The 45,156-nt window shown below is 70.4% G+C and carries 46 protein-coding genes, 1 pseudogene and 1 riboswitch (1 of these 48 cut by a window edge); of the genes and pseudogenes, 30 read left to right on the top strand and 17 right to left on the bottom strand.

Annotated elements, in window-relative coordinates; all coding sequences use genetic code 11:
- Positions 1-288 precede the first annotated feature (288 nt).
- From ACZ68L_RS18895 to ACZ68L_RS18885, 3 genes are all read right to left on the bottom strand, one after another.
- Positions 289-819: a hypothetical protein gene (locus ACZ68L_RS18895; RefSeq protein WP_469578139.1), complete on the bottom strand. Its 531-nt coding sequence runs from the start codon at positions 817-819 to the stop codon at positions 289-291.
- 242 nt (positions 820-1,061) lie between these two features.
- Positions 1,062-1,349: a DUF397 domain-containing protein gene (locus tag ACZ68L_RS18890; protein WP_469578137.1), complete on the bottom strand. Its 288-nt coding sequence runs from the start codon at positions 1,347-1,349 to the stop codon at positions 1,062-1,064.
- Positions 1,331-2,173, bottom strand: coding sequence for a helix-turn-helix domain-containing protein (locus ACZ68L_RS18885; protein WP_469578135.1), 843 nt, complete (start codon positions 2,171-2,173; stop codon positions 1,331-1,333). The genes ACZ68L_RS18890 and ACZ68L_RS18885 overlap by 19 nt, the downstream gene beginning before the upstream one ends.
- 168 nt (positions 2,174-2,341) lie before the next feature.
- On the opposite strand from ACZ68L_RS18885, the gene ACZ68L_RS18880 reads away from it, so the two are divergent.
- The 3 genes from ACZ68L_RS18880 to ACZ68L_RS18870 are packed head-to-tail and all read left to right on the top strand — an operon-like array spanning position 2,342 to position 3,311.
- On the top strand, positions 2,342-2,566 hold the full coding sequence (locus ACZ68L_RS18880; protein WP_469578133.1) for a hypothetical protein: 225 nt from the start codon (positions 2,342-2,344) through the stop codon (positions 2,564-2,566).
- Positions 2,563-2,883: a DUF7848 domain-containing protein gene (locus ACZ68L_RS18875; protein ID WP_469578131.1), complete on the top strand. Its 321-nt coding sequence runs from the start codon at positions 2,563-2,565 to the stop codon at positions 2,881-2,883. The genes ACZ68L_RS18880 and ACZ68L_RS18875 overlap by 4 nt, the downstream gene beginning before the upstream one ends.
- Positions 2,880-3,311 carry a hypothetical protein gene (locus ACZ68L_RS18870; RefSeq protein ID WP_469578129.1) on the top strand — a complete coding sequence of 144 codons (432 nt, stop codon included), beginning with the start codon at positions 2,880-2,882 and terminating at the stop codon, positions 3,309-3,311. Before ACZ68L_RS18875 ends, ACZ68L_RS18870 begins: the two co-directional genes overlap by 4 nt.
- Before the next feature lie 136 nt (positions 3,312-3,447).
- Here ACZ68L_RS18870 and ACZ68L_RS18865 read toward each other — a convergent pair whose 3' ends face one another.
- Positions 3,448-4,068 (bottom strand): cysteine hydrolase family protein, encoded by a 621-nt coding sequence (locus ACZ68L_RS18865; protein ID WP_469578127.1) that lies wholly within the window; start codon positions 4,066-4,068, stop codon positions 3,448-3,450.
- Positions 4,069-4,280: 212 nt separating this feature from the next.
- Positions 4,281-5,525, bottom strand: coding sequence for an MFS transporter (locus ACZ68L_RS18860; protein WP_469578125.1), 1,245 nt, complete (start codon positions 5,523-5,525; stop codon positions 4,281-4,283).
- Positions 5,526-5,658: 133 nt separating this feature from the next.
- On the opposite strand from ACZ68L_RS18860, the gene ACZ68L_RS18855 reads away from it, so the two are divergent.
- The gene (locus ACZ68L_RS18855; RefSeq protein ID WP_469578121.1) at positions 5,659-6,594 is read left to right on the top strand and encodes a LysR family transcriptional regulator; all 936 of its coding nucleotides are present in this window, start codon (positions 5,659-5,661) and stop codon (positions 6,592-6,594) included.
- 118 nt (positions 6,595-6,712) lie between these two features.
- Here the strand turns inward: ACZ68L_RS18855 and ACZ68L_RS18850 are convergent, their stop codons facing one another.
- The 4 genes from ACZ68L_RS18850 to gcvT all read right to left on the bottom strand — a co-directional run bounded on the left by ACZ68L_RS18850 (position 6,713) and on the right by gcvT (position 11,141).
- The gene (locus ACZ68L_RS18850) at positions 6,713-8,095 is read right to left on the bottom strand and encodes an L-serine ammonia-lyase (protein WP_469578119.1); all 1,383 of its coding nucleotides are present in this window, start codon (positions 8,093-8,095) and stop codon (positions 6,713-6,715) included.
- Between the two features lie 182 nt (positions 8,096-8,277).
- Complete coding sequence (glyA, locus tag ACZ68L_RS18845; protein WP_469578117.1) at positions 8,278-9,537, bottom strand: serine hydroxymethyltransferase; 1,260 nt, start codon at positions 9,535-9,537, stop codon at positions 8,278-8,280.
- A 19-nt stretch (positions 9,538-9,556) separates the two neighbouring features.
- Positions 9,557-9,934 (bottom strand): glycine cleavage system protein GcvH, encoded by a 378-nt coding sequence (gene gcvH / locus ACZ68L_RS18840; protein WP_469578114.1) that lies wholly within the window; start codon positions 9,932-9,934, stop codon positions 9,557-9,559.
- Between the two features lie 91 nt (positions 9,935-10,025).
- The gene (gcvT, locus tag ACZ68L_RS18835) at positions 10,026-11,141 is read right to left on the bottom strand and encodes a glycine cleavage system aminomethyltransferase GcvT (protein ID WP_469578111.1); all 1,116 of its coding nucleotides are present in this window, start codon (positions 11,139-11,141) and stop codon (positions 10,026-10,028) included.
- A gap of 141 nt (positions 11,142-11,282) precedes the next feature.
- A riboswitch (glycine riboswitch) is annotated at positions 11,283-11,380 on the bottom strand.
- Positions 11,381-11,537: 157 nt separating this feature from the next.
- Here gcvT and ACZ68L_RS18830 point away from each other — a divergent pair.
- The 11 genes from ACZ68L_RS18830 to ACZ68L_RS18780 all read left to right on the top strand — a co-directional run bounded on the left by ACZ68L_RS18830 (position 11,538) and on the right by ACZ68L_RS18780 (position 23,805).
- Positions 11,538-12,218 (top strand): AAA family ATPase, encoded by a 681-nt coding sequence (locus ACZ68L_RS18830; protein ID WP_469578109.1) that lies wholly within the window; start codon positions 11,538-11,540, stop codon positions 12,216-12,218.
- Positions 12,219-12,275: 57 nt separating this feature from the next.
- The gene (locus ACZ68L_RS18825; RefSeq protein WP_469578106.1) at positions 12,276-13,046 is read left to right on the top strand and encodes an enhanced serine sensitivity protein SseB; all 771 of its coding nucleotides are present in this window, start codon (positions 12,276-12,278) and stop codon (positions 13,044-13,046) included.
- A gap of 166 nt (positions 13,047-13,212) precedes the next feature.
- The gene (locus ACZ68L_RS18820; protein ID WP_469578104.1) at positions 13,213-14,004 is read left to right on the top strand and encodes an enhanced serine sensitivity protein SseB C-terminal domain-containing protein; all 792 of its coding nucleotides are present in this window, start codon (positions 13,213-13,215) and stop codon (positions 14,002-14,004) included.
- A 684-nt stretch (positions 14,005-14,688) separates the two neighbouring features.
- Positions 14,689-15,693, top strand: coding sequence for an ABC transporter permease (locus ACZ68L_RS18815; protein WP_469578102.1), 1,005 nt, complete (start codon positions 14,689-14,691; stop codon positions 15,691-15,693).
- A 95-nt stretch (positions 15,694-15,788) separates the two neighbouring features.
- Positions 15,789-17,561 carry an ABC transporter substrate-binding protein gene (locus ACZ68L_RS18810; protein ID WP_469578100.1) on the top strand — a complete coding sequence of 591 codons (1,773 nt, stop codon included), beginning with the start codon at positions 15,789-15,791 and terminating at the stop codon, positions 17,559-17,561.
- A gap of 144 nt (positions 17,562-17,705) precedes the next feature.
- Positions 17,706-18,707: an ABC transporter permease gene (locus ACZ68L_RS18805; protein WP_469578173.1), complete on the top strand. Its 1,002-nt coding sequence runs from the start codon at positions 17,706-17,708 to the stop codon at positions 18,705-18,707.
- Complete coding sequence (locus tag ACZ68L_RS18800) at positions 18,704-19,804, top strand: ABC transporter ATP-binding protein (protein WP_469578097.1); 1,101 nt, start codon at positions 18,704-18,706, stop codon at positions 19,802-19,804. Before ACZ68L_RS18805 ends, ACZ68L_RS18800 begins: the two co-directional genes overlap by 4 nt.
- 35 nt (positions 19,805-19,839) lie before the next feature.
- Positions 19,840-21,102 carry an ABC transporter ATP-binding protein gene (locus ACZ68L_RS18795; RefSeq protein WP_469578170.1) on the top strand — a complete coding sequence of 421 codons (1,263 nt, stop codon included), beginning with the start codon at positions 19,840-19,842 and terminating at the stop codon, positions 21,100-21,102.
- A gap of 18 nt (positions 21,103-21,120) precedes the next feature.
- A complete protein-coding gene (locus ACZ68L_RS18790) occupies positions 21,121-21,792 on the top strand; it encodes a trimeric intracellular cation channel family protein (protein WP_469578095.1) in 672 nt (223 codons plus the stop codon).
- Between the two features lie 96 nt (positions 21,793-21,888).
- Positions 21,889-22,755, top strand: coding sequence for a thioesterase family protein (locus ACZ68L_RS18785; RefSeq protein ID WP_469578093.1), 867 nt, complete (start codon positions 21,889-21,891; stop codon positions 22,753-22,755).
- Positions 22,756-22,806: 51 nt separating this feature from the next.
- Complete coding sequence (locus ACZ68L_RS18780; protein WP_469578091.1) at positions 22,807-23,805, top strand: helix-turn-helix transcriptional regulator; 999 nt, start codon at positions 22,807-22,809, stop codon at positions 23,803-23,805.
- A gap of 72 nt (positions 23,806-23,877) precedes the next feature.
- Here ACZ68L_RS18780 and ACZ68L_RS18775 read toward each other — a convergent pair whose 3' ends face one another.
- Entirely contained in the window at positions 23,878-24,507 is a 630-nt protein-coding gene (locus tag ACZ68L_RS18775) for a TetR family transcriptional regulator (protein WP_469578088.1), read from the bottom strand.
- 117 nt (positions 24,508-24,624) lie between these two features.
- On the opposite strand from ACZ68L_RS18775, the gene ACZ68L_RS18770 reads away from it, so the two are divergent.
- The 3 genes from ACZ68L_RS18770 to ACZ68L_RS18760 all read left to right on the top strand — a co-directional run bounded on the left by ACZ68L_RS18770 (position 24,625) and on the right by ACZ68L_RS18760 (position 26,583).
- Positions 24,625-24,786: a hypothetical protein gene (locus ACZ68L_RS18770; protein ID WP_469578086.1), complete on the top strand. Its 162-nt coding sequence runs from the start codon at positions 24,625-24,627 to the stop codon at positions 24,784-24,786.
- 67 nt (positions 24,787-24,853) lie between these two features.
- Positions 24,854-25,180, top strand: a complete 327-nt coding sequence (locus tag ACZ68L_RS18765; protein WP_469578083.1) for a DUF4190 domain-containing protein — start codon at positions 24,854-24,856, stop codon at positions 25,178-25,180.
- A 233-nt stretch (positions 25,181-25,413) separates the two neighbouring features.
- Complete coding sequence (locus ACZ68L_RS18760; RefSeq protein ID WP_469578080.1) at positions 25,414-26,583, top strand: cysteine desulfurase family protein; 1,170 nt, start codon at positions 25,414-25,416, stop codon at positions 26,581-26,583.
- Positions 26,584-26,613: 30 nt separating this feature from the next.
- Here the strand turns inward: ACZ68L_RS18760 and ACZ68L_RS18755 are convergent, their stop codons facing one another.
- Positions 26,614-27,306 (bottom strand): N-acetylmuramoyl-L-alanine amidase, encoded by a 693-nt coding sequence (locus tag ACZ68L_RS18755; RefSeq protein WP_469578078.1) that lies wholly within the window; start codon positions 27,304-27,306, stop codon positions 26,614-26,616.
- 61 nt (positions 27,307-27,367) lie between these two features.
- On the opposite strand from ACZ68L_RS18755, the gene mnmA reads away from it, so the two are divergent.
- The gene (gene mnmA / locus ACZ68L_RS18750; protein WP_469578076.1) at positions 27,368-28,495 is read left to right on the top strand and encodes a tRNA 2-thiouridine(34) synthase MnmA; all 1,128 of its coding nucleotides are present in this window, start codon (positions 27,368-27,370) and stop codon (positions 28,493-28,495) included.
- 71 nt (positions 28,496-28,566) lie between these two features.
- On the opposite strand, the pseudogene ACZ68L_RS18745 reads toward mnmA, so the two are convergent.
- From ACZ68L_RS18745 to ACZ68L_RS18720, 6 genes and pseudogenes are all read right to left on the bottom strand, one after another.
- A pseudogene (locus tag ACZ68L_RS18745) lies at positions 28,567-28,716 on the bottom strand (IS5/IS1182 family transposase); the annotation flags it as partial.
- Between the two features lie 28 nt (positions 28,717-28,744).
- On the bottom strand, positions 28,745-29,170 hold the full coding sequence (locus tag ACZ68L_RS18740; RefSeq protein ID WP_469578072.1) for a DUF5959 family protein: 426 nt from the start codon (positions 29,168-29,170) through the stop codon (positions 28,745-28,747).
- A 56-nt stretch (positions 29,171-29,226) separates the two neighbouring features.
- Positions 29,227-29,523 carry a hypothetical protein gene (locus tag ACZ68L_RS18735; protein ID WP_469578070.1) on the bottom strand — a complete coding sequence of 99 codons (297 nt, stop codon included), beginning with the start codon at positions 29,521-29,523 and terminating at the stop codon, positions 29,227-29,229.
- On the bottom strand, positions 29,490-29,651 hold the full coding sequence (locus tag ACZ68L_RS18730; RefSeq protein WP_469578066.1) for a hypothetical protein: 162 nt from the start codon (positions 29,649-29,651) through the stop codon (positions 29,490-29,492). Before ACZ68L_RS18730 ends, ACZ68L_RS18735 begins: the two co-directional genes overlap by 34 nt.
- A gap of 92 nt (positions 29,652-29,743) precedes the next feature.
- Entirely contained in the window at positions 29,744-30,544 is an 801-nt protein-coding gene (locus ACZ68L_RS18725) for an alpha/beta fold hydrolase (RefSeq protein ID WP_469578064.1), read from the bottom strand.
- A 94-nt stretch (positions 30,545-30,638) separates the two neighbouring features.
- Positions 30,639-30,974: a DUF427 domain-containing protein gene (locus ACZ68L_RS18720; protein WP_469578061.1), complete on the bottom strand. Its 336-nt coding sequence runs from the start codon at positions 30,972-30,974 to the stop codon at positions 30,639-30,641.
- Between the two features lie 145 nt (positions 30,975-31,119).
- Here ACZ68L_RS18720 and ACZ68L_RS18715 point away from each other — a divergent pair, with 145 nt between their 5' ends.
- The 11 genes from ACZ68L_RS18715 to ACZ68L_RS18665 all read left to right on the top strand — a co-directional run.
- Positions 31,120-31,659 (top strand): LOG family protein, encoded by a 540-nt coding sequence (locus tag ACZ68L_RS18715; RefSeq protein WP_469578059.1) that lies wholly within the window; start codon positions 31,120-31,122, stop codon positions 31,657-31,659.
- Between the two features lie 27 nt (positions 31,660-31,686).
- Positions 31,687-32,376: an SDR family oxidoreductase gene (locus ACZ68L_RS18710; RefSeq protein ID WP_469578054.1), complete on the top strand. Its 690-nt coding sequence runs from the start codon at positions 31,687-31,689 to the stop codon at positions 32,374-32,376.
- Between the two features lie 154 nt (positions 32,377-32,530).
- A complete protein-coding gene (locus ACZ68L_RS18705) occupies positions 32,531-33,556 on the top strand; it encodes a methionine synthase (RefSeq protein WP_469578050.1) in 1,026 nt (341 codons plus the stop codon).
- Positions 33,557-33,586: 30 nt separating this feature from the next.
- A complete protein-coding gene (gene ligA, locus ACZ68L_RS18700; RefSeq protein WP_469578048.1) occupies positions 33,587-35,779 on the top strand; it encodes an NAD-dependent DNA ligase LigA in 2,193 nt (730 codons plus the stop codon).
- A gap of 393 nt (positions 35,780-36,172) precedes the next feature.
- On the top strand, positions 36,173-38,335 hold the full coding sequence (locus ACZ68L_RS18695; RefSeq protein WP_469578046.1) for a putative bifunctional diguanylate cyclase/phosphodiesterase: 2,163 nt from the start codon (positions 36,173-36,175) through the stop codon (positions 38,333-38,335).
- 306 nt (positions 38,336-38,641) lie between these two features.
- Positions 38,642-38,938 carry an Asp-tRNA(Asn)/Glu-tRNA(Gln) amidotransferase subunit GatC gene (gene gatC, locus ACZ68L_RS18690; RefSeq protein WP_015036350.1) on the top strand — a complete coding sequence of 99 codons (297 nt, stop codon included), beginning with the start codon at positions 38,642-38,644 and terminating at the stop codon, positions 38,936-38,938.
- Between the two features lie 5 nt (positions 38,939-38,943).
- On the top strand, positions 38,944-40,446 hold the full coding sequence (gene gatA / locus ACZ68L_RS18685; protein ID WP_469578043.1) for an Asp-tRNA(Asn)/Glu-tRNA(Gln) amidotransferase subunit GatA: 1,503 nt from the start codon (positions 38,944-38,946) through the stop codon (positions 40,444-40,446).
- Positions 40,443-40,682, top strand: a complete 240-nt coding sequence (locus ACZ68L_RS18680; protein ID WP_469578039.1) for a hypothetical protein — start codon at positions 40,443-40,445, stop codon at positions 40,680-40,682. Before gatA ends, ACZ68L_RS18680 begins: the two co-directional genes overlap by 4 nt.
- 15 nt (positions 40,683-40,697) lie before the next feature.
- Positions 40,698-42,206 carry an Asp-tRNA(Asn)/Glu-tRNA(Gln) amidotransferase subunit GatB gene (gene gatB / locus ACZ68L_RS18675; protein WP_469578037.1) on the top strand — a complete coding sequence of 503 codons (1,509 nt, stop codon included), beginning with the start codon at positions 40,698-40,700 and terminating at the stop codon, positions 42,204-42,206.
- A 90-nt stretch (positions 42,207-42,296) separates the two neighbouring features.
- The gene (locus tag ACZ68L_RS18670) at positions 42,297-43,568 is read left to right on the top strand and encodes an SLC13 family permease (RefSeq protein WP_469578034.1); all 1,272 of its coding nucleotides are present in this window, start codon (positions 42,297-42,299) and stop codon (positions 43,566-43,568) included.
- 134 nt (positions 43,569-43,702) lie between these two features.
- Positions 43,703-45,156, top strand: partial view of a phosphocholine-specific phospholipase C gene (locus tag ACZ68L_RS18665; RefSeq protein ID WP_469578032.1) — the 5' portion only. It continues 670 nt past the right edge of the window; only the first 1,454 of its 2,124 coding nucleotides appear in the window; it begins with the start codon at positions 43,703-43,705; the stop codon falls past the right edge of the window.

The raw sequence follows: 45,156 nt of genomic DNA, 5'->3' as shown, positions 1-45,156 counted from the left end.
TCACAAGGCCACAGTGCACCCCAAGGAGGAAGAACCACCTGGCCACGGGGTCAGGTACTCAGCGGGTCCCAGGGGAACTCACGGGATGTCGCACAGAACCGGAGTCGGGGTCCGGCCGGGGCCGAGCTCGGTGTTCACACCGACCTTGTTGGTCGGGGCCATCACGAGGACTCCGAGGGACGCCGACCACGGAATCGGGCACGGCCGGGCGTGGTCCGGGCACAGCAGCCTGGCGATGTGTTCCTTGACCTCTTCGGCCTGCTGCTGGGTGGCGTGGGGCAGGGCCGGTCAGCGGCCCCGGCCCCGGGGGAACTCTCCGAGGTGAACCGCGCGGTGGACCAACGTGGCCAGCTCCCGCATGTCCTCGGTGAACGCGTCCACGCGGATTCGGCGTCCGCTGTGCAGCCGGATCTCGCACGTGGCACCCATGCCGCGAGCATCGGCGAGCGCACGGCCGTCGCCGCCGGAGGCGCTCACCCGCGCCACGTCCTCCCAGGGGATGACGGTGGCGTCGCCCGCCACGCGGTGGGTGAACCCCCGCTCATGGATGTCGAAGGACTGTTCCCGGGTACGGAATGCCTGCACCAGGCGCCAGATCCCCAGGCTCCACCCCACCAGGCCGACCCCGAGCAGCAGCCCCGCCAGCTTCGGGGCCCCGTGGACGGTACCCACCGACGCGATCGCCACCGGCAGCCCGACGGCCGTGCCCGCCGCCCCGACCACCAGCCAGATGCCCGCCTGCCGCAGGCGTTTCGCGCTGTCGGTGCGGTGCTCCCGTACGAATCCGCCCAACTGTCTGGCCACTTCTGTACGCCTCATCGGGCCCCCTCCCGGATCGTGGACATCTCCTACGCTGCCCGCTGCCGGAGGATCCACCCCCACCTGCGGACCGCGAACCCTCGTGCGGACCGGCTCGCGGGTCCGTCAGGTTACGCCGGAGCCATCATGACGGAACGTCAATCACCCTGTTGGAAACATGAGTTGGACGCCGCCCGTGCTCCGGCATGACAACGGCCCCCGCTGCTGGGCGAGGGCCGGTCGGTCGAAGGCTGTCGCGCGGCTCAGACGGTGAACTCCCCGCCCTTGGCGGCGTTCACGAACGACGACCAGGCGGCCGACTCGAAGATGAGCGCGGGACCGCCCGGGTTCTTGCTGTCACGTACGGGCACAACTGCGGGGAAGCCGTCGGCCACCTCGATGCACTGGCCGCCGTCCGAGTTGCTGTAGCTGGACGTGCGCCAAGTGGCGGTGCTCAGGAAGTCGTCCGAGACCTCGACGCAGTTGCCGCCGTCCGTGTTGCTGTACCTGCTCTTGCGCCATGTGACGTTGCTCAGGTCGATGGCTCGCACAGCGCTTCCTCCAACATCCGCATGATGAACTTCCGTGACTCGACCGGGGGCAGCGCCAGGTCACGCACCGCATCATATCTGCGCTGCACATGCTCAACCCTGCCTGTTTCCTCGATCAGTTCACCACGTACGTCGTTCTCGGTGTAGGCCACCGTACGGCCGTCCGGCAGCCGCAGGAACATCGCATCGGTGCTCATCAGGCTATGAGGACCGGCGTTGAACGGCAGCACATGGAGGGTGATGTTCGGGCGGTCCGAGGCCTCGGCCAGATACTCCACCTGTTCCCGCCACGCCCGGGCGTCGCACAGGTGCGTGCGCAGAACCGCCTCGGAGAGGATGACTCGGAACGGCGGCGCGTCGTCCCCCTCCAGCACCTTCCGCCGCCCTATGCGCGCTTCGACCTGCTGGGTCAGTTCCTCACCCTTGGTGCCGCCCGCCGCGAGTGCCTCGCGCGCGTACCCGCCCGTCTGGAGCAGGCCCGGCGGCGCACTCACGGAGTACTGCCACAGGCTCACCGCCTCGGCCTCCAAGGTCATGTACCGGCGGTACTGCTCGCGGAACTGGGTCGGGTCGCCGACCGCCAGCTCCCAGAGTGTGAGGAGGAGGCCGGGCGTCCCGTAATGCTGGTCGAGCGCCTGCACGACCTCCGGACCGCCGAGGGTCTCCCCGCTCTCCATCTTGCCGAACAACGACCAGTCCCAGCCGAGGACTTCGCCGAGTTTGCGCAGGCTGTGGCCGCTCTGCGAGCGGAGTAACCGCAGCTCCTCGATGAACCGTTGACGTGGTTGCTGGCTCCGACCCGTGACCACCCGTCTCGGCGGCATGGCGTGCTCCTCCGTGGAAGGTGTGGAACTACCGCCGGGGCCGGGGAAGTACAGCCCGTCGATGGTGTCCGTTCCCTGTTCCGGGTCCATTCTCGTAATGCCCGGAACACGCACAGTAGTCCAAGCCCCCACATCTCACGCCGGTGTTGGGCGAACGGAACGGAACCCATGACGACACAACAGCGAGCGGTGCGGAAGATCAGGGAAGCCGAGGTCGCGCGGGACGCGCTCGGCGCGGCGCTCCGGCGGGCGGGTATCCAGCTGCCCGCGATGGACGTCCGTCCCCAGGTGCGCGCCGACGGCGCCGGATATGCCCTGGTGACCCTCGGTGACTGCTCCGCGCCCGTGGCCCGCGCGCTGGCGGCGGTCATCGAGAAGGGGGCGGGGCGGTGACCCGGAGCGTCTTCCGCTACGTCCCGTTCACCATCGAGCAGGACGCGACGGCGGAGCCGGAGTACGAGGTCCGTTGCGTGTCCGGCGACGAAACCGAGTGCGGCGCGCGGTCCGGTGCGTACATCCATCCGGCGCCGGTCGAGGAGTGGCAGCGCAGGCACACGCAGGAGACCGGACACCGGCGCTACCACCGGAACTTTCGCGACTACGCGGTCATGCGGCCGACGGCCGAGCGGGGTGAGATGGCCGAGCCGGGTGAGACGGCTGCGCCGGGTAGGACAGCTGCGCCGGTGCGGGCGAGCGGAGGCGCGGTGTGAGTTTCGCTCCGGCCGCCGAACGTCCTTGGCGCGATGCGTGGCCGCCGGTCGCGCGGACGGACGACGGCAACGCGTGGGTGACGGGCAACTGCTGGCTGTACTGCCGACGCGAGGGCGTGCGCGTGCTGTGGGTCGGCTCCGTGCACACCCCCGGCGCGACGGGCGACGTGTACGCGTGCGGCCCGTGCGTCGCGGAACTCGACCACATGGTGCGCGTCCAGTCGCACGCCATGGACGCGCCCGTCGGCCCTGCCTGCGGGGGAGATACGACGGCCGGGACGGAGGCCAGGAGCAGGACCAAGCACCGGGCCCCGGACCAAGTCGTGAACATGGCCGTGAACCAGGCCGTGACGTGCGAGCACCGGCAGACCGAGAAGCGCGGCGGCAAGACCCACTGCCGCACCTGTAAGCGGCAGCTCTACCTGTGAGTGACTGTGCGGGGTGACGGCAGCAGATCGGCCAGGTGCGCCTGGTGTGCGGGGCGGCTCCGAGGCCGTGGCCCTTGCAGGGGGTCGGTGCGGAGTTCGAGTCGGATGCCGTGGTGCCGCAGGTCCTCCGCGATGGTCAGCAGCTCGGCGGCGCCGCCTTCTCGTGCAGGAGCGAGCGGAGTTCGGCGGTGTCGATGATGTGGGCCAGCCTCGGGAAAATGCTGGTCATCAGGGTCTGGTGGGCTTGCGGGTCCGGGTCGGTGACGCCGTCGGAGAGGACGTAGAGCTGGTAGTCGCGGTCGGCGGCGTCGGTGAGGGTGGACAGTACGACGCCGCTGGTGGTGATGCCGGCGATGACCAGGGTGGTGATTCCGCGATCCCGCAGTTGCCGGTCCAGGTCCGTAGTGGACAGCGCGCCGTAGCGGGTCTTGCGGACGGTGATGTCGCCGGACTCGGGAGCGAGCTGATGGTGGAGGTCTGTGGCGGGATCCGCGTGGTGCATGAGGCGCTGCCGGCCGAGGAAGGAGAAAGCCGTGTTGGTCGGCGGGATCGCCGCCCAGTCGGCCTCGGTGAATCCGACTCGCACGTAGGCGATGGCGGCGCCGTGCGCTCGCATGTCGGCGATGGCGCCGGCCACCCGTGACAGCAGCGCTTCCGGGTCGGCCGAGTCAGGGAGCGAGGCCAGGATTCCCTGCTGGAAATCCATGACGAGCAGTGCGGCCGTGCGGGGGTCCAGCGCCGGGGTCGTGACGGTCATTTTCTCTCCTTGGGTGATGAGGGCGCCCTGATACGCGAGAGCGCGTATGGGGGCCGACTGCACATGGGGCACGTGAGCCACGATGTGCCGCGCCGCGACCCCACGGGCCACGGCGGAGGCCGTCGCGCTCATACCCGAGCTGTACGCGCAGGGGTGAACCCGCTCCGACAGGGGCGGCGCAACCCGGTCGCGGTGACGGCCGTGGCGGTCTGTCAGGTGTGGTTCGGTGCCGGCTCCGGCTCGGTGAGAGGCATTGCCGCGCGGCGGGGGAGCAGCAGCGGGGTCGCCAGCAGGAGCACGCCGGCCAGGCCGATGGCCGTACGCGGGCCGAGCAGGCCGCCCAGCACGCCCCATGCGGCCGTCAGGAGCGCGGTCGAGGCCTTGGTCGTCACCGACCAGGCGGACAGGGTGCGGGCGACCCGGTCGGTCGCGGTGCGTTCGAGGCGGTAGGTGGCGTAGACGGGGTTGAAGACCCCGCAGCAGAAGATGAGCCCGAGTTCGACGCCCATCACCAGCAGCAGCCCTCCGCCGCCCGGCCCGATGAAGGCCAGGCCGACGGGCCAGATCGCGCGTAGGATCCCGGCCACGACCAGGACCTGGTGCTGCCCGAACCGGGTGACGAGCGGTCGGGCCAGCCGTGAACCGAGCAGCCCGCCGATCGAGGGCGCGGCGAAGGCGAGGCCGTACTGCCACGGCGCGAACCCGAGTGGTCCGAGCATCAGGACGGCCAGCAGCGGCTGGGCGGCCATCACCAGGCCGTTGAACAAGGCGGTGTTGAAGAACAGCGGACGCAGCGTCGCGTCGGCGAGGATGTACCGCCAGCCGTCGAGCAGGTCCCCGGCCCGCATGCGCGTCGCCTCCCGGCGCTCGGGCCGCGGTGCGTGCCCGCCCATCGCGCGGATGCCCAGGGCCGAGAGCAGGTAGCTGACCGCGTCGGCCACCACCGTGGCCACCGGGCCGAGGAGCCCGATCGCCACGCCGCCCAGCGGCGGTCCGATGATCGTGGTCGTCCAGGCCGTGGACTCGAAGCGGGCGTTGGCGACGAGCAGGTCCTCGGCCGGCAGCAGCGTCTTCAGGTACGCGCCGGAGGCGGCGCGGAAGGTGATGTCGGCCGCCGCGACGACGACCGAGACCAGCAGGAGCTGAAGGAAGGTGAGCACGCCGAGCGCGAACGCGGCGGGGATCGTCAGCAGCGCCGCGAACCGCACCAGGTCCGTCCCGATCAGCACCTGCCGCTTGCGGCGGAACTCCACCCACGGGCCGAGCGGCACCGCCACGGCCGCGCCCACCGCCGCCCCCACGGAGGACAACGCCGCGACCTCCGCCGGCCCGGCGTGCAGCACCTGGATGGCGATCAGCGGGAACGCGCCGAAGGCGAGCCAGGTGCCGAGCGCGCTGGTCCCGTACGCTCCCCAGAGCCACCCGAACCGTCGCCCCAACCGGTGCCCGTTCCTCATGTCCGACGCCCCTCGTCACTCACCCGCACAACCGATCCGCGATCGGAAGTATCAAAGCGGGCAGCAGGCCTGGGGATCAAACAACGGCAGAGCCGTCGGCCACAACCAGTGGTTGTGCCCATAGGGTGTAGGTATGGACCTCGACACCGTCCGGACCTTCGTCGCCGCCGCCGACGCGGGGCAGTTCCAGGAGGCCGCCGCCGAGCTGGCGGTCACCCAGCAGGCCGTCTCCAAGCGCATCGCCGCGCTGGAGCGCAACCTCGGGGTGCGGCTGTTCACCCGCACCCCGCGCGGCGCCGAGCTCACCATCGACGGGCAGGCGTTCCTGCCCCACGCGCGCGAACTGCTGCGCGTCGCCGAGCGCGCGGACGCGTCCGTGCGCACCGGCCGCCGGCCGCTGCGCGTCGACGTGATCGCCTCGCGCACCGCGCAGTCGGGCCTGATGCGCGGCTTCCACCGCGCGCACCCCGAGATCGAGCTCGACGTGGTGATGCTGTTCGACATCGAGACGGCCGTCGCGGCCCTCCGGTCCGGCGCGATCGACGTGTCCTTCCGTGCCGTCGCCGTGCCCGGCCGGCCCCTTCCCGAGGACATCGAGTCCGTCCGGGTGCTCGACGAGCCGCTCCAGCTCCTCACCGGCCCCGCCCACGCGCTGGCGGGCGCCCGGTCCGTGACTCTCGCTCAGCTCGTCGGGCACCGGATCTGGATGCCCGGCATCGTCCCCGGCACCGAGTGGGGTGCCTACTACGACGATCTCGTCGCCGAGTTCGGACTCACCATCGAGGCGACCGGCCCCAACTTCGGCTCCGACGCACTCCTCGACACCGTCGCCGACACCCCGGCCCTGGCCACCTTCATGGGCGAGCACTCCCGCCTCGTCTGGCCCGCAGGCCACGGCCTGCGCCGCATCCCGGTGACCGACCCGATGCCCGTCTACCCGCACTCGCTCCTCTGGCACCGCGACAACCCCCACCCCGCGCTGGCCACCCTCCGCGCCCACCTCGCCGCCACCACGGCCGGCCACGACGCCGCAGGGACCTGGGTGCCGAGCTGGGTGGTTCCGCGCTGAACGCCGCCGCCTCGGCGGGCCGGACCGATGGGCCGGGAGTCAGGAGGCAGGCGTGCGGGAGCAGGGAAGGCCCTGACGGCGCTGAAAGACACAAAAGCGCTGGTCAGGGCCTAGAGCCTCAGCACTCGATGATGTTCACCGCGAGCCCGCCGCGCGCGGTCTCCTTGTACTTCACGCTCATGTCCGCGCCCGTCTCCTTCATGGTCTTGATGACCTTGTCCAGGGAGACCTTGTGGCTGCCGTCGCCGCGCAGCGCCATCTTCGCCGCCGTGACGGCCTTGACCGCGGCCATGCCGTTGCGCTCGATGCACGGGATCTGGACGAGCCCGCCGACCGGGTCGCAGGTCAGGCCGAGATTGTGTTCCATGCCGATCTCGGCGGCGTTCTCGACCTGTTCCGGGGTGCCGCCCAGGACCTCGGCGAGGGCGCCCGCGGCCATGGAGCAGGCGGAGCCGACCTCGCCCTGGCAGCCGACCTCGGCACCGGAGATGGAGGCGTTCTCCTTGAAGAGCATGCCGATGGCTCCGGCGGCCAGGAGGAAGCGGACGACGCCGTCCTCCTTCTCCGCCTCGGTGGCGCCGCCCGCCGCGAAGTTCATGTAGTAGTGCAGCACGGCCGGGATGATGCCCGCGGCGCCGTTGGTGGGTGCGGTGACGACGCGTCCGCCTGCCGCGTTCTCCTCGTTGACCGCCATCGCGTAGAGGGTGATCCACTCCATCGCGTGGGCCTGTGGGTCGCCCTCGGCACGCAGCTGACGCGCTGTGGTCGCGGCACGGCGGCGGACCTTGAGACCGCCGGGCAGGATGCCCTCGCGGGTCATGCCGCGCGAGACGCAGGCCTGCATGACGTGCCAGATGTCCAGCAGACCCGAGCGGATCTCGTTCTCGGTGCGCCAGGCCTTCTCGTTCTCCAGCATCAGCGAGGAGATGGACAGGCCGGTGTCCTTGGAGAGCCGCAGCAGTTCGTCACCGGTGCGGAAGGGGTGCTTCAGCACGGTGTCGTCGAGGACTATCCGGTCCTCGCCCACCGCGTCCTCGTCGACCACGAAGCCGCCGCCGACCGAGTAGTAGGTCTTCTCCAGCAGCGTCGAGCCGTCCCGGTCGAAGGCGAGGATCGTCATGCCGTTGGCGTGGTAGGGCAGGGCCTTGCGGCGGTGCAGGACCAGCTGCTCGTCGGCGTCGAAGTCGATCTCGTGCATGCCGAGCAGATTGATCCGGCCGGTGGTGCGGATCCGCTCCACCCGCTCGTCGGCGGACTCCACGTCGACGGTGCGGGGCGACTCGCCCTCCAGGCCGAGCAGGACGGCCTTGGGGGTGCCGTGGCCGTGACCGGTCGCGCCGAGGGAGCCGTAGAGCTCGGCGCGTATCGAGGCGGTGTGGGCGATCAGGCCCTCGTTCTTCAGCCGGCGCGCGAACATGAGGGCGGCGCGCATCGGGCCGACCGTATGGGAGCTGGACGGGCCGATGCCGATCGAGAACAGGTCGAAGACCGAGATGGCCACGGGAGACTCCTAAGGGTTGGTAGACGCCGTTGTCTGCCGGGTGGTGCGGTACGGACCGGTCGGCCCGAAGAGCAGCGGGGACAAGGGATGGGGCACCGCGCTCACTGACCAGTGTGCGTGGTGCCCCGCCCGAAAGGTGACGAACTGTGTCCCGTATTACTCGGGACGAGCCGCGTCCCGGACTACTTCAGACCGGGGTACAGCGGGAACTTCTCGGCCAGCGCGACGACGCGGGCCTTCAGGCTGTCCGCGTCGTAGGACGGCTTGAGCGCGGCGGCGATGATCTCCGCGACCTCGGTGAAGTCCTCGGCCTGGAAACCGCGGGTGGCCAGGGCCGGCGTACCGATCCGCAGACCCGAGGTGACCATCGGCGGACGCGGGTCGTTCGGGATGGCGTTCCGGTTGACCGTGATGCCCAGCTCGTGCAGCCGGTCCTCGGCCTGCTGGCCGTCCAGCTCGGAGTTGCGCAGGTCGACGAGGACCAGGTGGACGTCCGTACCGCCGGACAGCACGGAGACACCGACCTCGGTGACGTCCGGCTGGACCAGCCGCTCGGCGAGGATGCGGGCGCCGTCCAGGGTGCGCTGCTGGCGCTCCTTGAACTCCTCGGTCGCCGCGATCTTGAACGAGACCGCCTTGGCCGCGATCACGTGCTCCAGCGGGCCGCCCTGCTGGCCCGGGAAGACCGCCGAGTTGATCTTCTTGGCGAGCTCCTGCGTCGACAGGATGACGCCACCGCGCGGACCGCCGAGGGTCTTGTGCGTGGTGGTCGTGACGACGTGGGCGTGCGGCACCGGGTTGGGGTGCAGACCCGCGGCCACCAGGCCGGCGAAGTGCGCCATGTCGACCATCAGGTACGCGCCGACCTCGTCCGCGATGCGGCGGAAGGCGGCGAAGTCCAGCTGACGGGGGTACGCGGACCAGCCGGCGACGATCAGCTTCGGCTTGGACTCCTTGGCCAGCCGCTCGACCTCGGCCATGTCCACGACGCCGGTCTCGTCGACGTGGTACGGGACCACGTTGTAGAGCTTGCCGGAGAAGTTGATCTTCATGCCGTGCGTCAGGTGACCGCCGTGGGCCAGGTTCAGGCCCATGATCGTGTCGCCCGGCTTCAGCAGCGCGAACATCGCGGCGGCGTTGGCCTGCGCACCGGAGTGCGGCTGGACGTTCGCGGCCTCGGCGCCGAACAGCGCCTTGATGCGGTCGATGGCGATCTGCTCGACGACGTCGACGTGCTCGCAGCCGCCGTAGTAGCGGCGGCCGGGGTAGCCCTCGGCGTACTTGTTGGTGAGGACGGAGCCCTGGGCCTCCATGACCGCGACCGGAGCGAAGTTCTCCGAGGCGATCATTTCGAGGGTGGACTGCTGACGGTGGAGCTCGGCGTCGACAGCGGCGGCGACGTCCGGGTCCAGCTCGTGGAGGGAGGAGTTGAGAAGCGACATCAGGTGGTCCCTTGGGGTCTCAGTGGCCGGAGAACTCGGAGTACTCGTCGGCGGAGAGCAGGTCCTTCGGCTCCTCCGCCACACGTACCTTGAACAGCCAGCCGCCCTCGAAAGGAGCGGAGTTCACCAGCGACGGGTCGTCCACGACGTCCTGGTTCGCGGCGGTGACCTCACCGGTCACCGGCGAGTACAGGTCGCTCACCGACTTGGTCGACTCCAGCTCGCCGCAGGTCTCGCCCGCGGTCACCGTGTCACCGACCTCGGGGAGCTGCGCGTAGACGACATCGCCGAGCGCGTTGGCGGCGTACTCGGTGATACCGATCGTCGCCACACCGTCCTCGACGGCCGACAGCCACTCGTGCTCCTTGCTGTACCGCAGCTGCTGGGGGTTGCTCATGACCTGAATTCTCCTGTACGCGTGGGAGTGCTGATGAACGGTGGTCTTACGGTGTGAGACGGGAATGCGTCACTTCTGAGGTGCGCGGACGTCACTTCTGACGCTTGTAGAACGGCAGCGCCACGACCTCGTACGGCTCGCGGCTGCCCCGAATGTCCACTCCGACGCCCGTGGTGCCGGGCGTGGCGTGCGCGGCGTCCACGTACGCGATGGCGATCGGCTTGCCCAGGGTGGGCGACGGGGCGCCCGAGGTGACCTCGCCGACGACCTCGCCGCCGGCGACCACGGAAAAACCGGCGCGCGGCACCCGGCGGCCCTCGGCGATCAGCCCGACCAGCTTGCGGGGCGGGGCGGTCTCGGCGCGCTCGGCGGCGGCCTTCAGGGCCTCGCGGCCGACGAAGTCGCCGTCCTTCTCGAACTTCACGACCCGGCCGAGGCCGGCGTCGAAGGGGGTCAGCCCGGTGGTCAGCTCGTGCCCGTAGAGCGGCATGCCCGCCTCCAGGCGCAGCGTGTCGCGGCAGGAGAGCCCGCACGGGATCAGACCGCGGGAGGCGCCCGCCTCGGTGAGGGCCTTCCACAGCTGCTCGGCGTGCTCGGGGGCGACGAACAGCTCGAAGCCGTCCTCGCCGGTGTAGCCGGTGCGGGCGATCAGCGCGGGCACACCGGCGACCGTGCCGGGCAGGCCGGCGTAGTACTTCAGGCCGTCCAGGTCGGCGTCGGTGACCGAGGCCAGGATGGCGGGGGACTCCGGGCCCTGGACGGCGAGCAGCGCGTACGCGTCGCGGTCGTCGCGGACCTCGGCGTCGAAGCCGTCGGCCCGCGCGGTCAGCGCGTCCAGCACGATCTGGGCGTTGCCCGCGTTGGCGACGACCATGTACTCGGTCTCGCCCAGCCGGTAGACGATCAGGTCGTCCAGGATGCCGCCGTCCTCGGCGCAGATCATCGTGTAGCGGGCGCGGCCCACGGCGACGGTGCCGATGTTGCCGACCAGCGCGAAGTTCAGGGCGGCCGCGGCCTCGGGGCCGGTGACGGTGATCTCGCCCATGTGGGACAGGTCGAAGAGACCGGCCCTGGTGCGCACCGCGTTGTGCTCGTCGCGCTCGCTGGCGTACCGCAGGGGCATGTCCCAGCCCGCGAAGTCGGTCATGGTCGCGCCCAGTGAACGGTGCAGGGCATCGAGGGCGGTGAGACGGGGGGCGGTGCTCATGGATGTGACTCCCAGGGCATGACGACGAGGACAATCCCTCCCCATCTGTCATCGGAACCTGAGAGGTTCGCCGAGAGCCCCCTGAGGGGTTCGGCTTGCACCTTGGGTGGAGCCGCGGAGCGGCCCGCTTTTCAGATCTGCCTCATCCACGCGGTACGGGGCCTGAGAGATTCAAGGGAGGAACTTGCTCCTTCGGCGCCCGGCACATGCAGTGACCGGAACTCTCCCGCGCGGATTCAAGCGGCCTTTATGCAGTTGGCCGGGTCATCATCGCACGCATCCCGTCGGAGTGGGGCCCCGGTCCCCCCTCGGAATCGACGGCGTGGACGGTTGTGTCGCATTACCTTTTCTTTACACTTCAGGGGCATACGCGGGTGACCCGACAAGGGGAGGGCGATGACGTTGCAGCGGTACGCGACCACCGCGGGAGTCGCGCACGACGCGATGCCCGCACAGCCGGGGGTCCCGGCCGGGGAGACGCTCGACCCGCGCATGCCCGGCGTACGGGACCTGCGGGCGCGGGCCGGGCGCGGCCCGCGCAGCCTGCACTTCGCGGCGGGCGACGTGGTGGTGGTCTCCGGACTGCCCGGCAGCGGCAAATCGACGTTCATCCGGCGGACGGTGACGACGGACCGCGCCATCGACTCCCAGGACACCCGGGACCGCTGGGCCCGGCTGATGCCCCGCTTACTCCCGTACGCCCTCTACCGTCCGCTGGTCCGCGCCGCCCACTACCGGGGACTGTGGCGGGCGCTGCGCGCCGGCGAGTCCGTCGTCGTCCACGACTGCGGAACCCAGGCGTGGGTGCGCGGCTGGCTGGCCCGTGACGCGCGCCGCCGGGGCCGCGTCCTCCACCTCGTCCTGCTCGACGTCACACCGCAGACGGCGAGGGAAGGCCAGCGGGAGCGCGGGCGGGGCGTCTCCGGATACGCGTTCGCCCGGCATCGCAGGGCGGTGGGGAAGCTGCTGCGGGGCATCGAGACCGGCCTGCTGCCGCCCGGCTGCGCGTCGGCGGTGCTGCTGGACCGCGAGGCGGCGGGGTCGCTGGGCCGGATCACGTTCGCCTCGGCACCGTAGGGGCGGGCGGCCGGACGTTAACCTTCTGCCGGAAGACTCGGGCAAGAAGGGGGAGCAGTGGACATTCCGGCGCAGGTCCAGTCCCATCCGCAGAGCGGATGGCCGGCCAATGAGCTCGAAGAGGTACTGATGGCCTCGGTGGGCAGCCCGGAGGCGGGCGGACGGCTCGTCGAGGTGCTCGGGCGCAGTCAGGTCTGGGTGCCCCTGCCCAACGGCGGCGGACCCGACTCCCCGGACCTGGACCTGCCGACGCTGGAGATCGACGGCGCCGCGTACGTTCCCGTGTTCAGCTCCGAACAGCAGTTCCTCACCTGCGTCGGCACCCAAATGTCCTTCACCGTCGCGCCCGCCCGCGACTTCGCCCGCGGCCTGCCCCCGCAGCTCGGTATCGCGGTGAATCCGGGCGGTGCCGTCGGGATGCCGCTGCCGCCGCCCGCCGTGGCCGAGCTCTGCCGCGCCGGACGCACCCCGCTGGACGGGCCTGCCACCGGCGGCCGGGTCCGGCTGTTCGAACCGTCCTGGCAGGAGGAGCCCGTCGACTTCCTCGCCGCGGCGGCCGGTGAATTCGAGGAGAGCGGCGTCGTGCTCACTGCCCGCCGAGCGCTGGCCAGCGTTGAGGGCGGCGAGCCCGTCCTCTTCATAGGCGTCGAGTTCTCCACCTGGGAGGGCGCCGGACGCAACGCACCGATGGACGCCCTCGGCCGCGCGCTGGGCCGCGTCGAGGTGCCCTGGCCGGTGAACCTGGTCCTGCTCGATGTGGCACAGGACCCGGTCGGTGACTGGATGCGGGAGAAGGTCCGGCCGTTCTACCGGCGCGAGACCCTGTAGCACGCCGACGGCCCCGGAGCCGATCGCCACGTCGGCCCATGGCGTCAAGTCGGTGTCAGGACCGGCGCATAAGCTGGTTTGATGGCTGGTGCCTCGGCATCATGCCGCACCCGTGTGCCCCGGGAGCGGCGGGCCGACACAGTGGATCGAAGAGGGGCGGGACCAGGTGAGTGCGTCAGGCACCGCGGCGGCCGGGCAGGTCGAGCACATGCTGCGCCAAGTGACGCCCGGGCGCTACGACGCGTACGAGGCGCTGCTGCAGGCCCTCGCGAACGGCCGGATCTGGATGCTCCTCTGGCACGGCCAGGCGGGCTCGCCCGACGCCCAGTACGGAAACATGGAGCTCGACGGTCTCGGCTACGCCCCCTGTGTGACCTCCGCCCAGGAGCTCTCGGCCAGCGGCTGGAACCGGGCCCATGAGCTGGTCGGCGGGCGCGACATCGCGCGCGCCCTCTTCCCCGACCGCTGGGGCATCTGGCTCAACCCGCACGCCCCGGGCGGCGGCGTCGGCATCCCCTGGCTGGACCTGCGCCGGATCGCCACCGGCCTCGACCGGATGCCCGCGGGCCCCCTCCGGCTCACCGAGCCGGCCATCGAGATCCCGCAGTTCTACGCCCTGCTCGCGCAGAACGCCCACCACACCCCCGCGATCCGCTCGCTGCGCCGCGCCTGGGTGCAGCCCGCGCTCGGCGTCCCCTATCTCGCCATCGGCCTCGACCTCTACGACACGAGCCAGAGCTCGGTCGACGCGGTGCGCGCGATGATGCAGCAGTCGATCGGCGCGGTCCCGGACGGGCTGCCCGTCTCCACCGTCGCGATGTCCGACGAGTACGACCCGGTCGCGATGTGGCTGCGCGCCAACGCCCGTCCGTTCTACGACCGCGAGGCCCATGCCCCGGCGGCCCCGGCTGCCCCGGTGGCGGGCTACGGCTATCCGCCGCCGCAGGGCGCGTACTGAGCGTGCGCCGTCGGAGCCGCGTGTACTGAACGCGCGCCGTCGGAGTCGCGCGTACCGGTAGGGGCGTGCGGTCGGCCGTACCCGGTGTCCGTGGTGCTCCGGCCGTTCCCGGTGTCCGTCAGCGCACCGTGCGTTCCCGGCGCCTGCGGGCGCACCGTGCGTTCCCGGTGTCCGTGGATGCGGACAAGGTTCCTGGCATCCAGGGGTTCCGGGCATCCGTGAAGGCGACCGGAGGCGCCGGGCGCCCGCCACGCGACCGCGTGAAGCCGGTGTGCCCGGAATGCAGGTGTACGTTCCTGATTCCCGGGACATACCCATAGAGGGTCAACTCCCGAAATGTGGGCACGTGTTCACGGCATCCCGGTGCATCTCGCCCTCCATGTCCGGGATTTCCGTGCTGGGGAGGTCTGGTGGTGAAAGCGGCACGAATCTGTGCGCGTGCCCCTCTTCCACCTCAACTGGCCCGTGTTCGAGGGGCGTTCACATCCGTCCGGATAACGGAACACCCCTGACCGCATCACGGTTAGGCATCCATTCGCCTGTCGCTATGGCTACCGGTCGCGACGGCAATGAAGACTCCCGCAGCAAGGGCGTCTTGCCGCCTCTGCGTACGACTGACTGATCGCGCCGCCACAGCGGCCAGTTCGGCCCGGCCACCGCCGGTTGAGAGGGGTCCTTGCCACGATGACGGCACCACTGCACGAGCCGACCACGGAAGCGGACCCGATCGCGACCGGCGGTCCCGCAGTCGACTCCGGGACGAAGAAGGTCGAGGGGCGCTCCCTCAAGCAGATCGCCTGGAACCGCCTCAAGCAGGACAAGGTCGCTCTGACGGGTGGCATCGTTGTCCTCGTCCTGATCCTGGTGGCCGTCCTGGCGCCGCTGATCGTGGGCCTGCTCGGCCACCCGCCGAACGACTTCCACCAGGACAAGCTCGACCCGCTGACCAACCTCCCCCAGGGCAGCCTCGGCGGCGTCAGCGGTGACTTCCTCTTCGGCGTCGAGCCGAACAAGGGGCGCGACATCTTCAGCCGGATCGTCTACGGCGCCCAGATCTCGCTCCTCGTGGCGTTCCTGGCAGCCCTGGTCGCGGTGGCCCTCGGCACGCTCTTCGGGATCGTCGCCGGCTACTTCGGCGGCTGGATCGACGCGGTGATCAGCCGGGTGATGGACGTGCTGCTGTCGTTCCCGCAGCTCCTCTTCATCATCTCCCTCGTCTCGGTCCTCCCCGACGACCTGCTCGGCCTCACCGGCAGCGGGGTGCGCATCGCCGTGCTCGTCGCCGTCATCGGCTTCTTCGGCTGGCCGTACGTGGGACGCATCGTCCGGGGGCAGACGCTTTCACTGCGTGAGCGCGAATACGTGGAGGCGGCGCGCAGTCTCGGCGGCGGGCGCGGCCACATCCTCTTCCGCGAGCTGCTGCCGAACCTGGTGGCGCCGATCACCGTCTACGCGACGCTCATGATCCCCACCAACATCCTCACCGAAGCGGCCCTCAGCTTCCTCGGTGCTGGTGTGCGGCCGCCCACGGCCTCCTGGGGCGGAATGCTGCGGGACGCCCTGGAGACGTACGAGCACGACCCGATGTTCATGGTCTTCCCCGGCGTGACGATCTTCATCACCGTGCTGGCCTTCAACCTCTTCGGGGACGGGCTGCGCGACGCCCTGGATCCCAAGGGGACCCGATAGCCCACGACTTGCCCCTGCCGCACTGTCAGGTGGCTCTTCCCATGGTTCTCCGGCAAGCAATGGCCTGGGACCGCGATCTCGGAGGTTGCGAGAAAATGTCCACAGTTACCTCGAAACGACGGCTCACCGCGGGTGCGGCCCTCGTGGTCGCGGCGCTGATGACCACCACCGCGTGCGGCGGCGGCGGCGACAAGGGCGGCGACAGCAAGGCGAAGGGCGCCGGCTTCAACGCGGCGTTCAACAAGGTCGCCAACGCGTCCACCAAGAAGGGTGGAACGCTGAAGATGGTCGGCAAGCAGGACCTCGACTCCGCCGACCCCCAGCGCGCCTACTACGGCATGGCGTGGGACTTCATGCGCTTCTACACCCGCCAGCTGGTCACGTACGACACCAAGCCCGGCGCCGCGTCCACCAAGCTGGTCGGCGACCTCGCCACCGGCCCCGGTGAGATCACGGACGGCGGCAAGACGTACACGTACAAGCTGCGCCCCGGCGTCACCTGGGAGGACGGCTCCAAGCTGACCTCCAAGGACGTCAAGTACGGCATCGAGCGCATCTGGGCGACGGACACCATCACCGGTGGCCCGCAGTACCTGATGCAGACGCTGGACCCCAAGCACGAGTACAAGGGCCCGTACAAGGACTCGTCGCCGGACAAGCTCGGTCTGAAGGCGATCGAGACGCCCGACGACAGCACCATCGTCTTCAAGCTGCCCAAGCCCAACGGTGACTTCGAGCAGTTCCTCGCCATGCCCTCCGGCTCGCCCGTGAAGGCGTCGGAGGACACCAAGGCGAAGTACACCCAGCGGCCGTTCTCCTCGGGCCCGTACAAGTTCGAGACGTACAAGCCGGGCAAGAGCATCGTCCTCGTCCGCAACGACAAGTGGGACAAGTCCTCGGACCCGGTGCGCGCCGCGCTCCCGGACAAGGTCACCGTGACGATCTCCGCCAACCTGGAGGAGAACGACAAGAAGCTGATGGAGGGCGACTACGACGTCGACCTCAACGGCACCGGCATGACCCAGTCCGGCCGCGTCACCGCCGTCCAGGACCACAAGGACAGCGTCGACAACATGCAGACGTCCTTCGTCCGCTACGTCGCGCTCGTCCACACGGCGAAGCCGCTGGACGACGTCCACTGCCGCAAGGCCGTCTTCTACGCCACGGACTTCGCTGCCCTGCAGCAGACCCGCGGTGGCGAGATCGCCGGTGGCGCGATCGCCAACAGCACCCTGCCGGCCTCCATCAAGGGCCACAGCGACTACGACCCGTACGGTGTCCTCGCCCGCAAGGGCAAGCCGGACGAGGCCAAGGCCAAGGACGAGCTGAAGCAGTGCGGCCAGCCGAACGGCTTCTCCACCAAGCTCTCCGCCCGTAACAACAACCCGGGCGAGGTCGACGTCGCCGAGGCGCTGCAGGCGCAGCTCGGCAAGGTCGGCATCAAGATCGAGGTCGACCCGATCGACGGCGCCGAGGCCTCCAGCATCACCGGCTCGCCGTCCGTCGTGAAGAAGCGCGGCTACGGCATGACGATGAGCGGCTGGGGCCCGGACTTCCCGTCCGGCCAGGGCTTCGGTCAGCCGCTGTGGGACAGCCGGTTCCTGTCGGAGACCGGTAACTACAACGAGTCGCAGCTCAAGGACCCGCAGATCGACAAGTTCTTCGACAACGCCATCGCGGAGACCGACGCGGACAAGGCCGGCGAGATCTACAAGCAGCTCGACAAGCGGATCCTCGACCAGGCCGACTGGATGCCCTTCATCTACGAGAAGAACATCACCTGGCGTGGCAAGCGGCTGACGAACGCCTACATGTCCGACGCCTACAACGGCCGTTACGACTACGTCTCGCTCGGCGTCGTCAAGTAGCCGCTGTAGTCAACAGCATTCGCAGTCAACCCCGTTGACTGCCCCACCGCCGCCGAAACCCGCCAGTCCGAAGGGCAGGTGATGGCCGTGGCGGTGGCCGGGAGCCCCCACAAGGGGTTCCCGGCCACCGCCGGGCCGCGCACAGTGCTTGCTTATCTCATCCGGCGCCTGTTCGCCGTAGTCATCATGGTGCTCGTCGTACTGCTCGCGACCTTCACCATCTTCTTCATGCTGCCCAAGTGGGCGGGTCAGGACGTCGCAGTCCTCTTCGCCGGCAAGGCTTCCGGTGCCGAGCAGCTCGCGGGCATCCGGATCAAACTGGGTCTCGACGACCCCCTTCTCGTCCAGTTCTGGGACTTCGTCAAGGGCATCCCGCTGGGGCGCGACTACGCCAACGGTGACGACGTCACCCACTGCGCCGCACCCTGCTTCGGGTACTCCTTCCGCACCGAGGTACCGGTCTGGACCACCCTCAAGGACGCCCTGCCCGTCACCGGCGCGCTCGCCGCCGGTGCCTGTGTCCTGTGGCTCCTCGGCGGTGTCGCCACCGGTGTGGTGTCCGCGCTCAAGCGCGGCAGCATCTGGGACCGTGCCGCGATGACCACCGCCCTCGGCGGTGTCTCCCTGCCGATCTTCTTCACCGGCATGGTCGCGATGGGCCTCTTCGTGCACAACCTCGGCTGGGTGCACATCGCCGACAACCTCTCCACGGACGACGGCATCGGCACCTGGTTCCAGACCCTGATCCTGCCGTGGATCGTGCTCGCCTTCCTGAACGCCGCGATGTACGCCCGGCTCACCAGAGCCACCATGCTCGAAGTGCTGGGCGAGGACTACATCCGTACCGCCCGCGCCAAGGGGCTGGGCGAGGGCAGCGTCATCACCCGGCACGCCCTGCGTTCCGCGATGACCCCGATCCTCACCGTCTTCGGCCTCGACATCGGCGTGCTCCTCGGTGGCGCCGTCCTCACCGAGTCCACGTTCAACCTGCCGGGGCTCGGGCTCGCGGCAGTCCAGGCCATCAGCAACAAGGACCTGCCGGTGATTCTCGGCGTCACCCTGTTCGCGGCTCTCGCGATCGCCGTCGCCAACCTCGTCGTCGACATCATGTACGCCGTCATCGACCCGCGAGTGAGGCTGGGATGACCGAACTGCACAAGAGCGGTGCCGCGCTGGGCGAACCCGCCCCGGCCGGCTCGCCCGCTCCCACGGCCTTCCTCGAAGTGCGCGACCTCAAGGTGCACTTCCCGACCGACGACGGCCTGGTCAAGTCCGTCGACGGGCTCAACTTCCAGCTGGAGAAGGGCAAGACCCTCGGCATCGTCGGCGAGTCCGGCTCCGGCAAGTCCGTCACGTCGCTGGGCATCATGGGCCTGCACACCACGGGCCAGTACGGAAAGCGCAAGCCGCAGGTCTCCGGCGAGATCTGGCTGGACGGCAAGGAACTGCTGTCCGCGGACCCGGACGAGGTGCGCAAGCTGCGCGGCCGGGACATGGCCATGATCTTCCAGGACCCGCTCTCCGCGCTGCACCCGTACTACACGATCGGCAAGCAGATCGTGGAGGCGTACCGGGTCCATCACGACGTGGACAAGAAGACCGCCCGCAAGCGTGCGGTCGAGATGCTCGACCGGGTCGGCATCCCGCAGCCCGACAAGCGTGTCGACAGCTATCCGCACGAGTTCTCCGGCGGGATGCGCCAGCGCGCGATGATCGCCATGTCGCTGGTCAACAACCCCGAGCTGCTGATCGCCGACGAACCGACGACCGCGCTGGACGTGACCGTCCAGGCGCAGATCCTCGACCTGATCCGGGATCTGCAGAAGGAGTTCGGCTCGGCGGTCATCGTCATCACCCACGACCTGGGCGTCGTGGCCGAGCTCGCCGACGACATCCTGGTGATGTACGGCGGGCGCTGCGTCGAGCGCGGACCGGCCGAGAAGGTGTTCTACGAGCCCCGGCACCCCTACACCTGGGGTCTGCTGGGCTCGATGCCGCGCCTCGACCGCGACCAGACCGACCGGCTCATCCCGGTCAAGGGGTCCCCGCCGTCGCTCATCAACATCCCCTCGGGCTGCGCCTTCAACCCGCGCTGCCCGTACGCGGATGTGCCCAAGGACGACGTGACCCGCACCGTTCGGCCCGAGCTGCAGGAGGTCGGCAGCCGGCACTGGGCGGCCTGCCACATGTCGCAGGAGCAGCGGGAGCGTATCTGGACCGAAGAGATTGCGCCCAAGCTGTGAGCGAGGACAAGGCCGTGACGAGCGAGGACAAGGGCGTGGACGTTCCGGCGCAGAGGTCTGCCGGGAGCGGCGCGCCGGTCGAGGACGCCGCCTCCCGCGAGGTGCTGCTCAAGGTGACCGGGCTGCAGAAGCACTTCCCGATCAAGAAGGGGATGCTGCAGCGCAACGCCGGTGCCGTGAAGGCCGTCGACGGGATCGACTTCGAGGTGCACTCGGGCGAGACCCTGGGCGTGGTCGGGGAGTCCGGCTGCGGAAAGTCGACGATGGGCCGGCTGATCACCCGGCTGCTCGAACCCACCGCGGGGAAGATCGAGTTCGAGGGGAGGGACATCACGCACCTCGGCGTCGGTGCCATGCGCCCGATGCGCCGCGACATGCAGATGATCTTCCAGGACCCGTACTCCTCGCTGAACCCCCGGCACACGATCGGCACGATCGTGGGCGCCCCCTTCAAGCTGCAGGGCGTCACGCCCGAGGGCGGCGTCAAGAAGGAGGTGCAGCGGCTGCTGGAGGTCGTGGGCCTCAACCCCGAGCACTACAACCGCTATCCGCACGAGTTCTCCGGCGGCCAGCGCCAGCGCATCGGGATCGCCCGCGCGCTCGCGCTCAACCCCAAGCTGGTCGTGGCGGACGAGCCGGTGTCGGCGCTGGACGTCTCCATCCAGGCGCAGGTCGTGAACCTGCTCGACGACCTCCAGACCGAGCTGGGTCTCACGTACGTGATCATCGCCCATGACCTGTCGGTCGTCCGGCACGTCTCGGACCGGATCGCGGTGATGTACCTCGGCAAGATCGTGGAGCTGGCCGACCGCGAGTCGCTCTACAGGGCGCCGATGCACCCGTACACCAAGGCGCTGCTCTCGGCGGTCCCGATCCCGGACCCGAAGCGCCGCTCGGCCAAGAGCGAGCGCATCCTGCTGAAGGGCGACGTGCCGTCGCCGATCTCGCCGCCCAGTGGCTGCCGTTTCCACACCCGGTGCTGGAAGGCCACGGAGGTCTGCAAGACCCAGGAACCGCCGTTGGCCGCGCTGAAGACCGGACACCAGGTGGCCTGCCACCACCCGGAGAACGCGCCCGACCAGGTGCCCGGCGAGACGGTGACGGCGGCGGCGCGCGAGGCGATCGAGATCGTCACGACGGGGAAGCCGGAGTCGGCCGGGGCGGAGGAGGATGCCGCCACGGCGGAGGAGCCGGAGTCCGCCGCGGTGGGGAAGCCCGAGGCCGCGGAGGCCGCGGAGACCGCCCCGGACGGCGGCACGGGATCGTCCGATACGTCGGAGGGCGGCCCGAAGGAGTAGTACCGGCACAATTGCCCGGTGCTCAACGAACTGTTCACGCCCTCCGTCCAGCATGCGCTCGACATCGCCGGAATCTTCGTCTTCGCGATCTCCGGCGCACTGCTCGCCGTACGCAAGAACTTCGATGTCTTCGGCATCGCGGTACTCGCCGAGGTGACCGCGCTGGGCGGGGGGCTGTTCCGTGACATCGTCATCGGGGCGGTCCCGCCCGCGGCCTTCACGGACCTCGGCTACTTCACCACCCCGCTCCTCGCCGCCGGCCTGGTGTTCTTCCTGCATCCGCAGGTCGAACGGATCCAGGTCGGCGTCAATGTCTTCGACGCGGCCGGCCTCGGGCTTTTCTGCGTCACGGGCACGGTCAAGGCGTACGCCTACGGTCTCGGCCTCACCGCGTCGGCGGCCCTGGGGCTGGCCACCGCGGTCGGCGGCGGTGTGCTGCGCGACGTGCTGGCCAACGAGGTGCCTTCGCTGCTGCGCTGGGACCGTGATCTGTACGCGGTGCCCGCGATCGTCGGCGCCACGATGATCGTGCTGTGCATCCGCTTCGGCGTGCTCAACGCCTTCACCAGCGGCACCGCGGTGATCCTGGCGTTCGTGCTGCGGCTGCTCTCGATGCGCTTCCACTGGCGGGCCCCGCGTGCCTACAACCGGCGGTCGGCGACGGCCGAGGAGGGCCCCGCGGCCACCTGACACCGTTTTCCGGGCGGTCGACGACATGCGCTGCCGACATCTTCCGGCCACAAAAAAGCTACCGCTCAGTAATACTGTCGGTGTACGGTGCTGCGCATGGCACAGGCAGCAGAGCAGGCCGCGCGCACCGCGCAGGCGACCATCGGGGACAGCGAGTTCGACCGCGACACCGCCGTCACCCTTCGCGAAGAAGGCGTCTACGACGCCGAGCTCTCCGCCGGATGGACGATCATCCACGCGGTCAACGGCGGCTATCTGCTCGCCATGCTCGGCCGCGCACTCGGCGAGGCGCTGCCGCACGCGGACCCCTTCTCCGTCTCCGCGCACTACCTCACCGCCTCCGTCCCGGGCCCCGCGGTGATCCGCACCCAGACGATCCGCACCGGCCGCACCCTCTCCACCGGCCAGGCCTCCCTCTTCCAGTACGCGGAGGACGGCACCGAGATCGAGCGCATCCGGGTGATCGCCACCTACGGCGATCTGGGCGCGCTGTCCGACGAGGTGCGCACCTCGGCGAAGCCGCCGGCCATCCCGCCGCTGGAGCACTGCCTCGGCCCGGCCGACGGCCCGGCCCCGATCCCCGGCAGCTCCGCCATCACCGAGCGGCTCGACATCAAGCTCGACCCGGCGACGGTCGGCTGGGCCGTCGGCGCCCCCTCCGGCAAGGGCGAGATGCGCGGCTGGTTCGGTCTCGCGGACGGCCGCGACGCCGACCCGCTCTCGCTGCTGCTGACCGTCGACGCGCTGCCCCCCACCTCGTTCGAGCTGGGCCTCAAGGGCTGGACGCCGACCATCGAACTCACCACCCACATCCGCTGCCGCCCCGCCCCCGGCCCGCTGCGCGTCTCCATCACCACCCGCAACCTGGCGGGCGGTTACCTGGAGGAGGACGCGGACGTCTGGGACAGCGCGGACCGGCTGGTGGCCCAGTCCCGCCAACTGGCGCGAGCGCCCCGCGCGTAGCCGTACGGGTGCGCGGCGCGGGCGAGCGGAGTCGCGGGGGAAGCTGGTGACGTGAAATCCGGCCGGCTGCTCTCGATCCTCCTGCTGCTCCAGACCCGCGGCCGTGTGCCCGCCGGTGAGCTCGCCGAGCGCCTCGAAGTCTCCGTGCGCACCATCTACCGCGACATCGAGGCGCTCTCGGCCGCCGGTGTCCCCGTCTACGCCGAGCGGGGGCGGCGCGGAGGTATCGCGCTGCTGCCGGGATTCCGTACGGACGTCACGGGGCTCACCGCCGACGAGGCGCGCGCCCTCTTCGTCCTCGCCGCGCAGGGCGCCCATGCCGCGCTCGGTCTCGACGCCGCGCTCGGGTCCGCGCTGCGCAAGGTGATGGCCGCCCTGCCCGCACCGCACCGGCCCGCCGCCGAGCTGACCAGCAGGCGCATCCTGGTCGACCCGGTGCGGTGGATGAGCGGCCCGCGCCCGGTCGTGGATGTCGCCGAACTGCACGATGCCGTGTTCGCCGACCGACGGTTGCGGCTGGACTACCGGCACAGCGGTACGCGGACCCCGCGCGCCTACACCGTCGATCCGTACGGCCTCGTCGTGAAGGCGGGCGTCTGGTACCTGGTCGCGGACCGCGACGGGGTGCCGCAGCTCTTCAGGGCGGACCGGGTGCGACGGGCCGCCCTCACCGACGACACGGTCGTGCGCCGGCCCGGGGTGGAGCTCGCGAACCTGTGGGACGCGTTGCGCAAGCAGGTCGAGGAGCGGCCCGGCGGCGTACGGCTGAGGGTGCGCGTGCACCGTTCCCGGCTCGATCTGTTCGTGCGCCTGCACGCCGGGGCGCTGATCGGGGAGCCGAGGCCCGAGGGGGAGGGGGAGGAAGGGGAGTGGGCGCGGGCCGAGTTGGCCGTCGACTCGGTGGAGTGGGCCCGTTCCTTGCTCTCTTTCGGCCCGAACCTCGAAGTGCTCTCCCCGCCGGAGGCGCGGACCGTGCTCGCCCGTCACGCGGCGGCGGTCGTCGCGCTGTACGGAGAAGCGGGCCGAGGGCCGGGCGCGGAGGGCGGGTGAGGTCGCGCGCGGGCGGCGGGTGAGATTGCGTGCGCACCCCGGCCGGTCCGGCGGACCGGTTCCGGGCGGGCCTCAGGCGTCCGCGTCGTCCAGCCAGTGCAGCCGGCCGAGGGTGACGAGTCTCAGCCGGCGGCGGGCCACCTCCGCCACCCGCTGCTCGCCGCCCGGCCCCGCGTCCAGCAGGGCCGAGGCCGTGATCACCATGTGGTCGACGTACAGGCCGCCCAGCATCAGCAGATCCTCGTCGCTCCAGCCCCGGGACTGCGGTTCCTCGGCGAGCGCCTCGGACACCTCCTCGGCGAAGCACTGCAGTTGGGTCGCTATGGCCTCGCGGACCGGACCCACGCCGCCGTGCTGCTCGCGGGCGATGAAGCGGAAGTGGCCAGGCTGTTCACGTACATGACGCGTGATCAGCTCCACGCTGCGGTCCAGCCGCTCCTTGCTGTCGCCGGTCTCGGCGAGCGTCGCGCCGATCATTCCGTGCAGGCTGCCCAGCGTCTCCTCGACGAGCGCCACGCCGAGTTGGGCGGTGTCGTCGAAGTGCCGGTAGAAGGCGGTGGGTGTGAGTCCGGCGGCCCGGGTCACCTCGCGCAGTCCCAGGCTGCTGAGGCTCTGGTGCTCCAGGAGTCCGAGCGCGGCGTCCAGGAGTGCCTGGCGGGTTCTCAGCTTCTGGGTCTGACGGCTGCCGACGGTGTGACTCATGCCATTCAGTAAACAACTGTTCTCCGGGGCGGGGAAGGGATGTGCGGCGCTAGACTGACAAGTCAGTGAACAGTCGTACTCTCAAGTGCTCGTGCAGAGCCCGCAGAAAGGCTGAACATGGTCGTCCTCGTCGCCGCCCTGCTCCTGCTCGGAGTCGTGCTCGGAGCGGTGGTCCAGATTCCGCTCCCGCTCACCTTCGCGCTCACGGCCGTGATCGGCTGCTGGCTGCTGATCTTCGCCGTACGGGAGTGGCGGGGTGCGCAGCGCGGGTCCCGCTGACCGCCGGTCCGCATTGCCTTCCGGCCCCCGATCGCTCGATCACCGATTGATTGAAGGAGCTCGCACCATGACACTCACCGCATCCGTCCGCCGGGCCGCCGCGAAGCCCGACACCGGTGCCGACACCGGTACCGGGACCCCGCCCGGAGAGCGCACGGCTCGCGCCCGGGACGCCGACGGACTGGCCGTCGCCTCCTTCGTGCTCGGGCTCGTCGGCCTGCTGGTGATGAACATCCTGCTCGGCCCGGCAGCCATCGTCATGGCGATCATCGCCCTCGCCCGTTCCACCTCCCGGCGCGGTCGTGCCTTCCTCGGACTCGCCCTCGGCATCGCCGACCTTGTGGTGCTGGCCTTCCTGGTCACCGGCACCGTGTCCTGGAACTTCGCCGGCTGACCGAGGCCGACCGGAACAGCCGACACATACGGCCGATACGCGCGGCCCGCACTCGGCAACCAGCGCGGACGGCCCGCACTGACGGCCCGCACCGACGGTCCTTGCCGTCGCGTCCCCGGCCGGATCGGGCTGCGACCGGGGCGGGCGATCGAGCGCCCTGCCCGGTGCGCGGGCACCGGGCTGCGATGCGCCCGGCATACGCCCCGCCGAGGGCTCGTAGAATCGAGCCCACCATGGCCTACCTCGACCACGCCGCGACCACGCCGATGCTTCCGGAGGCGATCGCGGCGATGACCGCCCAGCTCGCCGTCACCGGTAACGCGTCCTCACTGCACGCCGCCGGGCGCCGGGCCCGCCGTACCGTCGAGGAGTCGAGAGAGACCCTCGCCGACGCCCTCGGCGCACGCCCCAGCGAGGTGGTCTTCACCTCCGGAGGCACAGAGGCCGACAACCTCGCGGTGAAGGGTCTGTACTGGGCCCGCCGCGCCGCCGACCCCCGTCGCACCCGGGTGCTGGCCAGCCCGGTCGAGCACCACGCGGTGCTGGACGCCGTCGACTGGCTCGCCGAGCACGAGGGCGCGAACGTCGAATACCTCCCCGTCGACCCGTACGGACGCGTCCACCCGGACGCACTGCGCGAGGCGATTCTCCGTAACCCCGACGATGTCGCGCTGGTCACCGTGATGTGGGCCAACAACGAGATCGGCACGATCATGCCGGTACGTGAACTGGCTTCCGTGGCCAGTGAGTTCGACGTACCGATGCATGCCGACGCGGTCCAGGCGTTCGGGCAGCTGGAAGTCGACTTCGCCCGGTCCGGGCTGGCCGCCATGACGGTCAGCGCGCACAAGATCGGCGGCCCCTTCGGCATCGGCGCGCTGCTGCTGGGCCGTGCATACACCCCCGTCCCCGTGCTTCACGGCGGTGGCCAGGAGCGGCACGTCCGCTCCGGCACGCTCGACGTGCCCGCCATCGCCGCCTTCGCCGTCGCGGGGCGGCTGGCCGCCGACGGGCGCGAGGAGTTCGCCCACGAGATCGGTGGTCTCCGCGACGACCTGGTCGCGGCCGTGCTGGCGGCCGTCCCCGACGCCGTCCTCGGCGGCGACCCGGCGCCGGGCGGGCGGCTCCCGGCCAACGCTCACTTCACCTTCCCCGGCTGCGAGGGCGACTCCCTGCTCCTGTTGCTGGACGCCCAGGGCATCGAATGCTCCACCGGCTCCGCGTGCACCGCGGGAATCGCCCAGCCGAGCCATGTCCTGCTGGCCACCGGCACCGACCCGGACCTGGCCCGGGGCACCCTGCGCTTCTCGCTCGGCCACACGTCCACCAAGCAGGACATCGACGAGGTGGCCCGCGCGATCGGACCGGCGGTGGAGCGGGCGCGGACGGCGGGACTCAGCTGAAACCGGGCCCGTCCCGCAGCCGTTCCCTCCTCAGGTGCCGGACGGCCTCGGACGCGCCGCCCGGACCAGCTTCAGGTAGCGGTCCCAGTCCCAGTGCTTTCCCGGATCGGTGTGATCCGTGCCCGGCACTTCCACATGCCCGATGATGTGCTCGCGGTCCACCGGCATTCCATACCGCCCGCATATCGCCGCCGTCAGGCGTGCCGACGCCCCGTACATCGCCGCCGTGAAGTCCTGCGGACGGTCCACGAAGCCCTCGTGCTCGATGCCGACGCTGCGTTCGTTGTACGACCTGTTCCCCGCGTGGAACGCCACATCCAGCTCACGGATCATCTGCGTCACATGGCCGTCCTTGCGCACCACGTAGTGCGCCGCCGCCCCGTGCCCCGGGTCCTGGAAGGCCGTCACCGCGCCCCGGTAGCCGCCCTGGGTGACATGGATGACGACCCGGTCGACCGGATAGTCGGCGGGGCGGTCGGCCCGCCGCCAGTTCGCCGGGGACGCCGATATCCATTCGGCCCGCGCGTAGTCCACCTCGCCGGGCGTCCGGGGCTTGTCCACCCCGGGCAGCCGCCACCAGGCGTGCCCCAGCTCCTCCCGCGCCAGCGCGGCCGTGCCCACCGCCGTGACGGCGGCGCCGATCAGCAGCCCGCGCCGACTGATGCCGTGCCCGGACTTCGCCGCCGCGGAGCCCTTGGCGCCCGCCGTCCCCTTGGTCCCCATGTGATCCACAACGCATATCCGCGAGCGTTCGGTTCCCGGCGCCCCGTACTCTGGTGGAGCTATGACTCAGACTTCCCAGCGCCCCCTCCGTGTGCTCGCCGCCATGTCCGGCGGTGTCGACTCCGCCGTCGCCGCGGCCCGCGCCGCAGAGGCGGGTCACGACGTGACCGGTGTGCACCTCGCCCTCTCCGCGAACCCGCAGTCCTTCCGTACCGGGGCGCGCGGCTGTTGCACGATCGAGGACTCCCGCGACGCGCGCCGCGCCGCGGACGTCATCGGCATCCCCTTCTACGTCTGGGATCTGGCGGAACGCTTTCGCGAGGACGTCGTGGACGACTTCATCGCCGAGTACGAGGCGGGGCGCACCCCCAACCCGTGCCTGCGCTGCAACGAGAAGATCAAGTTCGCCGCGCTGCTCGACAAGGCCCTGGCCCTCGGCTTCGACGCCGTGTGCACCGGCCACTACGCCACGGTCGTCCTGCGCGAGGACGGCGGCCGCGAACTGCACCGTGCCTCCGACATGGCCAAGGACCAGTCGTACGTCCTCGGTGTCCTGGACGAGAAGCAGCTCGCCCACGCGATGTTCCCGCTCGGCGACACCCTCACCACCAAGGACGAGATCCGCGCGGAGGCCGAACGCCGGGGCCTCGCCGTCGCCAAGAAGCCCGACAGCCACGACATCTGCTTCATCGCCGACGGCGACACCCAGGGCTTCCTGGCGAGCCGGCTCGGTACCGCCGAGGGCGACATCGTCGACGAGTCCGGTACGAAGGTCGGCACCCACGAGGGCGCCTTCGGCTTCACCATCGGCCAGCGCAAGGGCCTGCGCATCGGCCACCCCGCCCCCGACGGCAAGCCGCGCTATGTCCTGGACATCTCACCCGTGAACAACACGGTGACGGTCGGCCCGGTCGAGTCCCTCGACGTCACCGCGCTCACCGCCATCAGGCCCCGCTGGTGCGGCAACGCCCCGGCCGGCCCCGGCACGTACACCGCGCAGCTCCGCGCCCACGGCGGCGAGACCGAGGTGACGGCGGAACTGGTCGACGGCACGCTGAACGTCACCTTCACCGAGCCGGTCCGGGGCGTGGCCCCCGGCCAGGCGGTCGTGCTCTACGACGGCACCCGCGTGGTCGGCTCGGCGACGATCGCGACGACGGCGCGGCGGGAGACCGCGGCAGCCGGCTGATCGGCCCGGCTGACCGGCCTCGGCTGACCACCGGGGCCGGCACTGCCAGGGCGGCCGTCATAGACTGCCGGCTCGAACGGTAGGCCCCAGGACCGGTTCCGGCGGATCTCATCGGCGCCCTCGCGCCACAGTGCCGTCACCAGCTTCCGGAACCGGCGCGCGCTCAGCCCGCTGAACGGAGCTGTCCAGGTCGGCTCCGACGCCGTGATCACACCAGCCACCGCAAGATCATTCCATTGCGGCAGGGCGTCAGGTCGACTCTCGCGCGACCGCCTTGCGTACGTGCTCAAGCCGCAGCCGGCTCTCCTCCAGCCACCCGGACGCCACGTCCACGGGCACCTTCACCGCGATCTGCGTCGAGGTCGAGTCGTGCACGGTCACCTCCAACGGATCCTCGGGAACCACCGTCAGCCACGCACTCCGACCGCCGGGCGGCCACTCGGCCCCCTCCTGGGCCTCAAGGGCATCGAGGCAACGACCCCATTCATCCAGATCACTGTCTGAAACGTGCAGTCCAACACTGCCGTTGACGAAGCCGCTCTCCAGCACGATCTCGGCCGCGTAGTACCTTTCTTGCGCCATCACCATCGGTGCATCGCACGCGACCCTGACGGTCACGCCCTGCACGCGATCAGCGAACCGGAAGAGTTCCAGGGCCTGTGCATCGTCAATCATGGCTACCTTGTGGACGAGTGAGTGGGCAGGATGCTCTGATCCTCTCGCACCCCGATTCACCATGATGGTGACCACGCAAGACAGCAACAACAAGGGCCTGCCAGCCGCTCCGGCAGTGACGGCGCCGGCCACCAGCGGCTGAGGGTCCGCCGCCGCACGGGAAGCAGGGCGAGCAGGGAGGTGATGACGCCGAGCATGATCAGCAGCGCCGACGCGAACTCGATACCCGTCAGCGTCTGTTCGTCCCAGGCCCCTTGCGGCTGAGTCACCAGTGCGCCGTGGGCAACGTAGGCGTTGAGCAGGTTCGCGAGGATGAGGATCACTCCCCATGGCCCTCGCAGCAGGCCGGCCACTTCAGGGCGCTCCTCGCATCGTCCAGATTCTTGTCGAAGCCACGGCCGTAGGCCTGGGCGTTGTCATCCTCCCCATAGGGGCCACCGTTGTAGCGGGCGGCAAGTTCCTGGCGTTGCTCTCGCGTCATCTCGTCCGCCGGTACGTCGGTGAAGCGGCGACGCCCCGCTCGGCCACGTCCGACCCCTGTACGGGCGTGACCGGGCGGGGTGGATCGTGGGCTCAGGAGGCCTGGCTCACGTACATGTCCCTGGCGAAGAACTCCGCCAGGACCGGGGCCACCGCCTGGGGCGCCACTTCGCGTGTCTGGCCCGTCAGGGTGCGGTGGCGTCCGCGCGGGAGGGCGTCCGCGAGGGCGCGGGCCGACTGCCGGGCCGGGGCCGGGCTGAAACCGCCGCAGACCACCAGCGTGCGCGCCGTGACGGACGCGAACCGCTCGGCCGGGATCGCGCCGTTGCCGAGAATCGCATCGTCGTAGGCGAGTGTGTGCGCCATCGACACCAGGTCGCGCCACAGCGGTGTACGCCGCACCCGGGCGATCATGTCGGCCGGGACCCCCGTCACGGACAGGAACAGCTCCACGGCCCCGGCGCGGTCCCCGGCGGTCAGCAGCCGGTGCAGCCGGGCCGTGCAGCAGGCTTTGAACCGCTCTCCCGAGGCCCCGGGGGTGTAGGGCGGCTCGTACACCGCCAGCAGGTCGACGGGGAGCCCGGCGGCCTGCGCTTCCAGGGCCAGCGCCCCGCCGGCCCCCGTGCCGAACAGCGAGGCCCGCCCGCCCACCGCGGCGACGAGCGCGGCCAGGTCCTCGATCTCGCGCTCCACCCGGTACGGCCCGCTGTCGCCGCTGGAGCCGCGGCCGCGCCTGTCGTACGTGATGACGCCGAAGCGTGGCGCGAGGAGCCGTGCCAAGGGGGCATCGGTCGCCGCCGTGCTCAGAGCCCCGCCGACCAGGATCACCGGTAGTCCTTCACCCCGGCGCCGATACGCGATCAAGGTGCCGTCGCGGGAGAGAATCTTGTCCATGTGAGAGTGGACTGCGGCGCCGCGGAAAACTCATCGCTGTCGCCGAGATTTTTTGAAGATTCTCAATTCCCCAGTTCAGAGGCGTGGTTGACGATCATTCGCTGACGGTCTCGGTGTCGTAGAAGCAGAGGTGGTTCTTGATCGCCGCGACTTCGGGCTTCGGCTCCGGATAGGCCCAGACGAGATCGGCCGCGTCCGGCAGCGACCAGTAGGAGGCGTCGCCCTTGAACGGGCAGTGGCTGTGGGTGTCCGAGGCCGTGAGCAGCTCCGTGCGGACATCCTCGGGCGGCAGGTAGTAGCGGGGCGGACAACCCGTCTCGCGCAGTACGAGCGGGCGCCGGCTCTCGGCGAGCACCTGTCCGTTGCGCACCACACGTACATGCTCGGTGCCGGGTTCGACCGTGATGTGGTGTCCTGTTGTGGAAGTCATGTCAGGTTCAGCCGTGCCGCGCGCCGTTTTCTTCCCCGGTGGCTTCCTTCCCCGGTGACCTCCTTCCGCGGCAGCTTCCGTCGCCGGAGCCCGGATTTCCACCCGTCCGCCCGGGAGTGTCAGAGGCGGCCTTTACGGTTGCTGCATGAATATCTGCGTTTTCCTCTCCGCCGCCGACCTCGACGACCGCTACACCCAGCCCGCCCGCGAATTCGCCGAGCTGCTCGGCCGGGGCGGACACACACTGGTCTGGGGAGGGTCGGAGAGCGGCCTGATGAAGGTCGTCGCCGACGGGGTGCAGGAATCGGGCGGACGGCTGGTCGGGGTGTCGGTCGACTTCCTGGCCGCGAAGGCGCGTACCAACGCGGACGAGATGGTGATCGCGCGCGATCTCGCCGAGCGCAAGGCGCTGCTCCTGGAGAAGGCGGACGCGGTCGTGATCATGGTGGGCGGTACCGGGACGCTCGACGAGGCGACCGAGATCCTGGAGCTGAAGAAGCACGGCAAGCACGACAAGCCGGTCGTCCTGCTCAACACGGCGGGCTTCTACGACGGGCTGCGCCAGCAGTTCCAGCGGATGGAGGACGAGGGCTTCCTGCCCCTCCCGCTGACCGACCTGGTGTTCTTCGCGAAGGACGGCGTGGGCGCCCTGGCCTACCTGGAGGAGTGGTCCGGCCTGCGGTGACGCGGTGACGGGTGAGATCATGGCGGGATGTCCACTCATGTCATCACCGGCGCCGGCTCCGGCATCGGCGCAGCCGTCACCCGTCGTCTGTTGGAGCGCGGTGACGAGACCGTGCTGCTGGCCCGTGACGCCGGGCGTGCGAAGGAGCTGGCCGCGCTCCACCCCGGCGCCCGTACGATCGTCGGTGACCTCGCCAACCCGGACCGGCTGTCCTGGGCGTTCGCCCAGCAGGCGATGCCGGACCGGGTCGACTCGCTGTTGCACATCGCGGGCGTCGTCGAGCTCGGCAAGGTCGGTGAACTCACGCCCAAGGCGTGGCACTTCCAGCTCAACGCCAATCTGGTCGCGCCCGCCGAGCTGACCAGGCTCCTCCTGCCGCAACTGCGCGTCGCACAGGGCCATGTGCTCTTCGTGAACTCGGGTGCCGGCCTCGCCGCGCACGCCGAGTGGAGCGCGTACGCCGCGAGCAAGCACGGCCTGAAGGCGCTCGCCGACTCGCTGCGCCAGGAGGAGCACGCCAACGGCGTCCGGGTGACCTCCGTCTACCCGGGGCGCACCGCCAGCCCCATGCAGGCCAAGGTCCACCAGCAGGAGGGCAAGGAGTACGACCCCTCCCGCTGGATCGACCCGGAGTCGGTGGCCACCACGATCCTGATGGCCATCGACCTCCCGCGCGACGCCGAGGTCAACGACCTCACGGTGCGCCCCGGGCGCTGAGTCTCCGGCCACCGGGCGATGCCGGTGCCGGGGGTGTCGCGCGGGATGCCGTCCCGAGGAGGTCCGGGGGCGCCTCGCGAGGGGCCGGACCCCCCTCGCCCCGTGACGGGCCGCCCCGCGACGGGCGTGGGCGCTCGGACCGTAGGCTTCCCACGTGAGCGAGAAGAGCAAGTTCAGCGGGTGCCCCGCCACCGGAATCGGTTCCATGCCCGGGGGAGACGCACGGGAGGCGGCGAAGACCGTCACCGGGTCCTTCGGGGACGGCGAGGGCCTGCCGCATCTGGCGGAACTGCCGGCCCGCGGGCCCGGTGCGGACATGATCGGGCGGACCATCGGGCTCCTCGTCGACCTGTACGGGCACGTCGAGCCCAGCGGCTGGCGGATCAGCGACCGGCCCGGACGCGACACCCGCCGGGCCAGGTCCTGGCTCGGCGAGGACCTCGACGCGCTGGAGGAGTTCACCCAGGGCTACGAGGGGCCGCTCAAGGTCCAGGCCGTCGGACCCTGGACCCTGGCCGCCGCGCTGGAACGGCGGGGCGGCGAGGCCGCGCTCGGTGACCCGGGGGCCTGCCGTGACCTGGCGGGCTCGCTGGCGGAGGGGCTGCGCGCCCACCTCGCGGAGGTGCGGCGCAGGGTGCCCGGCGCCGAAGTGATCCTCCAGCTCGACGAACCGTCGCTGACCGGCGTACTGCGTGGGCGGATCACGACGGCGAGCGGTTACCGCACCTACCGGGCCGTGGACCGTCAGGTCGTGGAGGCCATGCTGCGCGATGTCCTGGCCGCGGGCGGGGACGGGGCGACGGTCGTGCACACCTGCGCGCCCGAGGTGCCGTTCGGGCTGTTGCGCCGGGCGGGGGCCGACGGCATCTCCTTCGACTTCTCGTTGCTCACCGAGCGTGAGGAAGAGGCGATCGGGGAAGCGGTCGAGGGCGGCACCCAGCTCTTCCTCGGGGTGGTGCCCGGCACCGACCCGGCCTCGGGCGGATTGTCGGACCCGGGCGGTAGCGTCATGGGTGTCAGGACGCTGTGGCGCAGGCTGGGGCTGAATCCGGGGACTCTGACGGAGTCCGTGGTGATCACCCCTTCGTGCGGGCTCGCGGGTGCCTCGCCCGCGTACGCGCGCGCCGCGCTCGCCCACTGCGTCCGGGCCGCGAGATCGCTCGCAGACAACCCTGAGTAACGGGGCAATGGGTAACGGGAGGACGAGACGATGGCCGGCGAACAGCAGATGGCAGTGCCCGCACAGGCCCGGGAGCAGCACGCGCTCCTGGCCGAGCAGATCGAGGAGCACCGCTTCCGGTACTACGTGAACGACCAGCCGGTCGTGAGCGACGCCGAGTTCGACCGGCTGATGCGTGAGCTGGAGGCGCTGGAGGAGACGTATCCGCAGCTGCGCACGCCGGATTCGCCGACGCAGAAGGTCGCGGGTCCGTATCAGACGGAGTTCACCTCCGTCGAGCACCGCGAGCGGATGCTCTCACTGGACAACGCCTTCAGCGACCTCGAGTTGGCGTCCTGGGGCGAACGGATCGCCAAGGACGTCGGCACCACCGGCTACCACTTCCTGTGCGAGCTGAAGGTCGACGGTCTCGCGGTCAACCTCACCTACGAGCACGGGCGGCTGACCCGGGCGGCGACCCGCGGCGACGGCCGCACCGGCGAGGACATCACCCCCAATGTCCGTACGATCGCCGAGATCCCGCACCGGCTGAGGGGCGACCGCGTTCCGGCGCTGGTCGAGATCCGCGGCGAGGTCTTCTTCCCGATGGAGGCCTTCGAGGAGCTCAACGCCCGGCTCGTCGAGGCCGATGACAAGCCCTTCGCCAACCCGCGCAACGCGGCGGCCGGTTCACTGCGCCAGAAGGACCCGAAGGTCACCGCCACCCGCCCGCTGCACATGGTGGTGCACGGCATCGGCGCCCGCGAGGGCTTCGACATCGACTTCCTCTCGCACGCCTACGAGCTGCTGCACGAGTGGGGTCTGCCCACCGCCAAGCACAACAAGGTGGTCGCCTCTCTGGACGAGGTGCGGGAGTTCATCGCGTACTTCGGCGAGAACCGGCACTCCGTGGAGCACGAGATCGACGGCGTCGTGATCAAGCTCGACGAGATCCCGCTCCAGGGCCGGCTGGGCTCCACCTCGCGCGCGCCGCGTTGGGCGATCGCGTGGAAGTACCCGCCGGAGGAGGTCAACACCAAGCTGGTCAACATCCGGGTCGGCGTCGGACGCACCGGCCGGGTCACGCCGTACGCGCAGGTCGAGCCGGTCGAAGTGGCGGGCTCCGAGGTCGAGTTCGCCACCCTGCACAACCAGAACGTGGTGAAGGCGAAGGGCGTCCTCATCGGGGACACGGTGGTGCTCCGCAAGGCCGGCGATGTGATCCCGGAGATCCTCGGGCCGGTCGTCGATCTGCGCGACGGCACCGAGCGGGCGTTCGTGATGCCGACGCACTGCCCCGAGTGCGGCACGGAGCTGCGGCCCATGAGGGAGGCCGACATCGACGTCCGTTGCCCCAACGCGCGTTCCTGCCCCGCGCAGTTGCGTGAGCGCCTCGCCTATCTCGCCGGTCGTAAGAGCCTCGACATCGACCACTTCGGCTATGTCGCGGCAGCGGCTCTGACGAAGCCGTTGGAGCCCGCCGAGCCGCCGCTGCGCGACGAGGGCGATCTCTTCGGCCTGACCGTCGAGCAGTTGCTGCCGATCCGGGCCTATGTCCTGGACCAGGACAGCGGGTTGCCCAAGCACGACCCGAAGACCGGCGAGGAGAAGACCGCGTGGGTCTTCGCCAATCAGCAGGGCGAGCCGAAGAAGAACGCCCTCGCCATGCTCGACGCCGTGGCCGCGGCCAAGGGCGCCCCGTTGGCCCGGATTCTCACAGGCCTCTCCATCCGTCATGTGGGCCCGATCGCGGCCGAGGAGCTGGCCCGTCAGTTCCGTTCCATCGACCGGATCGACGAGGCGTCCGAGCGGGAGCTGGCCGAGGCCGACGGGGTCGGCACCATCATCGCCGCCTCGGTGAAGCAGTGGTTCGCGGAGGACTGGCACCGGGAGATCCTGCGCAAGTGGCGGGAGGCCGGAGTACGGATGGAGGACGAGGGGGCGGGGGAGGAGGTGGGCCCGCGCCCGCTCGAAGGCCTCACCGTCGTCGTGACCGGCACGCTGTCCGGCCACACCAGGGACGGCGCGAAGGACGCGCTCCAGAGCCGGGGGGCGAAGGTGACGGGATCCGTCTCGAAGAAGACCTCCTTCGTGGTCGTCGGTGACAACCCCGGTTCGAAGTACGACAAGGCGATGCAGTTGAAGGTGCCCGTGCTGGACGAGGGCGGATTCGCCGTGCTGCTCGAAGAGGGGCCGGACGCGGCGCGCGCCGCAGCCGTGCCTGTCGGGGAACCTGCGGAATAGGACAGATCCCTGACCGAAAACAGGCGGAATATGGCGGGATCTTCGCGGGAGAGTTGACGCAATGGGACAGATCCCCGTCAGAGAACCCCACGTAGGGATCGATCAGTGGGCAAACAGCGAACAAGACCGCACAGAAAGGGTGTAGGGGGACGGACGGGGGCAGCGGTCGTCGCCGGGAGGCCGGGTTCACCCGATCGGCGCATAGCAGATGCTGACGGACGGTTGGTTCGCATTCGGGCAAGAGCTGTAGAGCGCTGCCCGTAGAAGCCTTCCGCGGCCTACTGTTGAGGGATGCACCTGCCGTGCCCGGCCACGGGGTGGGAAATCGGGTCGTGGTGGCGTGGAGTTGAACCATCAGGTGACATCGGCACCGCCGGCTGTGAGAGGGACGGAATGAAACCGACCGAGAGCGCCGCACCGGTGTCGCGGCTGCAAGGTTTCGTCGGCCTCACGCCCAAAGTGGGTGCCGTCGTCGTGGTGATCGCCGTTGTTCAGCTCACAACCGGTTTCTACCGGACGGTGAGCGAGGGACGCGCGCTCTTCCCCGACGGCAGGGCCGGGTGGTCCCTGGCCGTTCTCACCGGAATCGTCGTCGGCCATCTGGTCGCGCTCGGACGCGACCGATGGTGGGGCGGCACCGGTTCCGGGGCATCCCTCACTCTCGCCGTGCTGCTCCTCTATGGCTGGGTGCCCGCCGGTCTGGTCAGCCTGGTCGTCGTCGTCCTCGTCGGTGCGGCCCGCAGACACCGCTGGTGGCAGGGGCTGCTGCACGGCGCCGTGGACATCCTGGGGATAGGCGCGGCGGCCCTGGTGCTCGCCGCGTTCGGTGACGTCCAGACCGTCGAATCGCCCTGGCGGCCACTCGACTGGGGCATCGCCGCCGTCCCCGAGGTCCTTCTGGCCGCCTCCACCTATCTTCTGGTCACCCGGGTCCTGCTGTGGTACGCACGGGCACCCCAGGGCGGCGGGCTGCCCACCATCGCCCGCACCGCGCTGCTGCGCCAGGGCCTCGTCGCGGTCGCCCTCCTCGGCATCGCACCGCTGATCTGTGTGGTGGCGATGGCCATGCCCGTACTCCTGCCGCTCTTCGCGGTCCCTCTGATCGCCCTGGACTCCACCCTCTGGATAGCCCGCGCGCGGGCCGAGGAGCAGCTGCGCGACCCGTTGACCGGACTGCCCAACCGGCAGTGGCTGCTGGAGCGCACCTGGACGGCCCTGGAGGACGCCGAGTCCGTCGGCGCCAGATCCGCTCTCGTCCTGATCGACCTCGACCGGTTCCGTGCGGTCAACGACACTCTTGGGCATCTGGCGGGAGACCGGCTGCTGCTGCAGATAGCGGAACGTCTGCGACTCGCGCTCCCGCGGGGAGCGGAGGCCGCGCGGCTCGGCGGCGACGAATTCGCGGTGCTGCTGCCGACCGCGGGCTCCACCACCAGTGCCCAGCGGGTCGCCCGCCACCTCGTCGCCGAGCTGTCCTCCCCGCTGGACCTGGACGGTCTGACCCTGGTGCTGGAGGCCAGCGCCGGGGTCGCCGTCTACCCGGACCACGCGCTGGACGCCGAAGGGCTGCTCCGGCGCGCGGACGTGGCGATGTACCAGGCCAAGCGCGACCGTACGGGTGTCGAGGTGTACGAGTCGAAGCGGGACAGCAACACCCCGGACCGGCTCGGACTGCTCGGTGATCTGCGGCGTGCGCTGGATGCCGGCGAGGTGGAGCTCCACTACCAGCCGAAGGTCCGCTTCGACGGACAGGTGGCCGGCCTCGAAGCGCTGGTCCGCTGGGTGCATCCGGAGCGCGGGCGGGTCCCTCCGGACGAGTTCATCGCCATCGCGGAGTCGTCCGGCCTGATGCCGCACCTGACGGAGTACGTCCTGGAGACGGCGCTGGCCCAGGTCGCCCGATGGCGGGCGCAGGGGCTGTTCGTCCCGGTCGCGGTCAACGTCTCCCCGCGCGATGTGCACACTCCCGGATTCGCGGGCGGTGTGGCGGCCCGGCTCGCCCGGCACGGCGTCCCGGCCGGGGCACTGCAGCTGGAAATAACGGAACACGTGCTGCTGGAGGACCCGCAGCGCGCCGCCGACACCCTGGCCGGACTGACCGGGCACGGCGTGAAGATGTCCCTCGACGACTTCGGCACGGGGTACTCCTCGCTGGTCCATCTGCGCCGGCTGCCGGTCAGCGAGCTGAAGATCGACCGGTCGTTCGTGGCCCGACTGGCCGTGGACAACGAGGACGCGGAGATCGTCCGCTGCACCATCGACCTCGCCCATTCGCTCGGCCTGCTGGTCGTCGCGGAGGGGGTCGAGGACGACGAGACCTGGGAGCGGCTGCGGGATCTGCGGTGCGATGCGGTGCAGGGGTGGCTGGTCGCCGCGGCCATGCCGCCGCAGGAGACGACGGCCTGGCTGCGGGCGAGGGGCGAGCACGGGTGGCGACGGCCCGCGGAGCTGGCCGCGGCTGCCGCCGCGGCAGCGGCGGCGGCAGCGGGCGCGACGCCCGAGCTGGAGCAGCGGGCGTCCGGGCGGCCGGTCAAGTCGAGGCCCGCGACGACGTGAGCGGGGCGCCGGCCCGGCGCCGAACCGCTCACCGGGCGCGACGCGGCGACGCCGTGAGCGCAGGACGCCGGCCAGGCGCCGAACCGCTCAGCCGGCGGCGACGCCGTGAACGCGGGCGCACGGGCGCACGGGCGCACGCGGTCCGGGGGCCGCGTGCCGAGGTGCCCGGCGGCCGTCGTGCCGTCCGACACCGGGCGGACCCGAATCCGGCGTCCGAGCAGGGCGTTCGCCCGGGTGGCGGGAGCGGCCACGGCCGACACCATAGGATTGGGCCAAAACCACACACCAACCCCTGAGGATCGCTGCATGCCTGGCATCACGCGCGAGGAGGTCGCCCACCTCGCCCGGCTGGCACGTCTGGAGCTGAAGGGCGAAGAGCTCGATCACTTCGCCGGTCAGCTCGACGACATCATCGGCGCGGTCGCCCGCGTCTCCGAGGTCGCCGACCAAGACGTACCGCCGACCTCCCACCCGCTGCCGCTGACCAACGTCATGCGCGCGGACGAGGTCCGTCCGTCGCTCACCCCCGAGCAGGCGCTCTCCGGCGCCCCGGCCCAGGAGCAGCAGCGTTTCAAGGTGCCGCAGATCCTGGGGGAGGACTAACAGCCATGACGGACAACAGCACCATCATCAAGCTCACCGCGGCCGGGATCGCCGAGAAGATCGCGTCCGGCGAGCTCACGGCCGTCCAGGTCACCGAGGCCCATCTGGCCCGGATCGACGCGGTCGACGAGAAGGTCCACGCCTTCCTGCACATCGACCGCGAGGGCGCGCTCGCGCAGGCCCGCGCCGTCGACGCGAAGAAGGCGGCCGGCGAGAAGCTGGGTCCGCTGGCCGGTGTCCCGCTCGCGCTGAAGGACATCTTCACCACCGAGGGCATGCCGACCACCGTCGGCTCCAAGATCCTCGAAGGCTGGATCCCGCCGTACGACGCGACCCTCACCAAGAAGCTGAAGGCCGCCGACGTCGTCATCCTCGGCAAGACCAACATGGACGAGTTCGCCATGGGGTCCTCCACCGAGAACAGCGCCTACGGCCCGACCGGCAACCCGTGGGACCTCACCCGTATCCCGGGCGGCTCCGGCGGTGGCTCCTCGGCCGCGCTCGCGTCGTACGAGGCTCCGCTCGCCATCGGCACGGACACCGGCGGTTCCATCCGCCAGCCCGCGGCCGTCACCGGCACCGTCGGCGTCAAGCCCACCTACGGCGGCGTCTCCCGCTACGGCATGGTGGCGTTCTCCAGCTCCCTGGACCAGGGCGGGCCCTGCGCCCGTACCGTCCTGGACGCGGCCCTGCTGCACGAGGTGATCGCCGGGCACGACCCGATGGACTCGACGTCCATCGACGCCCCGGTCCCGCCGGTCGTCGAGGCCGCGCGCAACGGCAGCGTCGACGGCATGCGCGTCGGTGTCGTCAAGCAGTTCGCCGGTGAGGGCTACCAGGCCGGTGTCGTCCAGCGCTTCAACGAGTCGGTCGAGCTGCTGAAGTCGCTCGGTGCCACGATCGTCGAGCTGGACTGCCCCTCCTTCGACCTGGCCCTGTCGGCGTACTACCTGATCGCGCCGTCCGAGTGCTCCTCCAACCTGGCCCGCTTCGACGCCATGCGTTACGGCCTGCGGGTCGGCGACGACGGCACGCGGTCCGCCGAGGACGTCACCGCGCTCACCCGCGAGGCCGGCTTCGGTGACGAGGTCAAGCGCCGTGTCATCCTCGGTACGTACGCGCTCAGCTCCGGCTACTACGACGCGTACTACGGCTCGGCGCAGAAGGTCCGCACCCTCATCACGCAGGACTTCGAGAAGGCCTTCGAGCAGGTGGACGTCATCGTCTCGCCGACGACGCCCACCACCGCCTTCCCGATCGGCGAGCGCGCCGACGACCCGATGGCGATGTACCTCGCGGACCTGTGCACCATTCCGACCAACCTCGCCGGGAACTCCGCCATGTCGCTGCCCTGCGGCCTGGCTCCGGAGGACGGTCTGCCGGTCGGACTGCAGATCATCGCCCCCGCCATGAAGGACGACCGGCTGTACAAGGTCGGTGCCGCCGTCGAGGCCGCCTTCGTGGAAAAGTGGGGACACCCGCTGCTGGAGGAGGCTCCGTCACTGTGAGTGCACTGACCAAGGCCAAGGGCTTCAAGAAGTCCAAGACCGGTACGTACCTGTCCATCGGCACCACCGCCTTCGGGGCACTCGGCGTCGTCAAGCAGGCCAGGAAGGCCCGCTTCGAACACGACACGCTCCGACTGGTCGACGCCGTTGTCTCCGCCGCCGCCATCGCCACCGGTATCGCCCTGCTGCTGCGCGAACTCAAGCGCATCGGCGATGACGACGTACTGCTGGGCTGAGAGGGAAGTTTCACCGTGACTGTCACTGACCTGGTGTCGTACGAGGACGCGCTCGCGTCCTACGACCCCGTCATGGGCCTGGAGGTCCATGTCGAGCTCGGCACCAAGACCAAGATGTTCTGCGGCTGCTCGACCGAGCTCAAGCAGGACGCCAACTCCCAGACCTGCCCGGTCTGTCTCGGCCTGCCCGGCGCGCTGCCGGTCGTCAACGAGATCGGCATCGAGTCCGCCGTCAAGATCGGTCTCGCGCTGAACTGCGAGATCGCCGAGTGGTGCCGCTTCGCCCGGAAGAACTACTTCTATCCGGACATGCCGAAGAACTTCCAGACCTCCCAGTACGACGAGCCGATCGCCTACAACGGCTATCTGGACGTCCAGCTGGAGGACGGGGAGATCTTCCGGGTGCAGATCGAGCGTGCCCACATGGAGGAGGACACCGGCAAGTCGACCCACGTCGGCGGCGCCACCGGCCGTATCCAGGGCGCGTCCCACTCCCTGCTCGACTACAACCGCGCGGGCATCCCGCTCATCGAGATCGTCACCAAGCCGATCGAGGGAGCGGGCGCGCGCGCCCCCGAGGTCGCCAAGGCGTACGTCGCCGAGCTCCGCGAGCTCATCAAGGCGCTCGGCGTCTCGGAGGCCCGCATGGAGATGGGCCAGATGCGCTGCGACGTCAACCTGTCGCTGCGTCCCAACGGCACCGAGACGTTCGGTACGCGCTCCGAAACGAAGAACGTGAACTCGCTGCGTTCCGTCGAGCGCGCCGCCCGCTTCGAGATCCAGCGCCACGCCGCGGTGCTGAGCTCGGGCGGCACGATCGTGCAGGAGACCCGGCACTTCCACGAGGAGGACGGCTCGACCACGGCCGGCCGCATCAAGGACAACGCCGAGGACTACCGCTACTTCCCCGAGCCCGACCTGGTGCCGGTCGCCCCGGCCCGCGAGTGGGTCGAGGAACTGCGCAAGGGCCTCCCCGAGCTGCCGCGGCTGCGCCGCGCGCGGCTCAAGGAGAAGTGGGGTGTCTCCGAGCACGACATGCAGTCCATCCTCAACGCCGGCGCGGTCGACCTGATCGTCGCCACGACCGACGCGGGCGCCCCCTCGGACCAGGCCCGCAAGTGGTGGATGGGCGAGCTGGCCCGTAACGCCAACGAGACCGGCCGCGGCCTCGACGAGCTGCCGATCACCCCGGTGCAGGTCGCCAGAGTGGCCGAGCTCGTCACCTCGGGCGATCTCAACGACAAGCTGGCACGCCAGGTGATCGAGGGCGTGCTCGCGGGTGAGGGCGACCCGGACACCGTCGTCGAGAAGCGCGGCCTGAAGGTCGTCTCCGACGAAGGCGCGCTGGGCGCTGCCGTGGACGAGGCCATCGCCGCCAACGCGGCCATCGCGGACAAGATCCGCGGCGGCAAGGTCGCGGCCGCGGGCGCGCTCGTCGGCGCGGTCATGAAGGCCACCCGCGGTCAGGCCGACGCGGCCCGGGTGCGTGAGCTGATCCTGGAGAAGCTCGGCGTCGAGGGCTGATCCCGGCCCCTGCGCGGGCGGTTTCCGCACGTCCCTGAAGGGGCGGTGCATCCGTGGGACGGGTGCACCGCCCCTTCACCCGTCCAGAGAGTGCCCGGTCCGCTGAACACCGTCACCGCAGAGATCGTCTCCGTCGTGCTCCTGCTCGGCGTGCTGGCCTTCGCCGTCGTACGCCCCCGGGGGCTGCCGGAGGCGACCGTCGCCGTACCCGCGGCCGTCCTGGTGATCGTGGCCGGTGCGGTCCCCTGGTCCCGGGCCCGTGATCAGGTGGACAGCCTGCTGCCGGTCGTCGGCTTCCTCGCGGCGATCCTGGTGCTGGCCCAGCTCTGCGCGGACGGGGGGCTGTTCACGGCTGCCGGGGACCTGGTCGCACGGGCCTGCGGCGGCCGGACCGGTCCTCTGCTCGGCGGCGTCTTCGTCGTCGCCTCGGTGATCACCGCCGTGCTCAGCCTGGACGCCACGGTGGTCCTGCTGACCCCCGTCGTCCTCGCCACCGCGGCCCGCGTCGGTGCCCGGCCCCGCCCGTACGTCTATGCCTGTGCGCACCTGGCCAACTCGGCGTCCCTGCTGCTGCCCGTCTCCAATCTCACCAACCTCCTGGCGTTCACCGCGAGCGGTCTCTCCTTCACCCGCTTCGCCGCGCTCATGGCCCTGCCGTGGCTGGCCGCCATCGCCGTCGAGTACGTCGTCTTCCGCCGGGTCTTCGCCGCGGACCTGGCAGCCGGCGCGTATCCGCCGAAGCCGGGGGAGGAGCGTCCCGGCGTCCCCGTCTTCACGCTCGTCGTCCTCGCCCTGACCCTGGGCGGTTTCGTCGTCACCTCGTTCGCGGGCGTGGAACCGCTGTGGGCGGCGCTGGCCGGTGCCGGGGTGCTGGCGGTCCGCGCGCTGGTGCGGCGCGAGACCACCGTGAGGGGCCTCGTCCGCTCCGCCAACCCGCTGTTCTGCCTGTTCGTGCTCGCGCTGGGCGTCGTGGTCGAGGCCGTGGTCGACAACGGTCTCGGCGCCGGGATCGAAACCTTCCTGCCGGACGGCTCGTCACTTCCCGCCCTGCTGGCGGTGGCCGCGGTGGCGGCTGTGCTCGCCAACCTGATCAACAACCTGCCCGCGATCCTCGCCCTGCTCCCGGTCGTCGCCGGGGCCGGTCCCGGACCGGTCCTCGCCGCCCTGATCGGGGTGAACCTCGGCCCGAACCTCACCTACGTCGGCTCGCTCGCCACCCTGCTCTGGCGCCGCATCCTGCACAGCCACGGCGCCGCGCCCGACCTCGGCCACTTCACCCGGCTCGGGCTGCTGACCGTACCGGCGGCACTGGGCGTGTCGACCCTCGCGCTGTGGGGCGCGCTGCGGCTGACCGGGGTGTGATCCGGTCCCGGGAGCGCGGTTGGACTTTCCCGGCCGACCTGTTGGACGTTCACCACGGAGCCGTACGAAATCCTTCCCGGCGCCACCTGGCTTGATTAGTTTCCCGGCTGTACGACCGGACTCGGGAGGCTCACTTGACCACGGACATTTCACGGCGGCGGCTCTTCGCGCTCGGCGGCGGTGCGCTCGGTGTCGCGGCGGCGGGGTCGCTGCTGCCGCCGTCGCTGCAGACCGCGATGGCCACGCAGCCGACGCACCCGGCGGGGTCCGGCGGCGATGGGCTCGGGGCCATCAAGCACGTGGTGATCCTGATGCAGGAGAATCGTTCCTTCGACCATTACTTCGGGACGCTCCGGGGCGTACGCGGCTTCGGCGACCGCAACGCCGTCGAGCTGCCCTCCGGCAAGCCGGTCTTCGAGCAGCCCGCCGCGCCGGGCACCTCCGTGCTGCCGTTCCCGGTGCGCGACGCAGCCGAGACGCAGAAGAGGGACCTCCAGTACATCGGCGCCCTCGACCACTCCTGGAGCGGTGGCGGCAAGGCGTGGGCCGGGGGGTGGATGAACGGCTGGGTGACCGCGAAGACGGCCGCCACCATGGCGTACTACGACCGCCGTGACATCCCGCTGCACTACGAACTGGCCGACACCTTCACGGTCTGCGACGCCTACCACTCCTCCATCCACTCCTCGACCAGCCCCAACCGCAACCACCTGTGGAGCGGGAAGACGGGCAACGAGGCGAACGGCAAGCGGGCCGTCGGGAACGACGCGTACGACGAGGGCACGCACCCCGGCTACGGCTGGGGCACGTACGCGGAGCGGCTGGAGAAGGCCGGGCGCAGCTGGCGTACGTACACCGAGTGGGAGAACTTCACCGACAACCAGATCGAGTTCTTCGCCACCTTCAAGGCGATCGCCCGCAAGGCGCTGGCCAGGACCGGCGGCCATACGTTCATGGAGTCGTTCTACTCGGCGGTGCGGGACGCGGACACCGCCGAGCGGGAGCGGCTGTTCGGTTTGCTCGAAGAGGGTGTCGCCACCCTGGACAAGACCGAACGCAGCCTCTTCGAGCGGGCGTTGCGCCGGGTGAAGACCGGAACGCTGGCCGACGAGTTCGCCAAGGACGTGGCGGCGGGCACGCTGCCCGAGGTCTCCTATCTGGTGCCGTCGGCCGTCGACTCCGAGCACCCGAGCGTCTCCTCGCCGATCCACAGCGCGACGATCGTCTACAAGGTCCTGGACGCGCTGGGCAAGCACCCCGACGTGTGGCGCCACACCGCCGTCCTCATCAACTACGACGAGAACGACGGCTTCTTCGACCACGTGCCGCCGCCGGTCGCGCCGCCCGAGGTCACCGAGGAGCAGTGGGAGGGCAAGCCCACCGGTCTCGGGATGCGGGTACCGTTGCTCGTCGTGTCGCCGTGGACCGTCGGCGGCTACGTCTGCTCCGAGGTCTTCGACCACACCTCGGTGATCCGCTTCCTGGAGCGCTGGACCGGGGTGAAGGAACCGAACATCAGCGACTGGCGGCGCACCGTCACCGGTGATCTGACCTCCGCCTTCGACTTCACGCGTGGACGGCGCCGGCC

The sequence above is a fragment of the Streptomyces sp. NPDC104309 genome, from assembly GCF_055584025.1.
Note: the sequence above shows the minus strand (reverse complement) of the source record. Positions and strands in the feature narration are given on the sequence as shown.

Bases quoted from the DNA above. Each gene is read 5' to 3' on its own strand.
- ACZ68L_RS18895 (WP_469578139.1), bottom strand. From the start codon at position 819: ATGAGGCGTACAGAAGTGGCCAGACAGTTGGGCGGATTCGTACGGGAG.
- ACZ68L_RS18885 (WP_469578135.1), bottom strand. From the start codon at position 2,173: ATGCCGCCGAGACGGGTGGTCACGGGTCGGAGCCAGCAACCACGTCAA.
- ACZ68L_RS18880 (WP_469578133.1), top strand. From the start codon at position 2,342: ATGACGACACAACAGCGAGCGGTGCGGAAGATCAGGGAAGCCGAGGTC.
- ACZ68L_RS18865 (WP_469578127.1), bottom strand. From the start codon at position 4,068: ATGACCGTCACGACCCCGGCGCTGGACCCCCGCACGGCCGCACTGCTC.
- ACZ68L_RS18860 (WP_469578125.1), bottom strand. From the start codon at position 5,525: ATGAGGAACGGGCACCGGTTGGGGCGACGGTTCGGGTGGCTCTGGGGA.
- ACZ68L_RS18855 (WP_469578121.1), top strand. From the start codon at position 5,659: ATGGACCTCGACACCGTCCGGACCTTCGTCGCCGCCGCCGACGCGGGG.
- glyA (WP_469578117.1), bottom strand. From the start codon at position 9,537: ATGTCGCTTCTCAACTCCTCCCTCCACGAGCTGGACCCGGACGTCGCC.
- gcvH (WP_469578114.1), bottom strand. From the start codon at position 9,934: ATGAGCAACCCCCAGCAGCTGCGGTACAGCAAGGAGCACGAGTGGCTG.
- gcvT (WP_469578111.1), bottom strand. From the start codon at position 11,141: ATGAGCACCGCCCCCCGTCTCACCGCCCTCGATGCCCTGCACCGTTCA.
- ACZ68L_RS18830 (WP_469578109.1), top strand. From the start codon at position 11,538: ATGACGTTGCAGCGGTACGCGACCACCGCGGGAGTCGCGCACGACGCG.
- ACZ68L_RS18815 (WP_469578102.1), top strand. From the start codon at position 14,689: ATGACGGCACCACTGCACGAGCCGACCACGGAAGCGGACCCGATCGCG.
- ACZ68L_RS18810 (WP_469578100.1), top strand. From the start codon at position 15,789: ATGTCCACAGTTACCTCGAAACGACGGCTCACCGCGGGTGCGGCCCTC.
- ACZ68L_RS18800 (WP_469578097.1), top strand. From the start codon at position 18,704: ATGACCGAACTGCACAAGAGCGGTGCCGCGCTGGGCGAACCCGCCCCG.
- ACZ68L_RS18785 (WP_469578093.1), top strand. From the start codon at position 21,889: ATGGCACAGGCAGCAGAGCAGGCCGCGCGCACCGCGCAGGCGACCATC.
- ACZ68L_RS18775 (WP_469578088.1), bottom strand. From the start codon at position 24,507: ATGAGTCACACCGTCGGCAGCCGTCAGACCCAGAAGCTGAGAACCCGC.
- ACZ68L_RS18770 (WP_469578086.1), top strand. From the start codon at position 24,625: ATGGTCGTCCTCGTCGCCGCCCTGCTCCTGCTCGGAGTCGTGCTCGGA.
- ACZ68L_RS18765 (WP_469578083.1), top strand. From the start codon at position 24,854: ATGACACTCACCGCATCCGTCCGCCGGGCCGCCGCGAAGCCCGACACC.
- ACZ68L_RS18760 (WP_469578080.1), top strand. From the start codon at position 25,414: ATGGCCTACCTCGACCACGCCGCGACCACGCCGATGCTTCCGGAGGCG.
- ACZ68L_RS18755 (WP_469578078.1), bottom strand. From the start codon at position 27,306: ATGGGGACCAAGGGGACGGCGGGCGCCAAGGGCTCCGCGGCGGCGAAG.
- mnmA (WP_469578076.1), top strand. From the start codon at position 27,368: ATGACTCAGACTTCCCAGCGCCCCCTCCGTGTGCTCGCCGCCATGTCC.
- ACZ68L_RS18740 (WP_469578072.1), bottom strand. From the start codon at position 29,170: ATGATTGACGATGCACAGGCCCTGGAACTCTTCCGGTTCGCTGATCGC.
- ACZ68L_RS18730 (WP_469578066.1), bottom strand. From the start codon at position 29,651: ATGACGCGAGAGCAACGCCAGGAACTTGCCGCCCGCTACAACGGTGGC.
- ACZ68L_RS18725 (WP_469578064.1), bottom strand. From the start codon at position 30,544: ATGGACAAGATTCTCTCCCGCGACGGCACCTTGATCGCGTATCGGCGC.
- ACZ68L_RS18720 (WP_469578061.1), bottom strand. From the start codon at position 30,974: ATGACTTCCACAACAGGACACCACATCACGGTCGAACCCGGCACCGAG.
- ACZ68L_RS18715 (WP_469578059.1), top strand. From the start codon at position 31,120: ATGAATATCTGCGTTTTCCTCTCCGCCGCCGACCTCGACGACCGCTAC.
- ACZ68L_RS18710 (WP_469578054.1), top strand. From the start codon at position 31,687: ATGTCCACTCATGTCATCACCGGCGCCGGCTCCGGCATCGGCGCAGCC.
- ligA (WP_469578048.1), top strand. From the start codon at position 33,587: ATGGCCGGCGAACAGCAGATGGCAGTGCCCGCACAGGCCCGGGAGCAG.
- ACZ68L_RS18695 (WP_469578046.1), top strand. From the start codon at position 36,173: ATGAAACCGACCGAGAGCGCCGCACCGGTGTCGCGGCTGCAAGGTTTC.
- gatC (WP_015036350.1), top strand. From the start codon at position 38,642: ATGCCTGGCATCACGCGCGAGGAGGTCGCCCACCTCGCCCGGCTGGCA.
- gatA (WP_469578043.1), top strand. From the start codon at position 38,944: ATGACGGACAACAGCACCATCATCAAGCTCACCGCGGCCGGGATCGCC.